We start from the raw sequence: 57671 nt of genomic DNA, 5'->3' as shown, positions 1-57671 counted from the left end.
AGAGGGTTTCTGCACTGCGGTTTAACGTCAGGTAATTGAGTCCGACATTGACCAAAAAGCTCAGGCGGTCATGAATCTCTTTTATGATTTTGCCGGCGATTTCTCCTTTGGAGCCCGTGAGTTCCAGGGTGCTGAAGAAGTCATGCAACTCGTTGATTGGCAATTCGGTCAGAGAGGGCAGCGAGCGGTCGGCGATAAACACATGTCGCGCCGCGGTATTCAGGCGAGTGCCGTGGCAGCTTTCACACACATTGGTGACGCGATACTTATCCAGTTCATCACGCACCGATTTGCTTTCGGTCTCGGCAAAGCGGCGTTCCATATTCGGAATCACCCCTTCAAAACGGCGAACGTCGCTGTATTTACCATGTGGCAATGGAATCTTCTTGTTGCCCGAACCGTACAGAATCACTTTTTGGTGTTCGGATGAAAGTGCTTCCCAAGGGGTTTCAACATCGAATCCGTAATGGTCGGCGACCGCCTTGAGCAGATCGTAATAGTATTTATGACGGCGGTCCCAGCCGCGAATCGCGCCGCCTGCCAGGCTCAGTTCAGGATGGGTAATGATTTTCTTCGGATCAAAGTTCTCTTTGACGCCCAAGCCATCACAGCTTGGGCAAGCGCCGTGCGGATTGTTAAACGAGAAAATCCGCGGTTCCAGTTCCGGTACCGAATAGCCGCAGTGCGGGCAGGAAAATTTTTCTGAGAACAGCAGTTCAAAGTCGTCTTGCGGATCCATCGGCAGGACTTGGGCAATGCCGTCGGCCAAGCGCAAGGCGGTTTCAAACGATTCGGCAAGTCGTTGCTTAATATCGTCGCGGATTTTGAAACGGTCGATAATCACATCGATATTGTGTTTTTTGTTTTTATCGAGAGCAATGGTGCCGTCCAGCTCCCGGACCTCGCCATCGATGCGTACGCGGATGTAACCCTGAGCCTGCAGCTCATCCAGCAGTTGATGGTGTTCGCCTTTTTTGCCGCGAATCACCGGAGCGATCAGCAGGCATTTGCTGCCTTCGGGCAGCGTTAAGGTATGGTCCACCATCTGGCTGACGGTTTGTGCTTCCAGATCGCAGCCGTGGGTCGGGCAACGCGGGGTTCCGGTCCGTGCATAAAGCAAACGCAGGTAGTCGTAGATTTCGGTGACCGTGCCTACGGTAGAACGCGGGTTGTGCGAGGTGGATTTCTGTTCGATGGAGATGGCTGGCGATAAGCCTTCAATGTGATCGACATCCGGTTTTTCCATCACCGAAAGAAACTGGCGCGCATAAGCCGACAGCGATTCGACATAACGGCGCTGGCCTTCGGCATAAATGGTATCAAACGCTAGCGAGGACTTGCCGGAACCGGAGAGGCCGGTAATCACAATCAGTTTGTCACGCGGCAAAGTCACGTCAATGTTTTTTAAGTTATGGGTACGCGCCCCTTGGATCACAATTTCTTCAAGCATGAACGACCATCGAGTTGGGAAAAAGAACCATTATAACAAGAATTTGCATAGCAATAACCGCCTGAAAATACGCAGGGCGAAGCGGTTTAGAAAGTAATGGCGGGGAATTCTGAACAGGCCTGTTCAGTTTATAGGCGGTGGTTTGATGCGGTCGTGAGTCAAAAAAAGATTTAAACACTGAGCAGGCCTGGTCAGGGGAGATTGGATTAAGGAGGCGTGGGCAGAGCCAGTTCGCCTTCTACCACGACTGTAATGGTGCTTTCACCGCCTTCCATCACCGGTGGGGCGGAGGCCGTTTCCGCATAGCTGCGCGCCAGCATTGGCTGGCGTGGGATATTGTTGGCGCCAAAGTGAATGCGGGTGTCCACAAATCGGTATTGACTGGTGGCAAAACTTTCGGCAATGCGTTTGGCTTGCTGTTGATAGTGTTGCAGGGCTTTCGATATCAGCTGCTGACGTACTTGTTGCTGACGCGCGTCCGACACGCGAAAATGCAGAGATTGATAGCTCAGGTGCGGTTCGACGTTTTCCAGCAGAGTGGGCAGGCCTGGTAAGTTTTGTGTGGTCAGTGTCAGCGATTGCTGGCCTTTCCAGTGGGTAATGATTCGCTGTTTGTTGTGTACCGGGTAGACCTGATAAGAGGAGGTCTGGGTGACGACCTCATCATTTAAACGCAGTGATTTGATGGCCGCCTGCATCTGTTGGTTGATCTGCTGCATCACCGATTGGGCGTTGGGGCCTTGGGCGATGGCTTGCAGGGTGATGTCGGCGGTATTGTTGGCTACTTTTTGACTGTTGCTGATGGAAAAGTGGACGCGGTGTTCATCCGTGTCAGCCTCCTCCGGTTGCGGGCTGGCGTGCGCGGAGAAGCTGATGAGCAGCAAAGCCAATAAACTGTAGAACAAGTTGGGTCGAAAGTGAGTGGTGGTTTTCATATCCCCTCCCCTTGAAGCGTGTGAGCTGGAATGTGGATTATCGCTGTTTGTAGCTGTCTCAATTATAGCCAGTTGAGTGTGCAGCAATGGTATAATTGCTGACTTTATTTGCCGAGCGAAATCGGCTTCATGATGATCTCCGTCTAATCGCCCTTGGTGGTGCATTAACGGGATGACTGTCTAATCTTCATTGATTCGGGATATTGAAATGTCTGTACCTTCTCCGGTGTCCATGAACGCAATCGAAAAACGCGCGGCTTTTTCCGTTGCCGGCATCTTTTCAACTCGCATGCTCGGCTTGTTTATGATCTTCCCCGTCTTCGCGCTGTTTGCCGAAGCAGAGTTTGATCAGGTAACGGGGCTGCAAATCGGGATTGCGATCGGTATTTATGGATTGACCCAAGCACTATTACAGATTCCATACGGCATGCTGTCCGATAAATATGGGCGCAAGCCGCTGATTATTGTCGGCATGCTGGTATTTATGGTCGGTTCCGTGGTGTGCGCGCTTGCCGATTCGATTGAGATGATGATTGTAGGTCGAGCCTTGCAGGGGATGGGCGCGGTAGCGGCGGTACTGATGGCCTCTGTGGCTGACTTGGTCAGTGAACGTTTCCGCTTGCGAGCTATGTCGATTGTGGGGATGACCATTGGTTTGTCATTTACCTTGTCCCTGATTGCCGGGCCGTTGCTGGCCAGTTGGTTCGGCGTCCGCGGCATCTTCTGGGTGACGGCACTGTTGGCTTTGATCGGGATTGTGCTGGTGGTGTTCGCTCTGCCCAAAATTGAGAATCAGGTGTTTCAGCGCGAGGCGGAAACCGATCCGAGCCAATTCGGCGCTATTTTACGTAACCCGCAACTGTTGCGTCTGGATCTCGGCGTGTTCATTTTGCATGCCACCTTGACCGCGATGTTTGTGGTCTTGCCACTGGCATTGCGTGACGGAGCCGGACTTGATAGTTTAAGTCATTGGGAGATTTATCTGCCGGTCATGTTGCTGTCGTTTGCCTTAATGGTGCCGTTTATTATTCAGGCCGAAAGCCGTGGGCGCATGAAGCCGGTTTTTGTCGGTGCGATCGCCACGATTACCTTGATGCAGATCGGCTTTATGAATTTTCATGAAAGTTTCTGGTCATTGTTTATTCTGCTGCTGATTTTCTTTACCGCTTTTAATTTGCTAGAAGCCTCGTTGCCTTCTTTGGTGGTGAAGTTAGCACCTGCGGACAAGAAGGGAACGGCCAGCGGAGTCTATTCCACCAGCCAGTTTTTAGGCGCTGCTTTGGGTGGTGTTTTAGGTGGATATTTTTACCAGCATTATGGTTATAATGGGGTCTTTATCTTTACGGCATTGATCGGTGTTGTTTGGTTACTGGCTGCGGCAACGATGCAAAAACCATTGCCGCTCAGTATTGCCTCCGTACCGGTTGGCCCGGTACAGCAAAATGAAGTGGCCGACTTGGAAAAACAGTTGCTGGCTTATGATGGTATCTATGAAGTTGTCATTCTGCCGGAAGAGGAGCGCGCCTACTTTAAGGTAGATCGTAAGCTCCTTAATGAAGAGGCTCTGATTGGTTATATTGAGCAGAGTCGAAACAATGCCTAAAAGAGTGTATTGAAGAATTTGTAATTATTTTAAGAGACGAAAACGGTATGCGTGGTGTAAACAAGGTCATTTTAGTAGGAACTCTGGGAAGAGATCCGGAAGTCAAATATTCTGCAAACGGTAATGCGATTGCCAACTTGAGTGTGGCGACCAGTGAGCAGTGGACCGATAAGGCGACTGGACAAAAGCAGGAAAAGACCGAATGGCACCGTGTTGTGATGTTTGGCAAGTTAGCCGAAGTGGCCGGACAATACCTGACCAAAGGCTCTCAGGTGTATCTGGAAGGTAAATTGCAAACGCGCAAATGGCAGGATCAAAATACCGGTCAAGACAGATACAGTACGGAAGTCGTTCTGGACGGTTTTAGTGGCACTATGCAGATGTTAGGCGGCCGTTCCGGTGGTGGTGATGCCGCCTTTGATAATAGCGGTTTCAACCAGACGGCGCCAGCCAATCCGATGGGTGGCATGAATGCGGGCATGGGACAGTCCACTCCACAAGCGCCACAGCAAGGTATGGGGGGCATGAATGTGGCTCCACAAAGCCAGGCGGCGCCGGGTCATCAAGGCGGCATGAGCGGTTCGTTTAACCAGGGTGGTCAGCAAAATAGAGGCGGCGCAATGGGGCAGCCTCAGCAGCAACCGGCGCCAGCCTATGTGCCTAATGATTTTGACGACGACGATGTGCCGTTCTGAGTCTTACAATAAATAATATTGTTGATAAAAAAACATGAAAAGCCCCAATAGATGGGGCTTTTTTATGTCTACGGTGGTATGGTTTGTTCTTATGTAAATAAGAATAATTATCTTTTATGTTGAAATTACTATTGAATCGGTATACCATGCGCCTTATAAAAGTTAAATGATAATAATTCTGATTGACTCTAATATGGAAGAAAATTGTGTTAGCGGTTAAAGATTTATCCATTTCGCTGGGCGAACGCCAAGTGCTACAAAACTTTGTCATGGAAATGCCCAGAGGGGAGATTGTTGCGCTGCTTGGGCAGAGTGGCAGCGGTAAAACGACGGTTCTGAGAGCGATTGCCGGTCTGCAGTGTGCACAATCAGGAGAGGTCCATCTTAATCAAACTTGCGTGCTTTGCCAGGGGGAATGCCTAGTGCCTCCGCAAAAAAGAGGCATCGGTATGGTGTTTCAGGATTATGCGCTGTTTCCGCATATGACGGTGGAACAGAATATTCTGTTTGGCATTTCATCATGGGGTAAGGCGGAACGTCAGCAGCGTTTGGCTGAGTTGATGGAGTTGATTCGCCTGCCGCAGGAGATGGTAAAACGGTATCCGCATGAGCTTTCTGGAGGTCAGCAGCAACGTGTGGCCCTGGCCCGTGCACTCGCACCGCGTCCCGGTTTGATATTGTTGGATGAACCTTTTTCAAGTTTGGATGCGGATACGCGTTACGCTTTGGTGGTCGAGATGCGAGAAGTTCTGAAATCCGAAGGCGTGTCGGCCATTTTAGTGACTCATGACCTGAGAGAAGCGGATTTGATGGCGGATCGTATTGGGACTATGCAGTCTGGAGCAGTGCAAAGCTGGCAGGCGGTTCATTAGGCGTTGAATTGAAAGGCAAGAAGAGGGCATAAAGTGAAATTAAAGCAGTGGTTCTCCGGTATATTAAGCGCGCTATTTATGTGGAGTGCGGCTTCCGTGATGAGTTTAAGTGCACTTGCTGTATCGGCTCAAGCGGCCGATGAGCCTGAGGTTGTGGTATACAGTTCGCGTAAGGAGCATTTGATTAAACCGGTTTTTGATGCCTTTACCAAAGAAACCGGTATTAAGGTTTCCTATTTAACCGGCAAAGACAATGCGTTAATTGAACGAGTTAAAGCGGAAGGCCGTGCAACGCCGGCGGATGTGTTGATGACGGTAGATGCGGGTAATCTGTGGTATGCGGCATCACAAGACTTGTTTCAGCCGATTCAAACTCAGCAGGTTGCTAAAGCCATTCCGGCGCATTTACGTGATCCTCAAGGGTTATGGACAGGCCTGTCGATTCGTGCCCGAACGATTGTGTATAGCACGGAACGGGTGAAGCCGGATGAATTGTCCTCTTATGAAGCATTAGCAGAGCCTCAATGGAAAGGGCGTTTGTGTTTGCGCACGGCAAAAAAAGTGTATACCAAGTCACTGGTATCTGCATTATTGGCTCACAATGGTCAGGATAAAACCGAACAGATGGTAAAAGGCTGGGTGAGTAATTTGGCGTCAGCCCCTATGGCAAAAGATTCGCATATCATGGATGCTATTTTGGCGGGACAGTGCGATGTCGGTTTGGTAAACACCTATTACTTTGGGCGCTTGCAGGAAAAGCAACCGGACGTGGCACTGAAGCTATTTTGGGCGAACCAGAACAGTACCGGAACCCACGTGAATGTCTCCGGTGCAGGAGTTTTAAAACATGCCAAGCATCCAGAGCTGGCGAATAAGCTATTGAGTTGGCTGGTGAGTGAACAAGCGCAAGGCCTGTTTGCCTCTCTAAATAAAGAGTATCCGGCGAATCCAGAGGTGCCAGCGGATCCTTTGGTTGCCAAATGGGGTCGTTTTAAGCAGGATGACCTGAACCTGCAAAAGGTGGGAGCCCTGCAAGCCGATGCGGTTAGATTGATGCAACGTATGGGATATCGCTAAGTATTGGAGCGTTATGGGCTATTTGCAAACTTTTAATGTTGGTTTCATTGTTATTTAGATGAACCGAAGTCGTCTTGTTCTGCTATTTTGGGCCGTGGTTCTGGCCGCCCCTATCTTCGTGGTGAGCCTGTCCTGGCTGACGCCTCAATGGTCTCTGTTACAGCACTTTGTTGATACGCTATTAAGCGATATGCTGGTCAACACGCTGGTGCTACTTGTCGGCGTGGCGGTGGGAGCCGGCATATTGGGAACCGGTTTGGCCTGGTTAGTGACCTTGTGCGATTTTCCCGGACGCCGTTGGTTTGAGTGGTTATTTTTCCTGCCTTTCGTGTTGCCAGCCTATGTTGTGGCCTTCGTCTACTTGGGTCTGTTTGATTTTGCCGGTCCGATTCAGTCTTTCTTGCGTGAGATGACAAGTTTTAAAGGCATTGATGTTCGTACCGGTTCCGCCAGTGTTATCTTGGTTTTTACCCTGGTGTTTTATCCCTATGTTTATATGCTGGCGCGAATTGGCTTTCAGTCGCAGCGCTATACCTTTATTGAGGCCGGGCAAACATTAGGCGCTTCCTCGTTCAAGATTTTCTGGAAAGTGAGTTTGCCCTTGGCGCGGCCGAGTATTGTGGCTGGCATCACTCTGGCGCTGATGGAAACCTTGTCTGATTTCGGAGTTGTTTCAATTTTTAATTACGACACCTTCACCACGGTCATCTATTCCGCGTGGGAGGATTATCGTAGCGTTGAGGTGGCGGCGCAGGTGGCCAGCTTGCTGGTACTGTTCAGTTTTCTGCTGATTTTTGCGGAACGATACAGTCGGGGGCGAGCTAAGTTTTATACCGACCAGTGTCTGGTGGAACCGCCGTATCGTCTGAAAGGGTGGCAAGCGCTCTTAGCCTCGGTTGTCAGCATTCTGGTGGTGACGCTGGCTTTTGCGTTGCCGGTGACCCAGTTGTTGATTTGGGCGTGGCAAAACTTTGCTGTGGAGTGGGGCGGTCACTATTGGAATCTGATCTGGAATTCATTGTTGTTGGGCGTGATGGCGGCGGTGATGGCGGTTGCCGTCGCCCTGCTGTTACTGTCGATCAAGTACCGGAAGCGAGAGCGCTCCAGAACCGATTCTTTGCTGTTAGGGGTGGCGAGTATGGGGTATGCGCTTCCTGGGTCGGTGATGGCGATCGGCCTCCTGTTCGTATTTATGATGATCGATCGCGGTATGCAGCACTGGTTTGGTATCGAGGCCCTACTGCTGGTATCGGGCGGCCTGGGAGTTTTGCTTTATGCCTATTTAAGCCGTTTTATTGCGGTGGCCTTGGGGCCTGTCGAAGGGGCCTTTGAAAGCGTTCAGCCGAGCTATGTCGAGGCGGCCCAGACAATGGGAGCGGGCCGGTTTACGATTTTTCGGCGCGTTTACTTGCCATTGGTTCTTCCCGGTGCAGCGGTGGCGTTTTTGATGGTGGCGGTGGATGTGATGAAGGAGTTGCCGGCCACCTATCTTTTGCGCCCGTATGGCTGGGATACTTTGGCCATTCAAGTGTATGAACTGGCGGCTGAAGGGCTTTATGAACGTGCAGCCTTGCCTTCTTTGGCATTGATTGCCATCAGTTTGCTGATTCTTTGGGGCGTCAAGCGCATTGAATATCGCCGTTGATGTTGTGCTGCGGTACCTTAAATTTTTATCAATTCGGGCTTTAAAAAACGTCTGAATGGCCGATACCCTGTTCAGAGGTAGTAAAAATGAAAGACGCCAACCAGATTACACCAGCGGTTAAATACTTTTTTAAACAGCTTGAGAAACGTTCAGACATGCTCAAGAGAGAGCGTGAGCGTCAGGAGCTGGCCACCAGGGAAGTTCCGTTTGAAGAAGTAGAAAGTTTTATACGGCGTATAAAAACGCAGAATATTTTTATTCATACGGTCGGGTTGAGCGGACGGCCTGAGTCAACGATTTTGGCTAAAGCCATTTTTAGTATGAATAAGGTCGTGCGAATTTATTACAGCACCAGTTTTGATGAAAGTGATGGTGGCTTTATTCGTATAGAGCCCCGTCACGATCTGCAAACCATTATCGTTGAGCGTGTCCATGGTATGCGTGCCAAACCGGAAGTGCTGTACCAGTCTTATGATGAGTGTCATGTAATCCGTTTTTTGGTGCGCTGGCTGCTTAGACGCATCGATTGGCAAAAAACCCATCTGCATAATCTGGAATTGTATAAGGTCTACTCGGAGCAAGAGCGTCAGGTCGCGATGGAAAAGTTAGCGGCAGAAGAAGCTGAAAAGCAAGAGCAGCAAAAAGAACAGGCCAAGCAGAAGTTGAAAACCAAGTTTTGATCAGATCTGCTCGCAACTTGGAGGATTTCGGACAACGGCTCTTTAACGAGTAACAGAAATTGTGACTCGGCAATCAGTGATTGCGTTTGACCGCCAAGTCCGCCAAAGCGCAAAGCGCCGTTTTAATTTGACTCTCTTCAAGCTCTTTCAAGGCGTCTTTGGCTTTATCGGCTTCCTGCTGTGCCATCTGCTGGGTGTATTCCAAGGCGCCTGAATTTTGGATGATCTGCGTGACTTCTTTGAGTAACTTGATACCATCGCTCTCAATGGCGCGGCGAACAATTGCTTTATCCGCCTCGCTGCCGTTCTCCAGAACGTAAATCAACGGCAGCGTCGGTTTGCCTTCCGCCAAGTCATCTCCAAGATTTTTGCCCAGTTCGGCTTCATCGGCCATATAATCCAAAGCATCGTCGATCAGTTGGAAAGCGGCTCCTAGGTGGCGTCCATAGGTGATAAACGCCTCTTCCAGTTGCGGTTTGTTGGCCAAGATGGGCCCCATCTGCGTGGCGGCCTCAAACAGCTTGGCGGTTTTACGATGGATGACTTCCATATAGCGCGCTTCGCTGGTGTCGGCATCGTGGCAGTTCAAAAGTTGTAACACTTCTCCAGCCGCAATGACATTGGTGGCTTCAGACATCACTTCCATGATACGCATCAGCCCCGGTTCGACCATCATTTCAAAAGAACGCGAGTAGAGGAAGTCACCGACTAAAACGCTCGCCGCATTGCCCCAGACTTCATTCGCGGTTTTGTTGCCACGGCGGGTGTCGGATTCATCAACCACATCGTCATGCAACAGGGTGGAGGTGTGGATAAATTCAATGACGGCCGCCATTAGGCGGTGGTCTGTCCCCTGGTAATCGCAGGCTTTAGCGCTGAGCAGAACCAGCAACGGGCGAAGACGTTTGCCGCCGCTGTTAATAATATAGTGTCCAATCTGATTGATGAGAACCACGTCTGAAGCCAGGCGTTCCAGAATCAGGGCGTCGGTTGCCTGAATGTCGTCCAGAATAAGATTACGAATTTCCGATAAAGTCATAGTTCGCCACGTGCCAAAGACGTATCCGTTCAGTTGAAAGCGCCTATTCTAGTATGATTTGCTTGAGGGTGCCAGTGTTTGCAAGGGTTTTGAGTCTGTTGGTGTTAAGGGGTTGATTTACGGTTTTTTTCTTGTGTTATTGGGAGTTTGCTCAGATATAATAGGCGCGGGCTTGACGAAGTGGATAGGCCTGTTGGAATTTGTTGAAAAATTGCGCGAAATTATTTTGACCTCAGTTTTAAAAAACTATATAATTCCGCCTTTGCCGAAGTTGACGGCTAGTAAAAGAATTTTGAATCCGGGAGAAGTTCCATGTACGCGGTAATTAAAACCGGTGGTAAGCAATATCGAGTTCGTGAAGGTCAAGTGCTACGCATTGAATCATTGAATGCAGAAGCAGGCGATTCTGTTGAGTTCGACGAAGTATTGATGGTTGGTGAAGGCGCTGATATCAAAGTTGGTACGCCTGTTGTTGAAGGTGCGAAAGTAACAGCGACTGTTGAATCAAACGGTCGTGGTAAAAAAGTTACCATCATCAAGTTCCGTCGTCGTAAGAACCGATCAAAGACTAAGCAAGGCCACCGCCAAAACTATACAGAAGTTAAGATCGGTAAGATCTCAGCTTAATACTGTAAAAGCTTAAGTTTCGATGAATTAAAAAAACGGCGCTGTTTCTGAGTAGGGAGCAGAACCGTTAAAAAGAGGACTATACCATGGCTCATAAGAAGGCTGCAGGTAGTACTAAAAACGGTCGCGATTCCAACGCCAAACGCTTAGGTGTTAAGCGTTTTGGTGGTGAGATGGTTTCTGCGGGAAGCATCATCGTTCGTCAGCGTGGTACCAAGTTCCACGCGGGTGTGAACGTTGGTCGTGGTAAGGACGATACTTTATTTGCTAAAGCAGACGGTCAAGTTGCTTTCGTATCTAAAGGTAAGCCAGTACGTACCTATGTAACAATCGTAACTGAATAATTTTATTCATTCAGAAACATTGTTGAAAACGCCCCGCTCCGTCGGGGCGTTTTTTTTGCATACGATTTTTATCGTTGCTTTTATTTTGGCGATATATCAACGCCTGATGATAGAATTTTGATTTTAACGGTCTGTTCGAGTGACAGTTGTGAGGAAGTTTTCATGCAGTTTGTAGATGAAGCACCTATTCATGTAGAGGCGGGAAGAGGCGGTAATGGCGTGGTCAGTTTTCGCCGCGAAAAATACATTCCGTTCGGAGGCCCTAACGGCGGTGACGGTGGTGATGGTGGTAGTGTTTATCTGCAAGCCGATCGGAACCTGAACACGCTGGTCGATTTCCGTTACAACAAGCGTTTTAAAGCGCAAAATGGCCAAGCCGGTATGGGGCAGCAAAAAACCGGTGCCGCTGGTGAGGATTTGGTGATCCTGGTGCCAGTGGGCACGGTGGTCACTGATACGGATACCCGCGAGCTGATCGGCGATTTGACTGAACACGGTCAAAAATTGCTGGTGGCGCAAGGCGGCCGTCACGGTTTGGGGAATACCCACTTCAAAAGCAGTCGTAACCGTACCCCAAGGCAGTGCACACCAGGAGAGGATGGCGATGAGCGTAACCTGATGCTGGAATTGAAAGTTCTGGCCGATGTTGGGTTGCTTGGTCTGCCAAATGCCGGTAAATCAAGCTTGATTTCAGCGGTTTCGGCCGCCCGACCAAAAGTGGCCAATTATCCATTTACGACGCTCTATCCAAATTTAGGCGTGGTCAGTGTGTCGCCAGAAACCAGTTTTGTGATGGCCGACATTCCCGGTCTGATCGAGGGGGCGGCAGAAGGCGCAGGGCTGGGAATCAAGTTTTTAAAACACTTGTCCCGTACCGGCCTACTGTTGCATGTGGTCGACATTGCGCCGATGGATGAATCCGACCCGGTAGAAGCCATTCGTGTTATTGAGCAGGAGCTGGAAAAATACAGTGACGAATTGGCGGGCAAAGAACGTTGGTTGGTGCTGAATAAAATTGATTTGCTGTTGGAGGAGGAAGCGGACGAAGTGTGCGAGCGCATCCTTACTGAAATCCAATGGCAGGGACCGGTATATCGTATCTCAGCCGCTGAGCGCAAGGGAACGGAAAAGCTGGTCAATGATATCGCCTATGCGTTGGAGCGCAATCGACAAGCGTTGTTCGAAGAGCAGGATATGGCTGAAAAAGCGGCGCAGCGCGTCACAGTTGAAGAAGATTTCGATTTTTAACAGGCCTGGTTAAAAAAGATGGAACGTTCACAATTAAAGCAGACCAAACGTTGGGTGGTGAAAATCGGCAGTGCTTTGCTGACGAATGATGGGCAAGGCTTGAACATTGAGGCTATGAAGAAGTGGGTGGCGCAAATTGTTGACCTGCGTCAGCAAGGGGTGGAAGTGGTTATTGTGTCATCCGGTTCGGTTGCGGAAGGGATGCAGCGTTTAGGTTGGCAAAGCCGCCCGTCGGCACTGCATGAGTTGCAAGCGGCTGCAGCCGTTGGGCAGATGGGGTTGGTTCAGGCTTATGAGTCAGAGTTTGCCCGTTATGATATTCATACCGCGCAGATTTTGATGACGCATGATGATCTGTCGAACCGTAAGCGTTACCTGAACATTAAAAGCACCGTTCAGACCTTGCTTTCGTATGGCGTGGTCCCGGTGATTAACGAAAATGATACCGTGGTCACGGATGAAATTCGTTTCGGCGATAATGATACCTTGGCCGCATTAACGGCGAATCTGATCGGAGCCGATGTGTTGGTGATTCTGACCGATCAGCAAGGGCTGTATGATGATAATCCGCGCGAGAACCCAAATGCCAAATTGATTTCCAAGGCGCAGGTCAGTCGTAAGGATATTGAAGCGATGGCCAGTCCGACTGGTGGTGCGCTTGGAAAGGGCGGGATGTACACCAAGGTCATGGCGGCCAAGCGTGCGGCGCGTTCTGGGACGGCCACATTGATCGCCTCTGGGCGTGAAGAGTCGATCTTACCCAAGCTGTTTTCCGGAGAATCCTATGGTACCTTGTTGATTCCGGATTTGGAGCCGTTAACCGCTCGTCAGCAATGGTTGGCCGGACATTTGCAGGCCAAGGGTAAATTGGTTTTGGACGAAGGTGCTGTTGAGGTGTTAAAAAATTCCGGCAAAAGCCTGTTGCCGATTGGCGTTAAACAGGTGCAAGGCACATTTCAGCGTGGAGAAATGGTGGTTTGTTACGATCAGAGTGGCAATGAGGTGGCACGTGGCCTAGCCAATTATTCCATTCATGAAGCGCACAAAATCATCGGCCTGCCGAGTCATCAAATTGAATCCATTTTGGGTTATGTGGATGATGAGTCCTTAATTCATCGTGATAATTTGGTGCTGAGCGAATAACGAGCGGGTACTGCTCAAATGCAAAAAAGATGGCTCTTATGCCATCTTTTTTTATATGTACCCTTGAATTCGAATTAATCGTCTCCATATGAGTTGACAGAAGTCACAAGATGACTAAAATTTTCTTAGCACTCTCAAGAGGTGAGTGCTAAAACAAAACAATTTGGCCGCCGGAATTTCCGGTCTGTGAGTGCCATAAACGACGATGCAAGATAAGCCATCGGAATTATTTTGCATCGGCGGAATCTTTTATGTAACTACTTTTTATTTTGGACTTTTAGGAGAAACCTATGAACATTAAACCTTTACAAGACCGCGTTGTGATTCGCCGTGTTGAAGAGAAGAAAGAATCGGCGGGTGGTATTTTGCTACCGGGTTCAGCTCAAGAACAGCAAAATATGGGTGAAGTGGTTGCCGTTGGTCCGGGGAAAGCGTCGGATTCAGGTAACATCGTTGCCATGACGGTAAAAGTGGGCGATAAGGTGATGTTTGGCCAATACTCTGGGCAAGAAGTCAAAGATGATAACGGTGAAGCGCTGTTGATTATGCGTGAAGATGACATCGTTGCAATCGTTGAATAATAAGGTTTAACTGAAACGTTTTAACAAGATTAATAAGGAATTACAAAGATGGCAAAAGACGTCAAATTTGGTTTAGATGCTCGTGAAAAAATGGTGGAAGGGATTAATATCCTGGCAGACGCAGTGAAAGTGACTTTGGGGCCTAAAGGTCGTAATGTTGTGCTGGAAAAGTCATTTGGTGCGCCAACCGTCACGAAAGATGGTGTATCGGTTGCACGTGAAATTGAACTGGAAGACAAGTTCATGAACATGGGTGCCCAAATGGTTAAAGAAGTTTCTTCGCAAACCAATGATGTGGCGGGTGACGGTACCACAACGGCAACGGTTCTGGCGCAAGCGATCGTTCGTGAAGGGATGAAGTCGGTTGCGGCGGGTATGAACCCAATGGATCTGAACCGTGGTATTCACAAAGCGGTAGACGCGGTGGTTGAAGAGATCAAAAAAATGGCTAAGCCTTGTGACACCAAAGCGTCGTGGGCGCAGGTAGGAACCATCTCTGCGAACTCTGATTCAAAAGTCGGTGCGATGATCGCTGAAGCGATGGAAAAAGTGTCAACCGAAGGTGTGATCACTGTTGAAGAAGGTTCTTCTTTAGAAGATGAATTGGTTGTGGTTGAAGGTATGGAGTTCGACCGTGGTTACCTTTCTCCATATTTTGTGACCAATCAGGACAAAATGGTGGCTGAGTTGGAAAACCCATTCATTTTGCTTCACGACAAGAAAATTTCTAACATTCGTGATCTGTTGCCAACTTTGGAAGCCGTTTCTAAAACCGGTCGTCCGTTGTTGATTATTGCAGAAGATGTTGACGGTGAAGCCTTGGCGACTCTGGTGATCAACAATATGCGCGGAATCGTTAAAGTTGCCGCGGTTAAAGCGCCAGGATTCGGTGAGCGTCGTAAAGCGATGTTGCAAGATATGGCGATTTTGACTGGCGGTACCGTTATTTCTGAAGAAGTGGGTCTAGGCCTGGATGCGATTACTTTGGAAATGTTGGGTGAAACCAAGTCTGCTGTGATTGGTAAAGATTCAACGAAGTTGATCGACGGTGCCGGTTCAAAAGAAGACATCGACGGTCGTTGTGCAATGATCAAGTCTCAGTTAGAAACAACGACTTCCGAGTATGATAAAGAGAAGCTTCAAGAGCGTTTAGCAAAACTTTCAGGCGGTGTGGCCGTTCTGAAATTGGGTGCAGCGACTGAAGTGGAAATGAAAGAGAAGAAAGACCGTGTTGATGATGCCCTGCATGCAACGCGTGCTGCCGTTCAGGAAGGGATTGTTCCTGGTGGTGGTGTTGCTCTGGTACGTGCAAAATCACAAATCAATGTTGAAGGTGATAACGACGATCAAAACGTCGGTATCCAAATTGCGTTGCGCGCCATGGAAGAACCAATGCGTCAGATCGCAGCAAACTGTGGTTTAGAAGGTTCTGTGATTGTCAGCAAGGTGATGGAAGGCGAAGGTAACTTCGGTTTCGATGCCAACAAGGAAGAGTACGTTGATATGCTTGAAGCAGGGATCATTGATCCGGCTAAAGTAACCCGTTCTGCACTTCAGAATGCAGCGTCTGTTGCCGGTCTGGTTTTAACAACGGGTGCAGCAATTGCTGATCTTCCTTCTAAAGGTGGTGACGATGCCGGTGCAGCCGCAGGAATGGGCGGTATGGGCGGAATGATGTAATTTTCTCGCTTTGGAAAATTACAGCATCGATCTATATTGCTGATAAAAAGCCCGCTTACGCGGGCTTTTTTAGTTTTATGCTTTCGTGTATTCAACCCGCCATATGGCGGGTTGTGCGTTTTTAGGAATGATCAAGAGCGGTTGGCAGAGAAGGGGGTGATTAATTTCTTTTATAATCAATTGCCTAGTGAGTTTTCGGCTTGTGTTTGGGGTGGGTTCGCGTTACGATCAATTTAATGCAGGTGATTAATGATGCTGGAAATTGGAAGTGAACAACCCTCATTAATCACAAAATGGGTTGCGCGTCATTGAGGAGAGTTGCATATGTCTGCCCCTGTTAAAGCGATTATGTTATCTGGGTTGTTAGTCGGCGCGTTGGCAGTACCGATGGCCATGGCGGATCAAATACGTCCGGGAACCGTTCTGTATAAGCCAAAAGAGGATGCAGCCCCATCTGAATTGAAAGGATTGAATGCGCTGCTTAGAAGTCAGGGGCTGTTACAGGAGCGCGTGCTTGAAAATTTGAATCTGCATATTGCTCATTTCGATTCGGTTGGGCGAGAGAAGGCGATCGCTAAACTGCTTGAAACCAGTGGGCTGGTCAAGTTTGCTGAACCGGATTATGAGGTGCCCTTGACGCTGACGCCAGATGATCCCGGGTTCGCTTCGCAGTGGCAGCACAGTGCAATGAATACACCGCAAGCATGGGAGCAAGCCGTGGGACAGGCTTCGGTTCGGGTGGCGGTATGTGATACCGGCGTGGATAGCGATCATGAAGACCTGGCGGCCAATCTGATCTTGCCTGGGTATAACGCGCAAGACGGTTCGACTGATGTGGAAGATGCGCATGGCCACGGTAGCGGTACAATCGGAACTTTGGGCGCGGTGGGTAATAACGGTATCGGCGTGGCGGGTGTGAACTGGAATGTGTCCGTGCTGCCCGTCAGAATCAATATCAGTGATGGCAACAGCTCGGCTTATATTTCTACCATGGCAGAGTGCATTCGTTGGTCTGCGGATCAGGGGGCTCGGGTCGTGAATTTAAGTTATGGTGGGATTCAATATGCCACCATTGATGATGCGGCCCAATATTTACGGGATCGTAATGGTTTGCTGTTTATGTCTGCAGGTAACGATGGCGCCTTGGAGGGTTCTTTCCCGGACTACACTTCTTTTGTGGCAGTGGGCGCAACCGATGAGAATAACGTCAAAGCCGGTTTTTCCAATTATGGTGAGTTTGTCGATGTGGTCGCTCCAGGGGTGAGCTTGTTTACCACTTATAAAGATAATGGCTATGTTTATTACAGTGGAACCTCTTTTTCCTCTCCCGCAGCGGCAGGTGTAGCGGCGCTGATGGTAGCAGCGAACCCTGAAATCAGCGCGGATGAAATCGAAGCAGGCCTGTTCAATACGGCGACCGATTTAGGGGATGAATTGCTTTATGGACACGGTTTGGTGAATGCGCAGGCAGCGGTGGCCTATGCGTTACATTTAAATAGCAATATGGCGCCGGTGGCCAGTTTGAGCAGTTCGGCCGTGACAGGGCCTTTACCTCTTTCTGTCCAGTTTGATGCCAGCGGCTCTTATGATCCAGATGGCCGTATCGTCAGTTATCAATGGGATTTTGGCGATGGCACTCAAACCAGTGGAGTTCAGGTCAGTCATGAATATACCCAGAGCGGCCAGTTTGCCGCAGTGTTGACGGTGACCGACAACAATGGACGTACGGCGACTGATTCGGTCATGATAGAGGTGAGCAATGAGCTGCCGGTCGCGCAACTTGTGGCGACTCCTGTTTCGGGCGATGTGCCATTATTGGTCAATTTTGATGCGTCCGGCTCCTATGATACGGACGGCAGTATCCTCAGTTATGCATGGGATTTTGGCGACGGCACTCGGGCCAGCGGCCAAAATGTACAGCATACCTATCAAACCGGTGGGCAGTTTAATGCGCTGCTGACGGTAACGGATAATGGTGGCGCTCAGGCAACGGATTCAGTTGTGATCAGTGTGAACGATCCGACCCTGTTGGACGCGCCCACGGGTTTAACGGCATCGGTCAATGGTGCGGATGTCACTTTGAGCTGGCAGGATAATAGCGCTAATGAAACCGGTTATGTGGTTGAACGTGCGGCGAAAGTCCGTGGTAAATACGCTTTTGAAACGGTTGCCACCTTGGAACAAAATACGGTTGAATTTGTTGATACGGGTGTGCCTGTCGGTACCTATCAATACCGAATTTATGCCTATAATTCGGCAAAACAGGCCTATTCGGATGCTGTTCAAGTGAAAGTGGAGTCGGCAGTGGCTGAGCCACCACCTCCAGCGCCGGGTGTTTTGACGGCGCCAAGTGATTTGTCCACAGGCTTGAATGGCAGTCAGGTAAGTTTGAGCTGGACCGATAACAGTGACAGTGAAGAAGGCTTTTATATTGAGCGCGGTCTCAAAGAGCGCAATAAAATCGTGTATCAGCGTATCGGTTCGGTTGCAGCGAACAGTACTGGATTTACTGACAATTTGAGCACACCCGGAACCTATTACTATCAAGTGCAGGCTTATCGAAGCGGTGAGGTTTCTGCATACAGCAATAGCAGTGCAGTGCGCTTGCGTTAAGGCTAAGCTTGCTTATACTTTTGAGCCCGCTTATGCGGGCTTTTTTATACGAGCCATTAAGTTCGAAATTTAAAATTTAACAGGCCTGGCGATTAAGGCAAGTTACGGCAAACAATAGTTAAGAGGTCAAATGAGAACCTACCCGGTATTGTATTCTTATCGGCGCTGTCCATACGCAATGCGAGCACGAATGGGGATTTTTCTTGCCGGCATTCAGGTGGAGCAGCGTGAGATTGTGTTCTGGGATAAGCCGGCTGAGATGCTGCAGGCTTCTCCTAAAGGAACGGTGCCAGTATTGGTCTTGCCTTGCGGAGAAGTCATTGACGAAAGTCGTGATATCCTACAGTGGGCGCTTGCTCAGAGCGGCTCATCGCTGTTACCACAGGAAACGGAAGCGCAAGCACGGATGCAATGGTGGATTGATGAAAATGATGGGCAATTTAAATATTGGCTGGATCGTTACAAATATGCAGAGGATTATCCCGAACAGCCAGTGGCATCGTATCGTGAAGAAGGTGAACGTTTTCTACAGAAGCTGAATCGGCAACTTGAACGGCATCCCTATCTGCTGGGTGATGCCATGAGTATGGCAGATATTGCGATTTTTCCCTTTGTCCGCCAGTTTGCCAATGTCGATAAAACTTGGTTTACTCAGGCAGGGTATTCAGCCTTAAAGCGTTGGCTGGATAGTCATTTGAACAGTAGTTATTTTAAAGCCGTGATGAAAAACCGTCCGGTTTGGCAGTCCGGCCATCATCCTTTGTGGCTGGATGAACCGGAGCTTGATACGCGAGATCAATTCACTGCCAAGGCTACGGCTAAAGTTCAAGGCTGAAGCGCAGGCGTTTTGTGCTTCTTTTAAACAGACAGTATGAAAATTCGTTAAAATAAACGGCTAAAAATCACAGATTGAGAAATGGAAATGACACAACAAATCGCAAAGGTTGAGAACGTCCGGATCGGGATTGTCGGTGGTACCGGTTACACCGGCGTAGAGTTATTGAGATTGTTGGCTAACCACCCAAATGCGGAAGTGGTGGCCATTACCTCACGGAGTGAAGTGGGGGTGCGCGTTGAGGATATGTTTCCTAACTTGCGAGGCTTCTACGATACTCTGACTTTTTCTGAGCCAAGTGTTGATGTATTGGCATCTTGTGATGTGGTCTTTTTCGCGACACCGCATGGTGTGGCGATGAGTATGGCACCTGAGTTGACGGCAGCTGGGGTCAAGGTCATCGATCTGGCGGCGGATTTCCGAATTCGCGATTTGGATGTCTGGAGTCAGTGGTATGGCATGGAGCACAGTTGTCCGCAGATCATGGAAAAGGTCGCCTATGGATTGCCAGAGTGGTACCGGGAGCAAATCAAGCAGGCCTCGGTTATCGCTAATCCGGGGTGTTACCCAACCAGCATCTTATTGGGCTTATTGCCGTTGTTGAAAGCCGGTTTGATTGAAACCAACGGTATTGTCGCTGATGGTAAATCAGGAGTCAGCGGTGCCGGGCGTGGTGCCAATGTGGCGATGTTAGGCGCGGAAATGAGCGAAAGCTTTAAAGCCTATGGCGTGAATGGCCATCGTCACCACCCAGAAATGGTTGATAAACTGGGTGAGTTGAATGGCAGTCCCGTTCAGCTGACGTTTGTACCGCATCTGGTTCCGATGGTGCGCGGCATGGAGTCGTCGATTTACGCGACATTGAAACAGGACGTGGATCAGCCGGCGCTACAGTCGCTGTTTGAAGAAACTTACGCCAACGAATATTTTGTTGACGTCATGCCGGCAGGCAGCTTGCCGGAAACGCGTATGACCAAAGGGTCGAATATGTGCCGCATGGCAGTTTATCGTCCACAAGGCGGTAATACGGTGGTGGTGACCTCGGTGATCGATAACTTGGTCAAAGGGGCTGCGGGTCAGGCGGTACAGAATATGAATATTCTGTTTGGCCTGGACGAATCCGCCGGACTCAAACAGGTGGCTTTGATGCCTTAAAGTCAGGCATGGCTGTCGGCAAAGATGGCTGTAAGTGAATGGTTGTTTCTAAAGCCCCGTTTTGTAAAAAAGACGGGGCTTTTTGTTATAATGCCTTTTTAGAACTCAAGCACTTTTCCCTAAGTTTTGTAAGGCCATTGTGAATATGGTTAATCTTGAAAAGGCTTGATCAGTGTGGAGAAAACAGAAGATGTCTGATATTCCAACGCCTTTAAACTTTACCGATGCCGCAGCAGATAAAGTTAAAGGCCTGATTGAAGATGAGCAAAATCCAAACTTGAAGCTACGGGTGTATATCACCGGTGGTGGTTGTTCTGGTTTTTCATACGGTTTTACCTTTGATGAAGAACAGGCTGAAGACGACACAGTGGTGACCAAAAACGGCGTTACCTTGTTAGTCGATCCGATGAGTTTTCAGTATCTGGTCGGCGCAAAAATTGACTATTTAGAAGATTTGCAGGGTGCACGTTTTGTGATTGAAAACCCGAATGCAACCACGACGTGTGGCTGCGGGTCTTCTTTCAGCGTCTGATTTAGAGGTCGGATGGCGTTCTTTGCTGTTCCTTCTTGAACTGAGTACTGAAGCGAAACGTAGAAGTTCGATAGGCTAAGCGCAATCAAGTGAGAGAGTCAGCAGGCTTTAATATCGATTAAATTTCAGGAAACACTATGCAGTATATTCCAGGTTTAGCAGGGGTTCCGGCAACGGAATCCAAAATTTCATTTATTGACGGTCAGGAAGGTGTTTTAACCTATCGGGGCTACGATATTATGGAATTGGCAGAGAAATCTTCGTTTGAAGAAACCACTTTGCTGTTGCTATTTGGTGAGCTGCCAACTCAGGAAGAGTTGACGTTATTTGACAATCAGTTGCGTGAGAATCGCCGTGTCAAATATAACATCCGTGAAATCATGAAAAACCTGCCGCCAACGACCCATCCAATGCACATGTTGCAAGTGGTGGTGGCCAGTCTGGCCAGTTTCTATCCAAGTACCGAGTATATGAAGGGCGGTACTGAAAACCAAACTTATATCAATGACGTAACCGTTAAAATTATTGCCCATATGGGGACGCTTGTGGCGATGTGGGAGCATATGCGCAATGGTTATGATCCGATTGAACCGCGTAAAGACCTGACGTATGCGGAAAACTTTCTGTATATGGTGACCGGCGAAGAACCGGATCCGGACTGGGCGCGTTTGTTGGATGCCTGTTTGATTTTGCACGCGGAGCATACCATTAATGCTTCTACTTTTACCACCATGGTAACGGGATCAACGTTGGCGAATCCATGTTCCGTTATTTCATCTGCTATTGCTTCGCTTTCTGGCCCCTTGCATGGTGGAGCCAATCAGAAAGTGATCGAGATGTTGGATGAGATTGGTAGCCCTGAAAATGCGCGTGCTTATATCGAAGACCGTCTGGCGAATAAGAAAGTCATCTGGGGAATGGGGCATCGCGAATACAAGACCAAAGATCCGCGTGCCACCATTTTGCAGAAAATGTCCTCTGAAGTGCTGAAAAAGAAAAGCGATGCCGGCAGTTTGAGCCAGGCATTTGAAACGGCAATGGAGGTTGAACGTATTTGCGAAGAGCTGTTAGCGCATAAAGGGGTGTATCCGAACGTCGATTTCTACTCAGGCATTCTGTACAAAGAGATGGGCTTCGATGCAGGCCTGTTCACTCCTATTTTTGCGGTAGCAAGATCGGCTGGCTGGATGGCACACTGGCGTGAGCAGTTGCAGAACAATAAAATTTTCCGTCCAACCCAGATTTATACTGGCGCAGGCACTTCTTGTTATTTGCCTATGGAGCAGCGTTCGTCTGGCATTAAAGGTGAGCGATAGGCAACGAAGCTGATTTGGTAAAAAGAAAACCGGCATTTGCCGGTTTTTTTGTGTCTAGTGTTGGAAGGGATTGGTTTTAGTCAGCCAGCCATAAACCGCCCAAGACCACATTGCGATTGGCGCCGGTAATGTCGATGAGATCGATCGGGCTGTTCTGGACTCGTTGTTGCGCCAGCCACGCGCACATCATCGCTTCTAACGCATTGGGATGAATATTGATTTTGTCACTGCTGGCAACCTCAAAATCCGTTAGCTGTTTTTGCAGGCGGTTAAGAAGGTGAGGGTTGTAGGCCCCGCCACCCACAATCCATACCTGCTTGGCCCGGTTGTGGGTATCCGGTTTTTCTTTGGTCAATATCTGCAGAATACCAAGCGCGATACTGGCAGCGGTCAGTTCGCATAAAGTTGCCATGAGGTCTTTTGGTTCAACAGGTTCGCCATAATGGTGGAGTTGCTGTTGCAACCAGGCAGAGTGAAAAGTTTCTCTTCCGGTACTTTTGGGATAGGCCTGTTGAAAATAAGGATGGCTGAGCAGCTGTTTAAGTAGAGGGTCAATGACCTTGCCTTGTGCCGCAATATGCCCGTCACGGTCATAACGGCAATCAAAGGTGGTTTGGCAGAGTTCGTCCATCAGCGCGTTGCCAGGACCGCAATCGAAACCGATGGCCGAACCGGACACTGGATCCAAGTAGCTGATATTGGCAATGCCGCCAATATTGACGACAAAAGCGGGTCTTTGCTGCGCAAACAATATCTTATGGAAAGCGGGGGCCAAAGGAGCGCCTTGTCCGCCAGCTGCCATGTTATCAATACGAAAATCCGCAACCGTATCAATGCCCGTTTGTTTGGCAATAAAAGCGGGGTGGCCAATTTGCAAGCTCATAGGAATGTTGGGCGCATGATAAATGGTTTGTCCATGGCTGCCGATAGCGCGGATTTGCGATGATTTGTAACCGGTTTTTTTGAGCAATGTCAGGGCAGCGTCGCTGAATGCTTGGGCGACCTTAAACTCCAACTGGCATAAACGCGCAAGCGGGATTTCAGGGGTTTGATTGAGCTCAATCAATCCGGCTTTTAAGGTTTCATCAAGCGGGTGCTCAAGCGAATCGATGAGTTCAATGGATGTGTTTTCTATTTTGACCAGTGCTGCGTCGACCCCGTCTACACTCGTCCCTGACATGAGGCCAATATAATATTCGGGTGAAGGTGCTTTTGAAGCAGTAGCCATGCCTATTCAAAACTCGCCATCTGCAGATCGGGAGAATAACGTTCCAGCTGGCTTAACATCAATTGGCTCTGTTGCTTGAATCCCGTCTGGTATTTTTTTGCAACCGGATTAGCCGATGGAAATTTCATCTTTAATGGATCTTTATGAACGCCATTAATGCGGAATTCATAGTGCAAATGCGGGCCGGTGGCCAGCCCCGTCATTCCTATATAACCGATGGTGTCGCCCTGTTTGACCCAGTCGCCTTTTTTGTATTTTCCGAAGCGCGACATATGGCCATAAACGGTCATGTACTTGCCAGCATGTTGCACTTTGATGTAGTTTCCATAGCCTCTGCCCCAGCCGCGGAAAACAATTTTGCCGTTGCCGGTGACGTGAATCGGGGTGCCGATCGGTCCGCCATAGTCAACACCACGATGCGCACGCCATTTTTTCAGGACGGGATGAAAGCGTTTCGGTTTAAAAGTGGAGGTGATGCGCACATAATCGACCGGATTGCGTAAAAAGGCTTTTTTCAGGTTTTTGCCTTTTTCATCATAGTAGCCGATGGTTTTATCACCATCTTTAAGGCGAAATGCATTATGAATTTCGCGCTGGTTGTTGGTGGTGACCTGAGCGGCGATGATTTCACCGTCGCCGATATACTCATTATTCAGATAATGGGTTTCGTAGATGACCTTAAAGGTGTCGCCTTGACGCAGCTCGCGGATGAAGTCGATGTCCCAGGTGTAGACATCCGCGAGGTTCATAATGGTTTTGGCAGAGAGGCCGGCACGCTTGCCGTCCATATAGAACGAATCGGTGATGGTGCCGGTCGCGACTTCGGTGCGCACTTCCACCTGTTCTTCAATGGTGCGGATTTCGAAACTGTCCCCCTGCTTTTGCAGCTCATAGCGCAGCGTTTTAGACTTCGGGTAGAGGATTTTTTGCAGATTGGCGTACTTGTCTACCCAAATGGTGAGCGTATCTCCGACTCTGAGATCGGTTAGCAGGCGACTGTCTTTCAGCTGGGTAATTTTATGAGTCGTGCCTGCGGAGACGTTAATGCTGGCCAAAGCGGTTCCCAAAGAACCGTTTTTAGGAATTTTGATGGTGTGTTCTTGCCATTCGGCTTCGGAAAATTCGGTGACGTCTTGAACGTTTTGAGACGCGTTGTTGCTGATTTTGGCCTGATCGGGTTGAGGCAGCGGCAGCGCGGTTCTTTCCAGGGGAAGATTGGCCGTTGAACTATGTGGTGAGATTAGAAACAGCCCTACGAGGACCGTGAGGGTGGCCCAGGAGAATTTGTTTCGAACCAGTGTCGATTTCATCTTGACTCAGAGTGTCCTTGCACACAGATGTTCATTCGAAATTCATTATAGACCATTCCGGCCGACAACGCGAAGCGTGATTCTTAGACCAAAATCGGTGGTTTCACACTCCTCTACAGAGTGTTTGTTCACCTTGGCCCAGCTTTGAATGTCTTTTTCGGCACCTGGGTCGGTACACTCAATCACAATCCGGTCGCCGGATTGGCTTTTACGCACTTGCTGTTGTAACCGAATCACCGGCATCGGACATTTAAGACCTTTTGCATCGACGGTGATGGCGTCTGAAATTTTTGAATCGGATTCATTCATTGTGAGGTCTCCGTTTTGTGCAAAGGCTAGCTTGAATACGTTATAATTAGCGGATTTTACACGTTTTAACAGGATATTAGGAGTTCACGGCCATTTCTCTTGGCTTTGTGGGCATTTCCGCTTTAGTTTTAAGAGGTTTTGACGGTGTCATCACAAGCAGCAACCGATATAAGTACCTTTCAGGGATTGATTCAGACTCTGCAAGCGTTTTGGGCCGAGCAGGGGTGTGTGATTATGCAGCCCTACGACAATGAAATGGGGGCGGGAACGTTCCATCCGGCCACCTTTTTGCGTTCGATCGGCCCGGAGCCGTGGCGCGCGGCCTATGTTCAGCCGTGCCGCCGACCAACGGATGGCCGCTATGGTGAAAACCCAAACCGCCTACAGCACTACTACCAGTTTCAGGTGATGCTAAAGCCGTCTCCAGACAATATTCAGGAGCTGTATCTGGAATCGTTGAAGATGCTTGGTATTGACCCGTTGGAACATGATATCCGTTTTGTAGAAGACAATTGGGAATCGCCGACTTTGGGGGCCTGGGGCTTGGGCTGGGAAGTGTGGCTAAACGGCATGGAAGTGACCCAGTTCACCTATTTCCAGCAGGTCGGCGGCTTGGAGTGTCGTCCGGTCACCGGTGAGATCACCTATGGTCTGGAGCGTATCGCCATGTATCTGCAAGGCGTTAACAGCGTCTATGATCTGACCTGGGTGGACGGCCCAGGCGGCAAGGTGACTTATGGTGATGTGTTCCATCAAAACGAAGTGGAAATGTCGGCCTACAACTTTGAAAAAGCCGATACCGAAAAGTTGTTCCGCGTATTCGACGAATGCGAAGAGATTTTTGCCAAACTGGTCGAAGATAAACTGCCGCTGCCTGCGTATGAGCAAGTTCTAAAAGCCTCACATGCCTTTAACCTGTTAGATGCCCGTCATGCGATTTCGGTGACGGAGCGTGCGCGTTTTATCGGTCGGGTGCGTGCCATGGCGAGACAAATTGCCGAAGCGTATTATGAAGGGCGCGAGGCCTTAGGGTTCCCGCTGGTCAAAAGTCAGGAGGAAAAATAATGACGGATCACAAGCAGACTGAAGACTTTTTGGTGGAGATTGGAACCGAAGAGCTGCCTCCTAAAGCCCTAAAAAAATTGAGCCAGGCGTTTGCCGACGGCATTTCAGCAGGCCTGGTAGAAGCGGAGCTGCAACACGGTGAAGTGCATGTCTATGCCGCGCCGCGCCGCTTGGCTGTAAAGGTGGACGCCTTGCAAATCCAGCAGTCGGATAAAGTAGTTGAGCGTAAAGGACCGGCTAAAAAAGCGGCATTTGACGCGGATGGCAACCCAACCAAAGCCTTGCAAGGGTTTGCCCGTGGTTGCGGTGTCGAGGTTGAAGACCTGGTTGAAATCGATACCGATAAAGGTGTGTGGATGGCGTACAACCTGGAGCAGAAAGGTCAGCCAGCGACAGAATTGCTGGGCGAGATTGTCAATCAATCTCTGGCGAAGCTGCCAATTCCTAAGCGCATGCGTTGGGGAAGTTCGGAGGTGGAATTTGTGCGCCCGGTGCATTGGGCGTTGATGTTGTTGGGCGAGCAAGTGGTTCCCGCCACCGTCTTGGGGCATCAAACCTCCAACACCACGCGCGGACACCGTTTCCACGCGCCGCAGGAAATTACCATCGCCAAGCCGGCGGATTATATTAATACGTTGTGTGAGCAGGGCTATGTGCAGGCGGATTTTGATGTACGTGCCGATGCGATTCGTCAACAGGTGGAAGCGGCGGCGCAAAGCGTGGGCGGCCGTGCCGAAATTGACGAAGACCTGCTGGAAGAAGTCACGGCGTTAAATGAGTGGCCGGTGGCGGTAGTCGGCGATTTCGATGAGAGTTTCCTGTCTGTACCGGCCGAAGCGTTGATTTCGGCGATGGCCGGACACCAGAAGTATTTTCATATGTTCGATGCCAATGGCAAGTTAATGGCCAAGTTCATTACCATCAGTAACATCGAAAGCTCGAATCCACAGTCGGTTAAGTCAGGGAATGAGCGCGTCATCCGCCCGCGTCTGTCGGATGCGAAATTCTTCTGGGATCAAGACCGCAAACAGCCATTGGAAGATTTTCTGCCGCGTTTGAAAACGGTAGTCTTCCAGCAGAAACTGGGCACCTTGTTCGACAAGGTCGAGCGTTTGGAAACCTTGACGGTCAAAGTCGGTAAGTCCCTCGGCGTTTCCGCCGAGGTGGCCGAGCGTGCCGCACGTCTTTCCAAATGCGACCTGATGTCGGAAATGGTGGGTGAATTCCCGGAACTGCAAGGGGTGATGGGGCGTTACTACGCACAGGAACAAAATGAGTTGTCGGAAGTGGCAGATGCCATTGATGCGCAATATCAGCCGCGTTTTGCTGGGGACGCCTTGCCATCTTCAGCGGTGGCCCAGGCGTTGGCGATTGCCGATAAGCTGGATACGATTACCGGGATTTACGGGATCGGTCAGGTGCCAAGCGGGGACAAAGACCCGTTTGCCTTGCGACGTGCCGCTTTGGGGCTGCTGCGCATTATGATCGAGAATGAACTCGATTTGGATTTGCGCCTGTTGATTGAGCAGAGCATCGCTTTGCATGAACAAGTCGAAAGTTCGGATGAACTGATTGAAGAAATCTACGACTTTGTCGTGAGCCGTCTGCGTGCTTACTATGCGGATCAAGGGGTAACTGCCGAGCAGTTTGAAGCGGTACGCGTGTGCCGTCCTGCGCATCCAGTGGATTTTGCCAAGCGTATTCAAGCGGTGCAAAAATTCAGTGAAATGGAGGCGGCCGAGAGTCTGAGTGCGGCGAACAAGCGTATCAGCAACCTGTTGAAAAAGGTGGAAGGATCGCTGCCGGAAACCGTCAACACGCAATTGTTTGCCGAAGCGGCGGAGCAGAGTTTGTGGAATGCCTTGGAAGCCTTGCGCGAGTCGGTCAGCGAGCAGATTGCGGCGCACGATTATGTGGCGGCCATCGGCTCTCTGGCCGGTATTCGTGCCGATGTTGACCGTTTCTTTGATGACGTCATGGTGATGGCGGAAGACGAGGCCTTGCGTTTGAATCGTTTGGCCCTGTTGAATCAGATCTATCAGTTGTTCTTGCAGGTAGCGGATATTTCGCGCTTGTCTTAATTTTAAATTGAACAGGCCTGGTGGCAATGTGCCAGAAATTCTTGTGATAAATTCCCGCTTTGGCGGGAATTTTTATTTACAGATCATTTGTCGGTAAAAGTCGGTAACAACATGAAACAGAAGATCATTGTTCTCGATCGCGACGGCGTCATAAATGAAGACTCCGATGCGTTTATCAAATCGCCGCAAGAGTGGTTGCCGGTGCCGGGCAGTTTGCAGGCGATTGCACGCCTGAAACAGGCCGGATGGACGGTGGCGGTGGCGACCAATCAATCCGGTATCCCGCGCGGTTATTACTCGCATGCGATTCTAAGTGCCATGCATCAGAAGCTGCAGCGCATGCTCGGCGAATTGGGGTGTGAAGGGGTCGACTGGATCAGTTTTTCGCCCTATTTAAGTGTACATAATTCACCCTGCCGCAAACCGGGGGTAGGGATGTTGCAGGCGATTGAAAATCGCTTTGGTCTGAGCTTGCAAGGAGCTCCGTTGGTGGGGGATACTTTAGGCGATATGAACGCTGCGTTGAACCGGGGAATGCAGCCTTATCTGGTGCGCACTGGAAAAGGCGAGCGTACCTTGGCAACGCAAGACCCTGTGTTGCAGGCCATTCCCGTGTATGACAATTTGGCCGCAGTGGTTGAGGAGATTTTAAAGTGAAAGTAATTTGGTTTTTACGCTCGGCGGTGTATCTGTTGGGGCAGACATTGTCGATGATTTTCTTTTCTGTGAGCGGTCAGTTAACGCGTCCGTTTTCATTTGAAACGCGTTATAACTATATGCGCTGGTGGGCACGTTTCTGTCTGTGGTGGTTGCGTGTCACTTGTGGATTGCGCTTTAAAGTGCACGGCCAGGAGCATATTGACCCGAGCCGTGCGGGATTGATCCTTTCCCGCCATGAGTCAACCTGGGAAACACTGGCGTTTCAGCAGATTTTTCCACGTCAGGCCTATGTGTTGAAACGCGAGCTGCTGCGCATTCCGTTTTTTGGCTGGGGGATGAGCTTGCTGCATCCGATTGCGATCGACCGTGGGGCGGGTCGTCAGGCTTTGAACCAATTGCTTAAAGAGGGGCAGAGCCGATTGCAGCAGGGCGACTGGATCGTGTTGTTTCCGGAAGGTACGCGCATGCCGCCGAATGAGCTGGGCAAAATCAATGTCGGCGGTTCGATGTTAGCCACCAAGGCCAAGGTGCCGGTCTATCTGGTGGCGCACAATGCCGGAAGTTTCTGGCCCAAAAACAGTTTTATGAAAAAACCGGGGTTAATTGAGGTGCATATCAGTGAACCGCTGGATGCGGCGAATATGAGTGTGGCCGAGATCAATCAAGCGATTGCGGACTGGTATAGCCAACATATGTCTTCGGCTGAACCAAAGAGCGAAAGTGAGCCTCCCATCTGAAAAACCGTTGTTCTAATCTGAGAAACCCAGCAGGCCTGCTGGGTTTTTTTATGGGTGGTAATGGCAAGTCAGATTATAACTGCCAGTTAATCGGCGTCTGCCCATGCGCCTCAAGGTAGGCATTGGTTTTGGAAAACGGACGGCTGCCGAAGAAGCCGCGATAGGCGGAAAGCGGCGAGGGATGCGCGCTTTTTAAGACCAGATGTTTATCGGTGTCGATCATACGCCCTTTCTTTTGCGCGTAGCTGCCCCAGAGAATAAATACACAGTGCTCCTTGTGATCGTTAATCGCCTGAATAATGGCATCGGTAAAGTGTTCCCAGCCACGGTTTTGGTGCGAATTCGGGTGGCGGGCTTCCACGGTCAGCACGGCGTTTAGCAGCAGTACGCCCTGGTCTGCCCAGGATTGCAGATAACCGCAATGGTGATTTTCCACGCCCAGGTCTTCTGAGAGTTCTTTGTTGATGTTGAGCAGTGACTTAGGCAGTGGTTTAACGTCGGGTTGCACCGAGAAGCAGAGTCCGTGCGCATGGCCGGGCGTCGGATAAGGATCCTGGCCGATAATCACCACTTTGACATCTTCAAAAGGAGTGCTGTTCAATGCATTGAACCATTGACTTCCCTTAGGAAGAATGTGTTTGCCGGCGGCTTTTTCAGCCTGCAAAAACGCTTTGAGTTCCTGCATGTAAGGTTTATCGAATTCGGCGCCGACCACCTTCAGCCAGCTTGGAGAGAGTTTAATGGTGCTCTGTTGCATAAATCGTTTTGGATTTTGTCTACGGGAAATACTGCAGGGAAAGTCCTAGGGTGACAGGCGATCAATAGACCAGGCCTGTTCAGTTTCTGCGGCCGTTTTGTCATAGCGGAAACGGTCGTGCATGCGGTTTGGACGCCCTTGCCAGAACTCAAAACGCTGCGGAATCACGCGGTAACCGCCCCAGTGCGGCGGATGCGGTACGGTCTGCTCCGCATATTGGGCTTTCGCGGCTTCAAGACGCTGTTCGAGTTCTTCACGATTCGCGACCACTTGACTCTGTTTGGAGATAAACGCAGCCAGCTGACTGTCGCGTGGGCGACTGTGAAAATAGCTTTCCGACGCTGCAATGCTGAGCTTCTCCACACACCCTTCGATGCGGATCTGGCGATCCATTTCCGGCCAGAAAAACAGCAGCGCCGTTTTGGCATTGCTCTCCAGTTCATGCCCTTTATCACTGTCGTAATGCGTATAGAAAACGAAGCCGTTTTCATCAAATGCTTTCAGCAACACAATACGGCTGTGCGGCTGGCCGTCTTGATCCACCGTGGCCACGGACATGGCGGTCGGGTCGATGGTTTTCTGCTCGATGGCGTCGTCCATCCATTTGGAAAACTGTAAAAAAGGGTTGGCATCCAAGGCATCACGATCCAAGCGTGCGAATTCGTAATCCCGGCGTTCCTGATGGTAGTCTCGATTTGGCATGGTGATATGATATGATTCTGACATTGATTAAGAACAATTAACACCATTCTATCACTAGGAGTCCTCAACTGTGAGCGGAAACTACAATGCGGCTGAGATTGAAGTTTTAACGGGTCTGGATCCGGTGCGCAAGCGCCCGGGCATGTATACCGATACCACCAGGCCTAATCATTTGGCGCAGGAGGTGATTGACAACAGTGTGGACGAAGCCTTGGCTGGATTTGCCAGTGAAATTACCGTGACCCATCATGCGGACGGTTCCATGAGCGTACTGGATAACGGTCGTGGGATGCCGGTGGATATTCACCCGGAAGAGGGCGTGCCGGGGGTGGAAGTGATTATGACCCGTCTCCATGCCGGGGGGAAGTTCTCCAATAAAGCCTACAAGTTTTCCGGTGGTCTGCATGGCGTCGGGATCTCGGTGGTCAATGCGCTCTCCAAAAAGGTCGAAATCCAGATTCGCCGTGACAGCAAACTCTATGACATTGCATTCGAAAATGGTGAGCTTTCCAAGCCGCTGGAAGTGATCGGCAAAGTCGGCAAAAAGAACACCGGAACCCTGGTGCGTTTCTGGCCGGATGCGCAATTTTTTGATACGCCTAAATATGCGTTGGCGAAACTGAAATATCTGTTGCGTGCCAAAGCGGTACTCAGCCCGGGGCTTAAAGTCACCTTTGTCGACGAAGCGTCCAGTGAATCCGAAGTGTGGCACTATGAAAACGGCTTGAAAGATTATCTGAACGATGCGCTTGACGGTTTGGAGCGCTTGCCGTTGGAAGGTTTTTTGGGGGAAAGCCAAGGCGACAGCGAAGGGGTCTCCTGGGCAATTGCCTGGCTGGTTGAACCGTCGGAAACGCTGATGGAAAGTTATGTCAACCTGATTCCGACCCCGCAGGGCGGGACGCACGTCAATGGCTTGCGTGCCGGGGCGACCGATGCGGTGCGCGAGTTTTGCGAGTTTCGTAACCTGATTCCGCGAGGCATCAAAATTACTCCGGAAGACGTCTGGCAGAATGTGGCCTTTGTGTTATCGGCCAAGGTCTACGAACCGCAGTTTGCCGGGCAAACTAAAGAGCGCCTGTCGTCGCGCGAATGCGTGCCGTTTATCTCCGGCGTGGTCAAGGACGCGCTGAGTTTGTGGTTGAACCAGCATACCGAAGTGGCCGAGAAAATAGCCGAACTGGTGATTAACAATGCCAGTAACCGCAGTAAAAAAGCCAAAAAAGTCACGCGTAAAAAAATCACTTCCGGTCCGGCGCTGCCTGGAAAGCTGGCGGACTGCACCGAATCCGACCTGACTTTGACCGAACTGTTTCTGGTGGAAGGGGATTCTGCCGGCGGCTCCGCCAAACAGGCGAGGGATAAAAACACTCAGGCGATCATGCCGTTGCGTGGTAAGATTTTGAATACCTGGGAAGTGGAAGCGGGTCAGGTATTGGCGTCACAGGAAATTCATGACATCAGTGTGGCGATCGGCGTGGATCCCGGATCAGACGATTTGAGTGGATTACGTTACGGTAAGATCTGTATTCTCGCAGATGCCGATTCCGATGGCGCGCATATTGCCACCTTGATCTGCGCCTTGTTTGTACGCCACTTTCCCAGACTGGTAGAAGCCGGTCATGTTTATGTGGCGATGCCGCCGCTGTATCGTATCGATGTCGGCAAGCAGGTGTTTTACGCTTTGGATGAGTACGAACGCCAGGGGGTGTTGGATCGTATTGCTGCGGAAAAAATGCCGGGTAAAGTTCAGGTCACCCGCTTTAAGGGGTTGGGGGAAATGAACCCGAAACAGTTGCGGGAAACCACCATGATGCCGGAAAGTCGACGTTTGGTGCAGTTGCAATTGGAGCCGACGGAGCGCGATCACGAAATGATGGATATGCTGCTCAATAAGAAGCGAGCCTCGGATCGCAAAGCCTGGCTGGAAAATAAAGGCGATTTGGCGGCACTGTGATTTTTTTACCAGGCCTGTACAGTTGGCTGAAGCGATATTTCGCCGAACAAGATCGTCAATAATAAATAAAAAAAGTGATTTAAGGTGTTAAGAATTTTGGGGTTAATGGCCGTTGTGTTGACGGCGTCAGTGCAGGCTGCTGAGCAGAGCGTTTTTCAAGATTATCATCTGAGCGTTTATCGTGATGCGCAACAGAGTGCGGAGCATATTGAACTGTTTACCAAAATGCCAGACAGAGAGGTATTCTTCGGGATCCGTTGTTCCAGTCAGTCGCCGTTTCCGATGTTGGAAGTGTTGCTGTTTAACGATGAAGTGATGAGCGAATTGCCGCGTTTATTGCAGGCGGATTACCGTATTGACGGCCAAGCAGGCGATCCGGCTTTCAAGTGGCAGGCGGTTCTCAAGCCCCACAATACCTTTGAAGAGGTGTCTAATCGGGTGCGAATTGAACTGGATCCGCAAAGTGTGAAATCGATGAACGTCATGCAAGAAGGTTACCAATCGCTTCTGGAAAACTTAAAGCAAGGAGAAAAGCTGGAGGTTACCTTTTCTCACCGTGCTTTAGGAAAACCCACTTATGCGTTTTCCTTAAGGGGATTGAAAAAACTGTTGGAGCCCTATCAGGATGTGTGTAAGTAAGCTTTGGTTGCCTTGCAAAGATGAGGAGCCATTTTGCACGTGCTCCAGTGCCGTGATCAAAGGTTAAAACGAGGAAAGAATGATGCAAGGACGCAGAGAATTTATTCAACGGTTACTGGCTTTGGGTACCTCGGTTTCCTTGCCATTGGGTATCGCCAGTTGCGCTCAACCGACCGTGAGAAGTGCTCAGCAAACCGGTGTGGTACTGGATCCACTGTTTTTTAAACATGATATGGCGGAACATCCTGAAAATGCTCAGCGCTTGGTGGCGATAGACCGTGAATTGGAAGCGCGCGGCCTGTGGTCCAAGCTGAGCCCGGTTGCAGCCCGTCTGGCGACGCGTGAGGAGTTGGAGTGGGTGCACTCGCCAGGCTATATTGATGAGATTGCCAGCATCAGCGAATACGGTGGCGGCTATTTTAACCCTTATGTGGGCGATACCTATCTGACCGAAGACACCTTTGCCGCCGCTAAAATGGCGGCTGGCGGTGCGATTCAACTGAATTTGGCGGTTTATGATCGTCTGGTGGATAACGGTTTTGCCTTGTTGCGCCCACCCGGCCACCACGCCCTGGAAGACAAGGCGATGGGGTTCTGTTTGTTTAATTCCGACGTGATTGCCGCCAAAGCGTTGCAGAAATACCGCGGCGTGGAGCGGGTAGCGATTATTGATTTTGATGTGCATCACGGCAACGGTACCCAGGATTTGACGGAATCCGATCCTTCCATCATGGCCGTGTCGATTCACCAGCATCCCTACTGGCCGATGACCGGTGCGGCTGAATTGATCGGCAAGGGCGATGCGGCGGGAACGAATGTGAACTGTCCGTTTGGCAGCGGGGCTGGCGATCAAGCCTATTTAAATGTCTTTGATGAGGTGATTCTGCCCAAGCTGCGCGCCTTTCAACCGCAGCATATCATCGCGTTTGCCGGCTATGACGCCCACTGGCAGGACCCTCTGGCCGAGCATCGCATGAGTGTGACCGGGTTCAACCGTTTGGTGGACAAGCTTAAACAGGCGGCGAGCGAATTGTGCGGTGGTCGTTTAGCGCTCTCTCTCGGCGGTGGTTATGAACTTGAGCCGTTGGTGCATTCGGTGGCGGGCAGTTTTGAGGTGCTCTTGGGCTCGGAACTGTCTAAAGATGTGATTGGTCCGTCACCGCGCCCTGAAAACGACTATAGCCGCCAACTTGAGATTTTAAAGCGTATTCATCGCGTTTAGAGTAATGAGTTTAGCGCTTAAGAGGTGGCCCGTACGCTCATTTTGCTTAAACGTTCTTTGTAGTTGATGAAGTCTTGAATGGCTTCTTTGGAGTGTGCATCAAGGTGATTGAATTGGATGTGAAGGTGAATTTGATCGCCTGCATTATGTCGATCAGTGACTTTTCCGGTTAGCTTGAGGGTGAGAAAGCGTTCCAGTGCGGGCAGTTCAAATTCCACTTCCAGTTCCGTCCCGACCCGCGCACCACGGTTTGAGTGCACGCCAACGCCTTGTGTAGAAAGCTCAACAAGACGGGCTTCAGCATGTCCATTTCGCCCATACAGTGTGGCTTTACGATCGGTTTTGACACTGTCCATTAAAATTCACCAGAAAAACTTAAGCCAGCGGTTGCTTGGATTCGGTAAAAGCACTGATGACCGTTTTTTGATGCGGACTTAGCACAGTGAATTCGATGCCGATAGTATAGAGGTGGCCGCTCGGGGTGCAATGCGCAACGCGACCATCCAATAACAATTCTGCAATGCCGTCCTGATCCGGTAAGGTGAACTTTACGCTGAGTTCAACACCACTATCCACCGCCTCATTGATAAGCAAACCCACACCAATGGTAGACAGATCCACCAAGTGACCTTGCAGAATTTTGTCTGCAACCAGAACTTGCACCGAGCGTTTGATCTCAATACGCTCCTGCTTACGCTTTTCGCTTAAAGCGGATGACGGCTGTTCCATGATAAGCCTCCGAACATCAGAATAGGCATTAGCTAGCGTTGAAAGCCTACTCTTAAAATAGCCAACGCTGACATATTTTATTAAGAAGGTTATTTTATACAAAATTAAAACGTCTGTGCGCGTTTGTAGTGCTTGTCGTCCAACTCTTTAAGATGAGCAGCTTAGCGCAATCCCTTTTTGTATCGGGTTTTGCGGAGGCTGATAGTAACGTTGTGGAATATCCTCCATTCTCACATAAGGAGAGTGAAGGGCATTAAAGCACTGTTCAAATAGTGAGAAATCCCCCCGTTCGGCGGCTTCGATGACTTCTTGGGCAATGTAATTCCTGAGAACAAATTTAGGCGTGTTCTCACGGATTTGCGCATTGACGTTTTGCGGGTCTTGTTCTTGGGCGCGTCTCTGATAGTAGGCTTGCAGCCACTTGCGCCATTCAGGCGTATCTTTAATGAGCTTCAAATCCAAACAGGCCTGTTCAGTTTTACAGTCAGCCAAGCTTAAAAAGAACTGGTGAAAGTCCAGAGAAGATTGATCCATTAAGATAATCAGATCGGCGACCAGCAATTTGTCACCTTTGAGTGTCTCGCTAAGCCCTAGTTTTGCCAACATCTTGCTTAGGTAGGCGCGGTTATAGGTTTCGATGTAGGTGTTGAGGGCTTTATGTTGAGCCTGATCATCTACCAGCAATCCAAAGGCGCCGGCCAGTACCTGGCAGTTCCAATAGCCGATATTGGGTTGCTGGCTATAGGCATAACGACCTTCGAAATCGGAATGGTTGCAGATATAGTGGAGTTTGAAATCGTCCATAAAAGCAAAGGGCCCGAAATCAAAGGTTTCGCCAGCAACGGACATATTGTCAGTATTGAGTACGCCGTGGCAGAAACCAATCGCTTGCCAGGCGGCAATTAACTTGGCCGTCTTGGCGCAAATGGTCTCCAACAACCGGGCGTAACGGTTCGCTTCAGGCAGAGCGATTAAATCGGGATAAACAGTTTCGATGACATAGTCCGCCAGTTGCTGCATGCCTTGCTTGTCCTGGTGTTGTGCCAACCACTCAAAGTGGCCAAAACGCACATGAGTTTTAGCCACTCGAATATAGCTGGCCCGTGGTTCCAGTTGTTCACGTTGTACGCGTTCGTCGCTGTGGCACAGTGCCAGGCATCGCGTGCTGGGAATGCCCAAAGCATGCAGTGCTTCGCTGCCGAGGTATTCGCGAATGGCCGAGCGCAAGACGGCCCGACCGTCACCGCGTCTTGAGTAGGGGGTGCGCCCACAGCCTTTAAGATGAAAATCCCACGATTGCTGCTGTGAATCATGCCACTGGCCAAGCAGTAACCCGCGTCCGTCCCCCAGATCTGGATTGTAATGGCCGAACTGGTGCCCGGTGTATTTCTGTGCCAGTGGCGAACAGCCTTGCGGAAATTGGTTGCCTGAACTCATTTGGATGAGTTCGGCCTCGGTCAGGGTTAGAGCCAGCTCGTTCTCGAGAATTGGGTTGCGGTGCACAAGGACAGCCTTCTCCAGGGGCTCGGGGCTTGCATAGCTGTAAAAGTGGTTGGGAAGATCCGCATAGCGGTTGAAAAAACAGTTCATATTCAATACACGTTGGCTTTTCGCAAAAAGAGTTGGTGGCAACTATTTTAACTTGAACAGAGGTAATAACCTAGTAAATAAGTAGGTTATATAGTGAAAGGTTAGGATAGGGGGTTGGCGGGCTAAACGTTTAACCAATAGAGAGGCGCAAAGCCGATTTGAAGTGTGTTAGATTATAGTACGTTTGAAAACAAGCAATTGGCCGTGTTGCGGTATAAAATGAACGATGAACGATGAACGATGAACGATGAACGATGAACGATGAACGATGAACGATGAACGCGAGTGATGACCCCATCTGTTCATCATGTGAAAACGTTTAAAAAACAGAAAAAGGCGAAACTCATGCACGCAGAACATCAGCAGTGGATTCGTATTCGGGCGGAAAATATTAAGTGTGGCGGCTGTGCAAATTCGATTTGCAAACAGCTTTCACAATTGGATGGTATCGAGACGGTTGAAGTGGATGTTGAAAATGGTCTGGTCAATTGTCAGATTTCATCCGGTCTGGTGTCCGAAGCGGTGGAAGCGGAAGTGGCCGCGCAGCTTCTCAGGATGGGCTATCCGCCTGCCGGCAGTGTAGAAGGGATTAAAGCAGCGGGCGCCAAGGCCAAGTCTTTTGTCTCTTGTGCGGTTGGCAAACTGACAGAAAACACCTGATTTGGTAAATTTAAATCCATCGATTAAGATCGTTTAATACGATTGAACATCCTAAAGTATCTTAACCATAAAATAGGAGCGGTACGTGTCCCAACAGGTCATCAATTATGAAGGCATTGAGCAGCTTCCGGTAGCGGCCTTTACCGAGAAAGCGTATCTTGATTATGCGATGTATGTCATTCTGGATCGTGCCTTGCCGCACATTAGCGATGGCCTAAAGCCGGTTCAGAGGCGCATCATTTATGCGATGTCCGAGTTGGGGCTCAAAGCCAGTGCAAAATATAAAAAATCGGCGCGTACCGTCGGGGATGTTCTGGGTAAATTTCATCCGCATGGTGACAGTGCTTGCTATGAAGCCATGGTGCTGATGGCGCAGGATTTTTCCTTCCGTTATCCATTGGTTGACGGTCAGGGGAACTGGGGTTCAATGGATGATCCCAAATCCTTTGCCGCGATGCGTTATACCGAAGCGCGTCTCTCCAAATTCAGCCAATTGTTGCTGGAGGAGGCCAGCCAGGGGACGGTTGACTGGACGCCCAATTTTGACGGTACTCTGCAGGAGCCGGTGGTGCTGCCAGCCAGAGTGCCGCATGTTCTGCTCAATGGTACCTCCGGGATTGCGGTGGGGATGGCGACTGACATCCCACCGCACAACCTGCGTGAAGTGGTCAACGGTTGCGTGGCCCTGTTGGAAAACCCGAAACTCACCACTGAAGAGTTGGTGAAATACATTCCGGGACCGGATTATCCGAATTCGGCCCAGGTGATTACGCCCAAAGCCGAATTGCTCAAATTGTATGAAACCGGCAACGGTGCGATTCGCCAGCGTGCCAGCTACCACGTGGAGGATGGTGTCAATGTGGTGATTGACGCGCTTCCCTATCAGGTTTCCGGTTCCAAGGTGTTGGAGCAGATTGCCGCGCAGATGCGCGCTAAAAAGTTGCCTATGGTGGTCGATTTACGCGATGAATCGGATCATGAAAATCCAATCCGTTTTGTGTTGGAGCTGCGTTCCAAGCGCGTGGATGTGGAAACCGCGATGCTTCATCTGTTTGCTACCACGGATCTGGAAAAGAGTTACCGCGCCAACTTTAATGTCATCGGTCTTAACGGCCGTCCCCAAGTCAAACCGTTGAAAGATTTGTTGAGTGAATGGCTGACCTACCGTACGGAAACCGTGCGTCGCCGTCTGCAATATCGTCTGGACAAGGTTTTGGCGCGTTTGCACATTTTGGACGGTTTGCTCGTTGCTTTTTTAAATATCGATGAGGTGATTGCCATTATCCGTGAGGAAGACAAACCTAAGCCGGTATTGATGGAGCGTTTTGGCTTAAGCGATCTTCAGGCCGAAGCCATTTTAGAATTGAAGTTACGCCATTTAGCCCGTTTGGAAGAGATGAAAATCCGCACCGAGCAGGCTGAGTTGGAAGCGGAGCGTCAGAAGTTGGAGAAGATTCTTGGCAGTGCGGCCCGTCTCAAAACTCTGGTGAAAAAGGAGTTGCAGGCCGATGCAGAAAGCTATGGCGATGAGCGTAAATCACCATTAGTGGAAGCGAAAATTGCGCAGGCGATGAGTGAACAGGACCTGCTTCCGTCTGAAGCGGTGACTGTTGTCTTGTCTGAAAACGGCTGGATCCGCGCGGCTAAAGGACACGATGTCGACGGACGTTCCTTGGGCTATAAATCAGGTGATGACTTCTGTAGTCAGGATAGCGGCCAAAGCCGGCAAATGGCGGTCTTTTTGGATGATACCGGGCGGGCCTATTCGTTGCCGGCGCACAGCCTTCCTTCGGCACGCAGTCATGGTGAACCCTTAACCGGGCGCTTAAACCCGCCAGCGGGGGCCGCATTTAAGCATGTGTTGCTGGGACAGCCGGATGAACAGGTGATTCTCGCTACGTCTGCCGGTTATGGTTTTATTACCCAGCTGGAAAACTTGTATTCCAAGAATAAAGCGGGTAAATCCGCGATCAGTCTGCCGGCTAAGTCTACCATCCTTATTCCAGCGAAAGTGAAAAAAGAAGACTGGATTGTCGTGGTTACCGACGAACCGAGAATGCTGGTTTTTAAAGCAGAAGAGTTGCCGATCTTGGCCAAGGGGAAAGGGAATAAGTTGATTCAGTTGCCAAAAGGGCACAAGGTCAATGCGGTTTTTGCCTTTGAGCCCGGCAGTAAATTGGCATTGATTGCCGGTGACTATGAAAAACAATTTGGGCCGACGGCCATTGAAGAGGCGTTTGCCAGTCGCGCTAAGCGGGGGATTGTCTTGCCAAGAACCCTGAAGAAGGTGACTTCGATTCGATTATCCAACTAATTTAATAAGCTGGTATAAGGATTGCTTAAAGGTTCTGGGTTGATCTGATATGGTTAAGCCCTGTTATAAAAAATAATAAAATTATCTGTCTCCATGCCGTTAACGGAAACGCGATTCAAGTTTTGAAGGGCTTTCTGTGGCAGGGAGCGTAGGAACCGTCAATCAAAAGTGATCTGATCTATGTTTGCAAAACCCATTGGAATTATCATTGTTCTTGCCAGTCTTTTAGGTGGCTTCGCCTTAATGGGCGGAAACCTGATGGCTCTATGGCACCCCTCGGAATTAGTGGTAATTTTGGGGATTTCATTAGGTGCTTTTTTGGCTTCGACTCCTGTTTATGTGTGGACGCGTACCTTGGCTTATCTGGGACGCTTTTTTGCCGGAGAGCGTGTCACCAAAGAACTTTATGCAGAAACTCTTGGCCTTCTGGAAGAGCTGGCGCGACTGTCACGCTCCTCAGGCATGCTGGCGCTCGAAAAGCATATTGTCAGCCCGGAAAATAGCCCGATTTTTATGCATTACTCCAGAGTTTTAAAACATAAAGATCTTAAAAAATTCATTATCGACAACTTCAGTTACTTGTTGTTAAACCCTCCGGCAAGCCTGAATTTCGAACATCATTTGGCTAACCAAATCGATGATGTTTACCATTCACAGATGGAAGTGCCGAAAGCGGCCGGCAAGGTCGGGGATTGGTTGCCAGGTTTCGGTATCGTTGCTGCGGTGTTGGGGGTGATTATTACCATGGAACTGTTAGGCGGCGACATGGATGTGGCGGCCATCGGTACGGCGATCGGAGCGGCACTGGTAGGAACTTTAACCGGGGTGTTTTTTGCGTTTGCTGTCGTTGCGCCGTTTGTGCATTCGGTCGAAGTCATGATTCGTCAGGATCGTTCGCTATTTGAAATGACCGCTTCATTTCTGGAGGCGTTTGCCAGTGGCGTCTCGCCGAATTTGGCGGTAGAAATTGGCCGTCAGCGTGTTCCACCCGAATTTGAAATACCGCGAGATGATTATGAATAACCGGTTCATGTTTAGCTGGGATTGCTGGTCTACGCTCATGTTTTCCGGGAGGATAGGCTAGTGGCACGCCGTCGTGGAGGACATGATGACGGCGGGGCGCACGGTGGTTCTTGGAAAATTGCCCTGGCCGACTTGATGACCGTATTGATGGTCTTCTTTCTGGTGATGTGGCTGTTGGCGGTTGTGGACCCGGATGAAAGGCAGATTTTTGTGAATCGTTTGATCGGTGAGCAGGCTTCTGAACCCGATAGTATGATCGAACAGACGGCAAGCATGCCGGGTACGGAATTCAATCCGTTGGAGCTGAAGCCGCCGGTGACGGAACAAGAGATCTTCGATACGCTAAAAAATGTGAATCCGCGCGATATTAACATCGAAGACAATGAAGAGTTCACCAAAATCACTTTGCGTTCCGACAGTTTCTTTGAGAGTGGGCGTGCGACCATCAGTGATAAAACACGTGAGCAGCTTGAGTTGTTAGGCGAGAGTTTGGCGGGGCGCGGTCAGCCGATGGTGATTTCCGGCTACACGGACGACTTGCCGATCAATAATTTCCAGTTCCCTTCCAACTGGGAACTTTCAGCCGCGCGCGCGGCCACGGTGGCTCGCACCTTTATTTACATGGGGGTGGATAAACGCCTGATTAAAATCGAAGGCAATGCCGATAACGAACCGGTAGTGCCGAATGATTCCGCCTACAGCCGTTCTATGAACCGACGTGTGATTATTAAAATCGACAAACGTCAGATCACCGAACCGTTCGCAGCTCCTTAAGGGCTGTGTGGTTTTTAGAGTAATATCGTTTCGTCAAACTGACCAGGCCTGTTCAGTTTTTAAACAATGTTTATTCAGCCGCTGAGCACTGTTGACACTGCGGATCTTTCTTTAGATTCAAGGTACGAATATGCATTGTATAGGCGTCAACAATCATCAGCTTGCCGGTCAGCGTTGGCAAATTCAGCAGGGCTTTAATCGCCTCGATCGCTTGCATGGAACCAATCATGCCGACCACCGGGGATAACACCCCGTTACGGCTACAGGTCAGTTCGACCCCGTTTTCTTCTTTATACAGACACTGGTAGCAGGGGCTTTGCGGCTGACGGAAGTCGTAGGTGCTCAATTGTCCCTCCCAGCGAATTGCCGCGCCTGAAATCAGCGGTTTTTGCGCTGCATGGCAGGCGCGGTTAATCGCAAAGCGCGCGGCAAAATTGTCGGTACAGTCCAGAATGACATCGGCACCGTGAATCAAAGTCTTCATTAGGGCTTCATCCGGTTTGTGCTCAACGGTTTCAATTTGAATATGACGGTTCAAAGCCTGTAGGTTTTGCTTGGCGGAGGTCACTTTCGGTTGACCGATATTTTCTTCGCGGTGCACAATCTGACGCTGCAGGTTGGAGTCGTCCACTTCGTCAAAATCCACCAGGGTTAATTTGCCGATGCCGGCCGAGGCCAGATAGAGTGAAGCGGGGGAACCCAACCCCCCCAGGCCGAAAATAACGGCATGTGAACGTGCCAAGGTAAGCTGTCCCTCATAATCGACTTCAGGCAGCAATATCTGGCGACTGTAACGGGAAAGCTCTTCGTCATTCAGTTCGGGCTGGTTCGCGAGATCGGTCATGAAATCGATTCCTTTTGATTGATTCAGTTGGGGGGTATTCCGTTTGGGTTATCCAGTTTGGGAAGTGCACGGTTTTTGCCCGAAGGTAATCCGCGGATTGCCGCCATAGTCACAGCGGTTTTCAATCTGTTGATAACCGCGCTGCTGGAACAGCGCACTGACTGCTTCGGCTTGATTGTAACCGTGTTCAACTAACAGCCAGCCGTCAGGCTGTAAAAACGACCAGGCCTGTTGAATAATGAATTTTAGGTCTTGCAGTCCATCTTCACCAGAGGTGAGGGCGCTGATCGGGTCGAAACGGACATCTCCCTGCTGTAAATGCGGATCGTTATTTTCAATGTACGGCGGATTGGAGACGATTACGGAAAAGCGTTTATTGGCATCCAACACGGAAAACCAGTCGCTCTTTAAAAAACGAATGGAAAGGTTGTGAATCTGCGCATTGTACCGGGCCACTTCAAGTGCGGCGCCACTTTGGTCCAAGGCGGTGACGTCGCATTGCGGGCATTCCTGTTTCAGGGCCAAGGCGATTGCACCGGTGCCGGTGCCTAGGTCCAGCAAGCGAATCGGTGAAGGCGGGCGGCAATCGGAACAGGCCTGCTCAGTTTGTTGAAGTTGCTCAATTTTTTGCAGAGCGGTTTCCACCAGAATTTCGGTATCCGGTCGTGGAATCAGGGTGTCGGGGGTGACCTTAAGGGATAATCCCCAAAATTCACGTTCTCCGGTTAGGTGTGCAATCGGATGACCTTGCAATCGCTTCTGCAGCAAGCTATTGAAGCAGGCCTGCTGAGATTCGTTCAACTCTATTTCAGGCCAGGTAAACAGATAGGTGCGGGAGGTTTGCAGACAATGCGCCAGTAACAGCTCGGCATCCAATCCCGGGCTGTCACTGATTTGGCTGTCTGTTAAGCGTGATCGGGCAGACTTGAGAGTCTGCTCAATGGTGCCGGCCGCCTTGTCTTCCGAATTCGGTTTCATTGTCCCGGTATGGTATCGGTTGCTTAGCTTTCTGCGCTCAGCGCAGCAAGCTGTTCAGCCTGATATTCATTGACTAGAGGGTCAATGACCTGCTCTAAAGCACCGGCCATGACTTCATCCAGTTTGTACAGGGTGAGGTTGATACGGTGATCGGTCACGCGTCCCTGAGGGTAATTATAGGTACGAATCCGTTCCGAGCGGTCTCCGCTGCCCACCAAGCTTTTACGTTCCTGGGCAATCTCCTGTTGCTGCACTTGGCGCTGGGTGTCGTTAATTCTGGCTGCCAGCAGGGACATGGCGCGTGCGCGGTTTTTGTGTTGCGAACGTTCATCCTGGCATTCCACTACGGTACCGGTTGGCAGGTGAGTGATACGAATGGCGGAGTCGGTTTTGTTCACGTGCTGCCCACCGGCACCGGAGGCACGGAAGGTATCCACTTTTAGATCGGCCGGATTCAGTTCGATCTCTTCCAGTTCCGCGGCTTCCGGCATGATCACCACGGTGGCGGCCGAGGTATGCACGCGGCCCTGGGTTTCGGTGGCAGGGACACGCTGCACGCGATGCGCGCCGGATTCAAATTTAAGGCGTGAGTAAGCACCGTCACCGATAATGCGGGCAATGATCTCTTTGTAGCCACCGTGTTCACCTTCATGAGAGTTAATCACCTCAACCTGCCAGCGCATTTTTTCCGCATAACGGCTGTACATGCGGAACAGGTCGCCGGCAAAAATCGCGGCTTCATCTCCGCCGGTTCCGGCACGAATTTCCAAGAAGATGTTGGCATCGTCGTTTGGATCGCGCGGCAACAGCATTTTTTGCAGTTCGACTTCATATCCCTCGATCTGTTTTTCCAGTTCAGGTAATTCTTCCTGAGCCATTTCTTTCAACTCAGGATCGCCCGATCCTATCATCTCTTTAGCCTCTTCAAGATCAGATTCGGCGCTTTGAAAGGCGTTAAATGTCTCGACCACTGGCGTCAGCTGAGCGTGTTCTTTGGTCAGGGCACGGAATTTGTTCTGGTCGCTGATAATCTCAGGATCGGAGATCAATGCGTTGACCTCATCCAGTCTTTCCACTAGGTTTTGCAGTTTACTACGAATTGAATCTTTCACGGGAATACTCAAAAAAGAGGGGCGATGCCAATTGGCACCGCCTTAAGGTTTAACTAAGGTTGTTCAGAATCGTTTAACAGCAGCGTTTTGGCTGATTCGATCAGTTGGTGCTGCCCAGCCAGGCCGGCTTGATGCAGCTGCTTGGTTGGGTTATGCAGCAGTTTGTTGGTTAGTTGATTAGCGAGCTTTTTGATCACTTCTTCAGGTTGAGCGCCATTATCAAGTTGGTGTAAGGCCTGCTGCAAAGCCTGTTCTTTGATTTCCAGGCAGTGCTGACGGAAAGTTTGAATCAGCGGATTGACTTCCTGAATGGCATGAAATTGGGCCATAAAGTTTTCACTCTGCACGGAAATGATCTCTTCCGCTTCCTGCGCGGCGCTTTGACGCGATTGCTTGTTATCTTCAATGATTTCGTGCAAATCGTCGACCGTGTATAAATAGACATCTTCCAGTTCGTCAATGCTCGCTTCAATGTCACGCGGCACGGCGATATCGACCATAAACATCGGGCGGTTCTTGCGACGTTTCAAAGCCTGTTCCACTTGCGGTTTGCGCAAAATGGCCGTTGGGCTGCCGGTTGAGCCAATGACGATGTCTGCTTCGTGCAGATGGCTGTCGATCTCCGCAAGTTCAATGGCATAACCGCCAAGAGATTCTGCCAGATTATGCGCACGTTCGAGTGTGCGGTTGGCAATGATCAGCTTGCCGATATGATTCTCTTTCAGGTGGCGGGCGACCAGTTCAATGGTTTCCCCTGCACCGAGTAGCAGAGCGGTTTGCTCGGAGAGATCACCAAAAAACTGTTTGGATAGTGTTACCGCAGAAAAAGCCACTGAGACCGGGCTGGAGCCGATAGCCGTGTCAGTACGCACCTGCTTAACGGTGCGGAAAATATGCTGGAACAGGTTTTCCAGGGTGTGGTGAACGCTGTCCGCTTTGTGCGCCAGGTTGTAGGCGTCCTTAATTTGGCCAAAAATCTGCGGCTCACCCAATACCAAAGAGTTCAATCCGCTGGCGACACGCATAATATGAGTGACGGCCTTTTGATTTTGGTGTTTGTAGAGATAGGGGATGAGTGTCTTTTCCGGCAGTGCGAAGAACTGGTGTAGCCAGTCTAAAATCGCGTTTTCTGCATCCGCAGATTTGAGCGTGCAATAAATTTCGGTTCGGTTGCAAGTCGATAAGATGATACACTCTGATACGTACTGATGGCGCTTCAGCTCAGAGATCGCCTCCAAGGCTCGTTCTGAAGAAAATGAAACGGTTTCACGAATGTCGACCGGGGCCGTCTCATGATTCACGCCGAGAGTCAGTAGGTTCATAATCGTGTGGTGTACCGTGTCGAAGTTCAGATGAATTGCAACCAAAGAGGCGTAATTCTGCTAAATTATTGGGTTAATTGCAAGTTTTTGTGTGGTTTTGCCTCTTCTGTGGCCACGTAAGCCGCGCACTTTCCTCTTCTTGTTTTGGTGTTTGCAAGAGAGTGTTTTTGGATTGAAGAATAAAGCGCAAGCTCGTAATGGCATGACTTGATATGAACATGTTACGGGTGGAATAGGAACTCTTAATTAATGTATTTGAATAGTCGCACTTTGATGAATCGAATTTCCCGCGCCGTGAGCCTCAATAAAGGCGGATCTTTTTCATTTTATCGTTTGACTCTGCTCGGTTTGTTTGTACTGAGTGGTGTGACCGGCTGTACCGCTTTAAAACCACAGCCGGACCAAGAGGCGAACACAGGCGATGAAAGCCCCCCGATTATTTCTATGGTTGCCTCGGAATCAAACGGGCAAACCCAGCTTCTATTTCAAGTGTTGGCTGCAGAGGTGATGGCTGAAAAGGGCTTGGCAGGCGACGCTTTTAATACACTCTATCCATTAGCACAAAAAACACGCGATCCAGAGCTGGCGCAAAGGGTGTTTGAGCTTTCCATGGCGACCTATGATGAGCGCAGTATTGATCAGGCAACGCAGTTGTGGCTGGCGGTGGCTCCGCAAAAACCGACTCCTTGGCGTGCGGCTTATCTGATGTCGTTGCGCCAGGGAAAATGGCAGCAAGCATTTGAGCAGTGGCAGCGTTATCGTCAGGTTTCAGAAAGTAGTTTGCAGGATGATCTTTTGTCTGCGGCACAACGCGTGGTTCGAGCAGCGCAACCCGAAGCCGGCTTGGCCTTTTTTAAAAAGGTGGCTCAACAGCACCCGCAGGAGTGGCAGGCCTCTTATGGTTTAGGTTTTTTAGCCGCCCATTATCAGCAGCCCGATTTGGCCATGGCGTTTTTAGAAAAAGCCCTGTCTCAACTTGATCAAGAAAAAGAGGCTGAGCAGAAGAGCCTTTATCGGACACAAGTTTATCAGTTGCTGTCTAAGGTCTATTTGTTATTAGAGACTCCGGAAGTGGGCTTGAATAGGTTGGCAGCCTATTTAAAAGAGCATCCGCAAGACTGGCTGGTACAGGAGCGGATGGCGCGCCTTGAGGTGAGGGCGGAGCGTTATCAACAGGCAGAACAGCGTTACGACAAAATTCTGCAAGCCAATCCGGATGCGACAACGTCTCGGCTTTCATTGGCTCTGCTGCAGATGGAGTTGAATGAATTAGAGCCGGCAGAACAAAATCTGAATCAGATTGTTTCGCAGCCGGCGTATGAATCGGTTGGTTACTATTATTTAGGTGTGTTGAGTCAGGGTAAGGGGGAACTGCAAAAAGCGCTGGATTACTTTGAACGGGTTAAGGTGGCTCCCTATCAAGTCGATGCTCAACTTCATAGAGCGGAAATATTGTTCTCTCGTCAGGGGTTGGAAAGTGCACTTAATGCGGTTGACGAGATTGAGCTGAGTAATGATGAGGTTAAGTTAAAGGTCTTTCGTGCTAAAGCGATTTTTTATCGGGCCTCAAACCGTTTGGAAAACGCGATAGAAATGAACCAGCAGGCAATCCAACTGGCTCCGGAGAGTGTGGATTTGCTGTTGTCGCAATCCATTCTGCTTTATGACACCCGGCGCTTCAATGAGTATGTGCAGACTTTAAAGCGTGTGTTGGCGATAAATCCGAATGAATTGGATGCGTTGAATGCTCTGGGCTATTATTACGCCGAGCAAGGAATTGAGCTGGATGAAGCGGAGGTTTTGCTAAAGCGCGCCTTAAGGTTGGCTCCAGACAGTTATTATATTTTGGATAGCATGGGCTGGCTGTTTTACCAGAAGAAGGCGTATGCAGAAGCGGAATCATATTTAAGAAAAGCGTTGGCCAAGCGCTTGGATGAAGAGGTGGTGATGCATTTAGTCGCCACTTTGTGGAAACAGGGTAACACGGATCAGGCGACGCAGTTGTGGGCAAAATATCAAGAGCGCTTTGCAAATGATTCGAGATATCAGTCACTTATTAAACGTTTGCAAGCGGGTGAGTTTATCCGTTAAATAGCAAGTGAAATAATAAATGTGGAAGAAAAGGGATTGTGGACGAAATTTTGTAAAGAAAAAGTAAAATTTCTCTTGTCTTTTTTGAAAATAAATGGATAATACGCACCTGTCTTTAACGACACCGATATTACAGGGCTGTAGCCAAGCGGTAAGGCATCTGGTTTTGATCCAGTGTACCGCAGGTTCGAATCCTGCCAGCCCTGCCAATATCCTTCCCCGAATTCCCCAAATCATTTTGTCCTCGAACAGGAGCGCCTTTAATGGCTAACAGAAATGTCATGATTTTTGCGGGAAACGCAAATGTCAGTCTCGCAGAGAAGATTTCTCAATATCTTGATATTCCCCTTGGTAAAGCAGATGTTGGCCGTTTCAGTGATGGCGAAATCATGGTCGAAATCAAAGAATCCGTTCGTGGGCAGGATGTTTATGTTCTTCAACCAACCTGTACTCCGGAACCGGCTGTAAACCTGATGGAAATGTTGGTTATGATCGATGCGCTCAAGCGTGCATCGGCTGCGCGTATCACGGCGGTGGTCCCCTATTACGGTTTTGCTCGTCAGGATCGTCGGCCACACTCTGCTCGTGTGCCGATTACAGCACGCTTGTCGGCCGATATGATTACCGTTGCCGGTGCGCACCGTGTAATCACCGTGGACCTGCACTCGGACCAGATTCAAGGCTTCTTTGATATTCCGGTGGATAATATTTACGGTTCCCCGCTGTTGGTTGAAGATATGCAGAAGAACTGTGATCTGGACAATATTACCATTGTGTCCCCTGATATGGGTGGGGTGGTCCGTGCGCGTGCCGTGGCTAAAGCGATTGACGCAGATATGGCGATCATTGATAAGCGTCGTCCAAAGGCGAATGTGGCGCAGATCATGAATATCATTGGTGATATCGAAGGGCGTGACTGTATCATTATTGATGACATGGTTGATACCGCCGGCACACTGTGTAAAGCCGCCAAGGCTTTGGTTGACCGCGGTGCCAAAAGTGTTTCCGCCTATGTCGTGCATGCTGTATTGTCCGGACCTGCCGTTGAAAACATCAGTAACTCGGTTTTGAAAGAGTTGGTGGTGACCGATTCCATTCCGGCGACTGCTGAAGCCATGGCATGTGAGAAGATTCGCCGTGTGACCATTGCCAATATGTTGGGTGAGACAATCCGTCGTGTACACCAAGAAGAGTCGGTAACGGCACTGATGCACGAATAGTTCATAAAGTGATTATGCCGTTTAAAACGCCCCTTTTGGGGCGTTTTTTGTTTATGCAGCCGGGTCAAAGGTTTTGAACAGGCCTGGGTGGTTTGTTTTTAGAAGTGATTGAAAATTCACACGAAAAAGTGGAAAAACGCTTTTTTTTGAGTATAATTCTCGCTTCTCTCGTGTTTGGTCGCGAACACGGGTTCTTATGGAATAGATTATCTCGTCGGCGCCACTTTAGGCGTTTGCTTTAAGGTAATCGAATATTGGAGATAGAAAAATGGCCCAAAATTGGACAGCAGAAATCCGTTCGCAAGAAGGGAAAGGTGCGAGCCGCCGCCTTCGTCGCGAGGGTAAAGTACCAGGTATCATCTATGGTGCTGACAAAGATGCCGTATCGGTAGCATTCGAATCAAACTTCATTAAGCACGCTTTTGAAAACGTGGATCTGTTCAACACTGTTTTGACCATCGATGTCAAGGGTGGAGAAACAGAGAGCTGTGTTGTAAAAGATATGCAACGTCATCCTGCGACAGGTGAAGTGTCTCACATTGACTTGCAGCGTGCAGACGAGAAGAGCATGCTTACTAAGCGCGTACCATTTGTATTTACTGGTAAGAACGTTGCGCCTGGTGTGAAAATGGGTGGAATGATGACCATTCTTCAACCGACTGTTGAAGTTCGTTGTTTGGCGAAAAACCTGCCCACTTCAATCACGGTTGATGTTTCTAAAATGGAAGCGGGTACAAGCCTACGTTTGTCTGACCTGGCGTTGCCTGAAGGTGTAAGCATTACGGCACTTTCACACGGTAACACGGATTACGACCAAGCGGTTGTAAACATCAGTAAGCCAAAACGTAAAGGTTAATAAACCTGCCGAATCTTTGAGCATTCAGGATTCGGCTGATTTATTCCTGATTTGAGAGCCGGTGTTATGTCATCTGTGAAGTTAATTGTTGGTCTGGGGAATCCGGGAGACAAGTACGAGCAGACTCGACATAACGCCGGTTTTTGGTTTGTGGACGAAGTAGCTAGGCAGTTTGGTGTAGTATTTCGTCCAGAAAGCAAATTTCTCGGCGAAGCCGTGCGTGTGCAATCCAATGGTGCGGATTTTTGGTTGCTTAAGCCGGCGACCTTTATGAATCGAAGCGGCCAGTCTATTCAGGCTTTGGCCAATTTTTACAAAATTCCGGTCGAATCGATTCTGGTGGTTCATGATGAACTTGATTTGGAGCCCGGGGTCGCCAAATTGAAAGTCGGCGGCGGTCATGGAGGGCATAACGGCTTGCGCGATACCATTGCGGCGATGGGTAACCGTTTTGCCCGTTTGCGTTTGGGGATCGGGCACCCGGGACATCGTGACCAGGTTGTCGATTATGTTCTCAAGGCACCTTCTAAAATTGATCGCCAAAAAATCGATGAAGCGAGCTATGAAGCGACGCGTGTTTTGCCTGCGTTGCTGAAAGGCGACTTGCAGCAGGCGATGCAAGAACTGCATACGCGAAGCTGATCGCTTCACTTAATACACTTCAAATAAGCTCACACTAGGTTCAGGAGTATAGAATGGGATTTAAATGTGGAATCGTGGGTTTGCCTAATGTGGGTAAATCGACTCTGTTTAATGCATTGACCAATGCCGGCATTGAGTCGGCAAATTACCCGTTCTGTACGATCGAACCGAATGTCGGTGTGGTGCCTGTTCCAGACCCGCGTTTGCAAGCCTTGGCGGACATTGTCAAGCCTGAACGGGTTTTGCCAACCACGATGGAGTTTGTGGATATTGCCGGCCTGGTAGAAGGCGCTTCCAAGGGAGAGGGGCTTGGCAACAAGTTCTTGGCTAATATTCGCGAAACCGATGCCATTGCCCAGGTGGTGCGCTGTTTTGATAATGACGATATTGTGCACGTGGCAGGTAAGGTCGATCCGTTGACGGATATTGAAATCATCAATACCGAATTGGTATTGGCGGATATGGAGTCTTTGGAAAAAGCGGTGCAAAAAGTGCAGCGAGTGGCTAAAAGCGGCGACAAAAGCGCATTGGCACGCATGGCGGTTCTGGAGAAGGTGCTTAAAGAAGTGGAGCAAGGTACTCTGGTGCGCATGATTGAGCTCAGCGATGACGATAAGAAAGTGTTGGTCGATCTGCACCTGTTAACCATTAAGCCAATGATGTATATCGCTAACGTCAATGAAGATGGTTTTGAAAATAACCCTTATCTGGATGCGGTCACCGAGTTGGCAGAAAAGCAGGGGGCCATTGTGGTACCGGTGTGTGCCGCCATTGAATCGGAAATTGCCGAATTGGATGATGAGGATAAAGAAGCCTTTTTGGAAGAGATGGGGCAGGAAGAGCCTGGGCTGAATCGCGTGATTCGTGCCGGGTTTGAACTGCTGGGTCTGCAAACTTACTTTACTGCGGGTGTCAAAGAGGTTCGTGCGTGGACGGTGCGCAAAGGCGCAACAGCACCGCAGGCGGCCGGTGTCATCCACACCGATTTTGAAAAAGGCTTTATCCGTGCCGAAGTGACCGCTTACGAAGATTTTATCGAGCATAACGGCGATGCCGGTGCAAAAGCCGCCGGTAAACAGCGCTTGGAAGGAAAGGAGTACATCGTCCAGGATGGCGATGTCATGCACTTCCGTTTTAATGTGTAATCGAATTTAGTTACATATTACAAATTAAAACCGAACAGGCCTGGTCAGAATGATTTCTACCAGGCCTGTTCGGTTTATGCGGAATGAAAAATAAATCGTGCTAACTCATTGAAACATCAAAAACTAATCGGTATAATTCCACCTCTCGTTAATCCTTCCCCTTATTGCCCGTTAAACAGTAAGTGGATTTTGTTCAAAACGCTTTCCCAGCGCCGAGATCAAAATCTTATGGATTTGGATTATTTATTATTTTTAGGAACAAATCATGAAAACATTTGTTGCAAAACCAGCTGAAATCAAACGTGACTGGTATGTAGTGGACGCTGAAGGTAAAACTTTGGGTCGTTTAGCGGCTGAAATTGCTTCACGTCTACGTGGTAAGCATAAGCCTGAATATACTCCGCATGCGGACTGCGGTGATTACATCGTTGTGATCAATGCAGAAAAAGTGGCGGTAACTGGTAACAAACGTTCAGACAAAATGTACCACCACCATACTGGGTATGTAGGTCATTTGAAATCAACTAACTTTGAAAAGTTGATCGATAAAGCCCCGCAGCGTCCAATTGAGTTTGCAGTAAAAGGAATGTTGCCTAAAGGTCCTCTAGGGCGTGCAATGTTTAAAAAACTGAAAGTGTATGCGGGGACTGAACACCCACATACGGCACAACAACCTAAAGCACTTGAGTTGTAAGAGGAATTAGAACATGGCAACAGAACAATACTACGGAACAGGACGTCGTAAAAGCTCAGTCGCTCGCGTTTTCTTGCGTGCCGGATCTGGAAAAATGACTGTAAACGGTCGCGATATCAAAGAATACTTTGCTCGTGAAACCGATTTGATGGTCATCAACCAGCCTTTGGAAGCGACTGAAAACCTAGAAAAGTTTGACGCTTTCATTACTGTGACGGGTGGTGGAACAACGGGTCAGGCCGGTGCAGTGCGTCACGGTATTTCTCGTGCCTTGGTTGCATACGAAGAAGGTAACCGTTCGGCGTTGCGTGCTCGCGGTCTGTTGACGCGTGATGCTCGTCAGGTTGAGCGTAAAAAAGTCGGTCTTCGCAAAGCGCGTCGTCGCCCGCAGTTCTCAAAACGTTAATATTTTATATATTCACGTGTTTGGAACAGAAAACCCGCCTTGTGCGGGTTTTTGTTTTATAATCAATCAAAAGTTCTTAATGGAAGGAGTTTGCAATGTCAGCGGTTATTTATGATACGCATGGATTTGTAAAAAAACTTAAAGCCGTCGGTTTTACTGAGGAGCAGGCTGAGGTTATTGCTGAAGAACAGAAAGTCTTGATTGATGAGCATCTTGCAACAAAAAGAGATTTAAAAGAGTTGGAACAAAGTTTGGTTATTAAATTAGGCGGTATGTTGATTGTTGCCATTACTGTGCTTTCGGTTTTGATGAAGATTTTATAAAGACTCGTCGTTAACTGTAAAACCCGCCTTGTGCGGGTTTTTTTATGCCTGAAAATCCCACAGTAGATCAAAGTCTACAATTCAATTTAATCTCTGTTTGTAAGTATTTGAAAACTTGATTTTAATCAAATGCATTAGAGGGAAGTGAATAAAATCAGTGTTGCAAAAAAACAACACTGTTTAATTTTGTCGTTTTTTTGCAAAAAAATGTTGCGACCCCTAATCTAATCCAATATAGTCACCTTCAAGTTCACGACAAGGTGAACAGGTTTAACTAACTTATTTAAGGATTCAAGCATGAAAAAGAACATTATTGCTCTAGCAATCGCTTCTGCAGTTGCAGCTCCTGTAGCTATGGCTGACGCTCCAACTGTTTACGGTCAAATCAATATGGCTGTTGAACAAATGGATGTAAAAAACAATGACGCAGCTTCTGGTACTGAAGTAAATTCACGTGCATCACGAGTTGGTATTAAAGGGTCTGAAGACCTAGGTAACGGTTTGAAGGCGGTTTATAAGGTTGAATTCGAAGTTCAAATTGACAACGGTGATACTTTGAAAAACCGTAACCAATACGTTGGTCTAGCAGGCGGTTTCGGTACTGTGTTGATGGGTCGTCATGACACCCCAACTAAAATGATCCAAGGTAAAGATCTTTTTAACGATGCTTCACTGGCTGATAATAAGCCTATGGCAGGTGGTCTAGGTGCTTTTGGAAACGGTATGGAAAACCGTCGTTCTAACGTTTTAGCATACGTTTCTCCAGAGTTCGGTGGAGTTAAATTGATCGCTGCAGCGGTTCCTTCTGAAGGTACTGCGACTGGTGATGAGTCTTCTCTAACTGATCTATATTCTGTGGCATTGACTTACGGTTCAGCGAAGAAAGGTCTTTATCTAGCAGCAGGTATGGACCAAGCTGCAGATGATTTTGCTGGAGCTGATGCTACTCATGTTCGCGTAGTTGCTCAGTATGCAGCTAATGGTTTGATTGCTAATGCTATGTACCAAGATTTTGGTGGTGACTTGATTGACGACGGAGTACAAGGTGGTACTAACGTCCAAGCTAACTTGGGTTACAAAATGGGTAATATCATGCCTAAGGCCAAGATCTCTTCTGTAGATCGTGACGCTGGTGAAGATTCAACCAACTACGCTCTAGGTTTGAATTACTCTTTCGGCAAGAAGACAACTGGATATGTTGAGTATGCTTCTATCGAAAATGCTGGTGGTGTAGATGACGCTAATACTACTGCAGTTTCTGTAGGTATGGTTCACAAGTTCTAATCAATTGCTGTCGTAAGGCAGTTTGATTAAGCTTTGAGCGAAAGCCCCGTCTGGTTCCAGGCGGGGCTTTTTTATTGTGTGAAAATTCTCTATTCCATTATTGTTTAATCGGGCTTTAAGCACGTTATACTTTGTCATAAAGATTTCACATTATTACCATAAGTAAATTAAGGGTAGAAAAATGCAAAGAAGTTGTCAGCCTTGTACTGCGTGTTGCGATGGCTGGGTGCAGATTAAAGTAAAAGGCTGTGAGGCCTATCCGGGACATCCATGTCCACACAGTACGGGGCAAGGGTGTGATGATTATGAGAACCGTCCAGTAAACCCTTGCCAGCAATTTGAGTGTGCTTGGGTAAAACAAGACTCACACCTGCCGGATGACTTCCGTCCTAATGAGTGCGGTGCTTTGGTCATAGACGGAGTTTTACAGTGGCAGGGGTTAACGGTTGATCTTGCTGTACCTGTGGGTCGAGAGATACCTGAAAAGACACTTGAATGGCTGATGCAATTTGCTGAACAGAATATGCGTCCGTTGATATATCAGCAGCAAGACCCCAGTTCTCTAGTGTTGGAAAAAAATCCACTTACACTTGCTTACGGTCCGCCCGCCTTTCAGCAATGGGTGTTGCAACAACAGCAAAAAGGCATAAGTTTATGGTAGCTCAACAAAAATCCCACTTTCGTGGGATTTTTACTTTTGACCTGTTTGATCTATACTAAAACTCTCGAAATGAATTTCGAAACTAGGAACGCCTAATGCCCATCCGCAAAAACCAAAACGGCTTTGTCCTGTTATTAGTGATTATCGTTGTCGCGATTATTGCGTTTTTATGGCTGTCAACTCAGCAGGGGAGTCTGTTGTCGGCCTTTAAAAACGAGCAGCTTGATCAGGATATGAGTGAGTTGGAAGAGGTTAAGCGGCATTTGCTTGAGTTTGCGGTACTGCAGCCAGAAGTGTTCTTAACTGATACAACGGGTGTTATGCAAAGTAATGAACAGGTGCCGTCACCAGGCTATTTTCCTTGTCCGGATTTGGATGGTAATGGCGAAACAACGGGCGGGGAGTCCAGTTGTGGAAATCCATTTAATCCAGCTGCATGGGTTGATGGGGTCACGGCGACAGGTTTTGTACCCAGTCCTGCTGTTGGCGTTGGGTATGTGCCCGGCTATATTTCTACCCGCAATATCTATTTTGGCCCTTCGGGGCGCTATTTTTATTTCTTGGACGAACGCTTCAGCACGCAGAATCCTAATTATGTGAATGGGACTTTGTTGCGGTATGCGCCATTGAACCATGATCAATTTGTTGGTGATCCGGCCACTGCCACTAATAGTCTTGACCCTTTCGATCCGCTTCTCACTCTTAATGGTGTTTCTGGTTACATTGCGTTAATTATTGATGCCGGTGCAGATGGTTTGGATGCAGAAAATGCGAACGGGGATAATATTTTTGTGTCCGGTACCAATGATCTCAGTGAGTCGGAGTATGCGGATAAGATTATAGGCATTTCGTTTGAAGAGTGGGTCAGTTTGGTGGCACGCCGAGTCTGTGCGGAAACAGGCCGCTATAGCGGGGCGGATGTGTCCGGCGATTATACGGATATCGTGACAACCAAGCATTGGTTTAATCAATATGATGGCGATTCGTTAAGTGCGGACTACAATCCTGGTGGCGGCGATTGGCGGAACTGGGGGCGTTGTCCATGAATTGGCTTAACAGAGATAAACAACGTGGATTTTCGCTGATTGAGATTGCGATTGGTCTGTTAGTTCTTGGGTTGTTGATAGGCAGTTTTAGCGGAGTGTTCAAGTTGTTCTTCGATAGTAATCATAAACTCGAAGAACAGGTGAATATGGAGCGCATTGAAAAGTCATTGAATACGTTTTTACTGGTGAATTCGTATATTCCTTGTCCGGATACGGATGGTGATGGCCATGAAGATCGGAATACGGTCTCTGGAATTGAAGTGTGTGCGGACCGTGAGGGTGCCTTGCCCTTTAATGATTTGGGCGTTGAAGAAAATGATGCCTGGGGGAATCCATATTACTATCGGGTGCATCAGCGGGCAGAAAGTGCCACCTATGTGAATGATATTTGTGAGCCAGCCAGTGTATTGGGGCGTTCCGGACCTAGAAGCAAAGCGGATTTGTGGATGTGTCCAGAAACCAACTTATACTATTGTGCCGATATCAGTTCAGCGCAAAACTGCAATACGGCGTGTTCTGTGGCCTGTACCAATACCACTGATCCTAGACCAGCAACGAACACGACATTACCTCCTTTTTTCCATCTGGTGACACCGCCTTATGGCAGTGTTCCCGGCAGTTACAATTTAACCGTAACGGGTGAAGATGGTGTTCAGAAAGGTGAAGGCGTGGTTGCCGTAGTCGTTTCTTGGGGGGCGAATGGGGGAACGGTTAATCGTGATGCTTGTTCAGGCGGAACAGTAAGTGAAGAAGAAAACTGCGATGATGATCGTAATTTTATTGATACACAAACAGGCGAAAATCGAGATTTTCTCGCCTGGGTGACGGTTAATCAGGCCAAAACGGCTATTATTCTTACCGGAGAGTTAAGATGAATATTGTAAACAGAATGCAAAAAGGGTTTACCCTGATTGAAATAGCCATTGTCCTGGCTATTTTAGGAATTTTGTTCGGTGCCGGGTTCACGGGGTTGGGCGCTTATATGGATAACGCTAATCAGGCGCACACCATGGGGAACCTGAAAGTAACCAAACGCGCTTTACTGGACTTTGTGATGGTCAATAAATATATGCCCTGCCCGGATACCGATACACCGGCGGATGGAAAGGAAAACAGAGCCGCCGATCAGAGCTGTTCTGGTAGTGTGGGAACGGTGCCGTTCGATGATATCGGATTGGGCGCGGCTGTTACCAGTGACGATTGGGGTAATTTATTTGGTT

General features: G+C 49.2%; 56 protein-coding genes and 1 tRNA gene (2 of these 57 running past the window's edge). 42 read left to right on the top strand and 15 right to left on the bottom strand.

The window, feature by feature from the left end:
• Together uvrA and QCB44_RS10645 are read right to left on the bottom strand one after the other, a co-directional pair.
• Window positions 1–1450, bottom strand: partial view of an excinuclease ABC subunit UvrA gene (gene uvrA / locus QCB44_RS10650; protein WP_279409942.1) — the 5' portion only. It extends 1361 nt beyond the left edge of the window; the window shows 1450 of its 2811 coding nt (coding positions 1–1450); the start codon lies at window positions 1448–1450; the stop codon falls past the left edge of the window.
• A gap of 206 nt (window positions 1451–1656) precedes the next feature.
• Window positions 1657–2385: an SIMPL domain-containing protein gene (locus QCB44_RS10645; RefSeq protein ID WP_279409941.1), complete on the bottom strand. Its 729-nt coding sequence runs from the start codon at window positions 2383–2385 to the stop codon at window positions 1657–1659.
• Between the two features lie 208 nt (window positions 2386–2593).
• Between QCB44_RS10645 and QCB44_RS10640 the strand changes: the two genes are divergently transcribed.
• The 6 genes from QCB44_RS10640 (at window position 2594) to QCB44_RS10615 (ending at window position 8957) form a co-directional block, all read left to right on the top strand.
• On the top strand, window positions 2594–3988 hold the full coding sequence (locus QCB44_RS10640) for an MFS transporter (protein WP_279409940.1): 1395 nt from the start codon (window positions 2594–2596) through the stop codon (window positions 3986–3988).
• 47 nt (window positions 3989–4035) lie between these two features.
• A complete protein-coding gene (gene ssb / locus QCB44_RS10635; protein WP_279409939.1) occupies window positions 4036–4683 on the top strand; it encodes a single-stranded DNA-binding protein in 648 nt (215 codons plus the stop codon).
• Window positions 4684–4889: 206 nt separating this feature from the next.
• Window positions 4890–5555, top strand: coding sequence for an ABC transporter ATP-binding protein (locus QCB44_RS10630; RefSeq protein WP_279409938.1), 666 nt, complete (start codon window positions 4890–4892; stop codon window positions 5553–5555).
• A gap of 33 nt (window positions 5556–5588) precedes the next feature.
• Entirely contained in the window at window positions 5589–6632 is a 1044-nt protein-coding gene (locus tag QCB44_RS10625; RefSeq protein WP_279409937.1) for an extracellular solute-binding protein, read from the top strand.
• A gap of 58 nt (window positions 6633–6690) precedes the next feature.
• Entirely contained in the window at window positions 6691–8277 is a 1587-nt protein-coding gene (locus QCB44_RS10620; RefSeq protein ID WP_279409936.1) for an iron ABC transporter permease, read from the top strand.
• A gap of 86 nt (window positions 8278–8363) precedes the next feature.
• On the top strand, window positions 8364–8957 hold the full coding sequence (locus tag QCB44_RS10615; RefSeq protein WP_279409935.1) for a hypothetical protein: 594 nt from the start codon (window positions 8364–8366) through the stop codon (window positions 8955–8957).
• 73 nt (window positions 8958–9030) lie between these two features.
• Here the strand turns inward: QCB44_RS10615 and ispB are convergent, their stop codons facing one another.
• Complete coding sequence (ispB, locus tag QCB44_RS10610) at window positions 9031–9996, bottom strand: octaprenyl diphosphate synthase (RefSeq protein WP_279409934.1); 966 nt, start codon at window positions 9994–9996, stop codon at window positions 9031–9033.
• Window positions 9997–10308: 312 nt separating this feature from the next.
• On the opposite strand from ispB, the gene rplU reads away from it, so the two are divergent.
• The 11 genes from rplU (at window position 10309) to QCB44_RS10555 (ending at window position 22070) form a co-directional block, all read left to right on the top strand.
• On the top strand, window positions 10309–10623 hold the full coding sequence (rplU, locus tag QCB44_RS10605) for a 50S ribosomal protein L21 (RefSeq protein WP_279409933.1): 315 nt from the start codon (window positions 10309–10311) through the stop codon (window positions 10621–10623).
• Window positions 10624–10709: 86 nt separating this feature from the next.
• Window positions 10710–10967: a 50S ribosomal protein L27 gene (gene rpmA / locus QCB44_RS10600; RefSeq protein WP_279409932.1), complete on the top strand. Its 258-nt coding sequence runs from the start codon at window positions 10710–10712 to the stop codon at window positions 10965–10967.
• Between the two features lie 162 nt (window positions 10968–11129).
• On the top strand, window positions 11130–12215 hold the full coding sequence (cgtA, locus tag QCB44_RS10595; RefSeq protein ID WP_279409931.1) for an Obg family GTPase CgtA: 1086 nt from the start codon (window positions 11130–11132) through the stop codon (window positions 12213–12215).
• Window positions 12216–12233: 18 nt separating this feature from the next.
• Window positions 12234–13358: a glutamate 5-kinase gene (gene proB, locus QCB44_RS10590; RefSeq protein WP_279409930.1), complete on the top strand. Its 1125-nt coding sequence runs from the start codon at window positions 12234–12236 to the stop codon at window positions 13356–13358.
• 290 nt (window positions 13359–13648) lie between these two features.
• On the top strand, window positions 13649–13939 hold the full coding sequence (locus tag QCB44_RS10585) for a co-chaperone GroES (RefSeq protein WP_279409929.1): 291 nt from the start codon (window positions 13649–13651) through the stop codon (window positions 13937–13939).
• Between the two features lie 48 nt (window positions 13940–13987).
• Window positions 13988–15619, top strand: coding sequence for a chaperonin GroEL (gene groL / locus QCB44_RS10580; RefSeq protein ID WP_279409928.1), 1632 nt, complete (start codon window positions 13988–13990; stop codon window positions 15617–15619).
• A gap of 324 nt (window positions 15620–15943) precedes the next feature.
• Entirely contained in the window at window positions 15944–18232 is a 2289-nt protein-coding gene (locus QCB44_RS10575) for a PKD domain-containing protein (protein ID WP_279409927.1), read from the top strand.
• A 130-nt stretch (window positions 18233–18362) separates the two neighbouring features.
• Window positions 18363–19067 (top strand): glutathione S-transferase, encoded by a 705-nt coding sequence (locus QCB44_RS10570; RefSeq protein WP_279409926.1) that lies wholly within the window; start codon window positions 18363–18365, stop codon window positions 19065–19067.
• An 87-nt stretch (window positions 19068–19154) separates the two neighbouring features.
• Complete coding sequence (gene argC, locus QCB44_RS10565) at window positions 19155–20222, top strand: N-acetyl-gamma-glutamyl-phosphate reductase (RefSeq protein WP_279409925.1); 1068 nt, start codon at window positions 19155–19157, stop codon at window positions 20220–20222.
• Between the two features lie 190 nt (window positions 20223–20412).
• Window positions 20413–20754 carry an iron-sulfur cluster insertion protein ErpA gene (gene erpA / locus QCB44_RS10560; RefSeq protein ID WP_279409924.1) on the top strand — a complete coding sequence of 114 codons (342 nt, stop codon included), beginning with the start codon at window positions 20413–20415 and terminating at the stop codon, window positions 20752–20754.
• A 137-nt stretch (window positions 20755–20891) separates the two neighbouring features.
• Window positions 20892–22070, top strand: coding sequence for a citrate synthase (locus QCB44_RS10555; RefSeq protein ID WP_279409923.1), 1179 nt, complete (start codon window positions 20892–20894; stop codon window positions 22068–22070).
• Window positions 22071–22146: 76 nt separating this feature from the next.
• Here QCB44_RS10555 and QCB44_RS10550 read toward each other — a convergent pair whose 3' ends face one another.
• From QCB44_RS10550 to QCB44_RS10540, 3 genes are read right to left on the bottom strand one after another with little or no spacing between them, the layout of a single operon-like run.
• Window positions 22147–23298, bottom strand: coding sequence for an anhydro-N-acetylmuramic acid kinase (locus QCB44_RS10550; protein WP_279409922.1), 1152 nt, complete (start codon window positions 23296–23298; stop codon window positions 22147–22149).
• Window positions 23299–23300: 2 nt separating this feature from the next.
• Window positions 23301–24608 carry a peptidoglycan DD-metalloendopeptidase family protein gene (locus QCB44_RS10545; protein WP_279409921.1) on the bottom strand — a complete coding sequence of 436 codons (1308 nt, stop codon included), beginning with the start codon at window positions 24606–24608 and terminating at the stop codon, window positions 23301–23303.
• 45 nt (window positions 24609–24653) lie between these two features.
• Window positions 24654–24917, bottom strand: a complete 264-nt coding sequence (locus tag QCB44_RS10540) for a sulfurtransferase TusA family protein (RefSeq protein ID WP_279409920.1) — start codon at window positions 24915–24917, stop codon at window positions 24654–24656.
• A 144-nt stretch (window positions 24918–25061) separates the two neighbouring features.
• Between QCB44_RS10540 and glyQ the strand changes: the two genes are divergently transcribed.
• The 4 genes from glyQ (at window position 25062) to QCB44_RS10520 (ending at window position 29460) form a co-directional block, all read left to right on the top strand.
• Window positions 25062–25982 (top strand): glycine--tRNA ligase subunit alpha, encoded by a 921-nt coding sequence (gene glyQ, locus QCB44_RS10535; protein ID WP_279409919.1) that lies wholly within the window; start codon window positions 25062–25064, stop codon window positions 25980–25982.
• Complete coding sequence (glyS, locus tag QCB44_RS10530; protein ID WP_279409918.1) at window positions 25982–28063, top strand: glycine--tRNA ligase subunit beta; 2082 nt, start codon at window positions 25982–25984, stop codon at window positions 28061–28063. The genes glyQ and glyS overlap by 1 nt, the downstream gene beginning before the upstream one ends.
• 111 nt (window positions 28064–28174) lie before the next feature.
• A complete protein-coding gene (gmhB, locus tag QCB44_RS10525; RefSeq protein WP_279409917.1) occupies window positions 28175–28720 on the top strand; it encodes a D-glycero-beta-D-manno-heptose 1,7-bisphosphate 7-phosphatase in 546 nt (181 codons plus the stop codon).
• Window positions 28717–29460, top strand: a complete 744-nt coding sequence (locus QCB44_RS10520; RefSeq protein WP_279409916.1) for a lysophospholipid acyltransferase family protein — start codon at window positions 28717–28719, stop codon at window positions 29458–29460. The genes gmhB and QCB44_RS10520 overlap by 4 nt, the downstream gene beginning before the upstream one ends.
• 73 nt (window positions 29461–29533) lie before the next feature.
• Here QCB44_RS10520 and ung read toward each other — a convergent pair whose 3' ends face one another.
• Both ung and pdxH read right to left on the bottom strand, forming a co-directional pair.
• Window positions 29534–30217 carry a uracil-DNA glycosylase gene (ung, locus tag QCB44_RS10515; RefSeq protein ID WP_279409915.1) on the bottom strand — a complete coding sequence of 228 codons (684 nt, stop codon included), beginning with the start codon at window positions 30215–30217 and terminating at the stop codon, window positions 29534–29536.
• 45 nt (window positions 30218–30262) lie between these two features.
• On the bottom strand, window positions 30263–30943 hold the full coding sequence (gene pdxH / locus QCB44_RS10510; protein ID WP_279409914.1) for a pyridoxamine 5'-phosphate oxidase: 681 nt from the start codon (window positions 30941–30943) through the stop codon (window positions 30263–30265).
• 46 nt (window positions 30944–30989) lie between these two features.
• Here pdxH and parE point away from each other — a divergent pair, with 46 nt between their 5' ends.
• From parE to QCB44_RS10495, 3 genes are all read left to right on the top strand, one after another.
• Window positions 30990–32876 (top strand): DNA topoisomerase IV subunit B, encoded by a 1887-nt coding sequence (gene parE, locus QCB44_RS10505; RefSeq protein WP_279409913.1) that lies wholly within the window; start codon window positions 30990–30992, stop codon window positions 32874–32876.
• An 84-nt stretch (window positions 32877–32960) separates the two neighbouring features.
• Window positions 32961–33515, top strand: a complete 555-nt coding sequence (locus tag QCB44_RS10500) for a hypothetical protein (protein ID WP_279409912.1) — start codon at window positions 32961–32963, stop codon at window positions 33513–33515.
• 82 nt (window positions 33516–33597) lie between these two features.
• Window positions 33598–34737: a histone deacetylase gene (locus QCB44_RS10495; protein WP_279409911.1), complete on the top strand. Its 1140-nt coding sequence runs from the start codon at window positions 33598–33600 to the stop codon at window positions 34735–34737.
• 17 nt (window positions 34738–34754) lie between these two features.
• On the opposite strand, the gene QCB44_RS10490 is transcribed toward QCB44_RS10495, so the two are convergent.
• The 3 genes from QCB44_RS10490 to QCB44_RS10480 all read right to left on the bottom strand — a co-directional run bounded on the left by QCB44_RS10490 (window position 34755) and on the right by QCB44_RS10480 (window position 37056).
• Window positions 34755–35093 (bottom strand): PilZ domain-containing protein, encoded by a 339-nt coding sequence (locus QCB44_RS10490; RefSeq protein WP_279409910.1) that lies wholly within the window; start codon window positions 35091–35093, stop codon window positions 34755–34757.
• A 19-nt stretch (window positions 35094–35112) separates the two neighbouring features.
• Window positions 35113–35466 carry a PilZ domain-containing protein gene (locus tag QCB44_RS10485; protein ID WP_279409909.1) on the bottom strand — a complete coding sequence of 118 codons (354 nt, stop codon included), beginning with the start codon at window positions 35464–35466 and terminating at the stop codon, window positions 35113–35115.
• A gap of 147 nt (window positions 35467–35613) precedes the next feature.
• Window positions 35614–37056, bottom strand: coding sequence for a protein adenylyltransferase SelO family protein (locus tag QCB44_RS10480; protein WP_279409908.1), 1443 nt, complete (start codon window positions 37054–37056; stop codon window positions 35614–35616).
• Window positions 37057–37401: 345 nt separating this feature from the next.
• Here QCB44_RS10480 and QCB44_RS10475 point away from each other — a divergent pair, with 345 nt between their 5' ends.
• From QCB44_RS10475 to QCB44_RS10460, 4 genes are all read left to right on the top strand, one after another.
• On the top strand, window positions 37402–37716 hold the full coding sequence (locus QCB44_RS10475; RefSeq protein ID WP_279409907.1) for a heavy-metal-associated domain-containing protein: 315 nt from the start codon (window positions 37402–37404) through the stop codon (window positions 37714–37716).
• Between the two features lie 85 nt (window positions 37717–37801).
• A complete protein-coding gene (parC, locus tag QCB44_RS10470; protein ID WP_279409906.1) occupies window positions 37802–40030 on the top strand; it encodes a DNA topoisomerase IV subunit A in 2229 nt (742 codons plus the stop codon).
• Between the two features lie 180 nt (window positions 40031–40210).
• Entirely contained in the window at window positions 40211–41053 is an 843-nt protein-coding gene (locus tag QCB44_RS10465) for a motility-associated protein (RefSeq protein WP_279409905.1), read from the top strand.
• A gap of 60 nt (window positions 41054–41113) precedes the next feature.
• Window positions 41114–41827, top strand: a complete 714-nt coding sequence (locus QCB44_RS10460) for a flagellar motor protein MotB (protein WP_279409904.1) — start codon at window positions 41114–41116, stop codon at window positions 41825–41827.
• Window positions 41828–41897: 70 nt separating this feature from the next.
• Here QCB44_RS10460 and moeB read toward each other — a convergent pair whose 3' ends face one another.
• From moeB to hemA, 4 genes are read right to left on the bottom strand one after another with little or no spacing between them, the layout of a single operon-like run.
• The gene (gene moeB / locus QCB44_RS10455; RefSeq protein ID WP_279409903.1) at window positions 41898–42671 is read right to left on the bottom strand and encodes a molybdopterin-synthase adenylyltransferase MoeB; all 774 of its coding nucleotides are present in this window, start codon (window positions 42669–42671) and stop codon (window positions 41898–41900) included.
• A 48-nt stretch (window positions 42672–42719) separates the two neighbouring features.
• Window positions 42720–43649, bottom strand: a complete 930-nt coding sequence (prmC, locus tag QCB44_RS10450) for a peptide chain release factor N(5)-glutamine methyltransferase (protein WP_279409902.1) — start codon at window positions 43647–43649, stop codon at window positions 42720–42722.
• 23 nt (window positions 43650–43672) lie between these two features.
• Window positions 43673–44761, bottom strand: coding sequence for a peptide chain release factor 1 (gene prfA, locus QCB44_RS10445; protein ID WP_279409901.1), 1089 nt, complete (start codon window positions 44759–44761; stop codon window positions 43673–43675).
• A 53-nt stretch (window positions 44762–44814) separates the two neighbouring features.
• Complete coding sequence (hemA, locus tag QCB44_RS10440) at window positions 44815–46083, bottom strand: glutamyl-tRNA reductase (RefSeq protein ID WP_279409900.1); 1269 nt, start codon at window positions 46081–46083, stop codon at window positions 44815–44817.
• A 249-nt stretch (window positions 46084–46332) separates the two neighbouring features.
• On the opposite strand from hemA, the gene QCB44_RS10435 reads away from it, so the two are divergent.
• From QCB44_RS10435 to QCB44_RS10370, 14 genes are all read left to right on the top strand, one after another.
• Window positions 46333–48174: a tetratricopeptide repeat protein gene (locus tag QCB44_RS10435; RefSeq protein WP_279409899.1), complete on the top strand. Its 1842-nt coding sequence runs from the start codon at window positions 46333–46335 to the stop codon at window positions 48172–48174.
• 134 nt (window positions 48175–48308) lie between these two features.
• A tRNA-Gln gene (locus tag QCB44_RS10430) sits at window positions 48309–48383 on the top strand.
• 54 nt (window positions 48384–48437) lie between these two features.
• Window positions 48438–49394 (top strand): ribose-phosphate pyrophosphokinase, encoded by a 957-nt coding sequence (locus QCB44_RS10425; protein WP_279409898.1) that lies wholly within the window; start codon window positions 48438–48440, stop codon window positions 49392–49394.
• A gap of 268 nt (window positions 49395–49662) precedes the next feature.
• Window positions 49663–50250: a 50S ribosomal protein L25/general stress protein Ctc gene (locus QCB44_RS10420; RefSeq protein WP_279409897.1), complete on the top strand. Its 588-nt coding sequence runs from the start codon at window positions 49663–49665 to the stop codon at window positions 50248–50250.
• Between the two features lie 66 nt (window positions 50251–50316).
• Entirely contained in the window at window positions 50317–50892 is a 576-nt protein-coding gene (pth, locus tag QCB44_RS10415; RefSeq protein ID WP_279409896.1) for an aminoacyl-tRNA hydrolase, read from the top strand.
• Between the two features lie 53 nt (window positions 50893–50945).
• Window positions 50946–52037 (top strand): redox-regulated ATPase YchF, encoded by a 1092-nt coding sequence (ychF, locus tag QCB44_RS10410; RefSeq protein ID WP_279409895.1) that lies wholly within the window; start codon window positions 50946–50948, stop codon window positions 52035–52037.
• Window positions 52038–52302: 265 nt separating this feature from the next.
• Window positions 52303–52731, top strand: a complete 429-nt coding sequence (gene rplM / locus QCB44_RS10405) for a 50S ribosomal protein L13 (RefSeq protein WP_279409894.1) — start codon at window positions 52303–52305, stop codon at window positions 52729–52731.
• A 13-nt stretch (window positions 52732–52744) separates the two neighbouring features.
• Window positions 52745–53137: a 30S ribosomal protein S9 gene (gene rpsI / locus QCB44_RS10400; protein ID WP_279409893.1), complete on the top strand. Its 393-nt coding sequence runs from the start codon at window positions 52745–52747 to the stop codon at window positions 53135–53137.
• A 95-nt stretch (window positions 53138–53232) separates the two neighbouring features.
• Complete coding sequence (locus QCB44_RS10395; RefSeq protein WP_279409892.1) at window positions 53233–53460, top strand: hypothetical protein; 228 nt, start codon at window positions 53233–53235, stop codon at window positions 53458–53460.
• Window positions 53461–53757: 297 nt separating this feature from the next.
• Window positions 53758–54744: a porin gene (locus QCB44_RS10390; RefSeq protein ID WP_279409891.1), complete on the top strand. Its 987-nt coding sequence runs from the start codon at window positions 53758–53760 to the stop codon at window positions 54742–54744.
• Window positions 54745–54925: 181 nt separating this feature from the next.
• Window positions 54926–55405 (top strand): hypothetical protein, encoded by a 480-nt coding sequence (locus tag QCB44_RS10385; RefSeq protein WP_279409890.1) that lies wholly within the window; start codon window positions 54926–54928, stop codon window positions 55403–55405.
• A 95-nt stretch (window positions 55406–55500) separates the two neighbouring features.
• Window positions 55501–56451, top strand: a complete 951-nt coding sequence (locus QCB44_RS10380; RefSeq protein WP_279409889.1) for a type II secretion system protein — start codon at window positions 55501–55503, stop codon at window positions 56449–56451.
• Complete coding sequence (locus tag QCB44_RS10375; RefSeq protein WP_279409888.1) at window positions 56448–57326, top strand: prepilin-type N-terminal cleavage/methylation domain-containing protein; 879 nt, start codon at window positions 56448–56450, stop codon at window positions 57324–57326. Before QCB44_RS10380 ends, QCB44_RS10375 begins: the two co-directional genes overlap by 4 nt.
• A protein-coding gene (locus QCB44_RS10370; RefSeq protein ID WP_279409887.1) for a type II secretion system protein crosses the window boundary here: on the top strand, window positions 57323–57671 show its 5' end (the start). Its footprint extends 1022 nt past the window's final position; only the first 349 of its 1371 coding nucleotides appear in the window; the start codon lies at window positions 57323–57325; its stop codon lies off the right edge, out of view. The genes QCB44_RS10375 and QCB44_RS10370 overlap by 4 nt, the downstream gene beginning before the upstream one ends.

It is taken from the genome of Thiomicrorhabdus sp. zzn3 (assembly GCF_029767755.1).
Lineage (GTDB): Bacteria > Pseudomonadota > Gammaproteobacteria > Thiomicrospirales > Thiomicrospiraceae > Thiomicrorhabdus.
This window is presented reverse-complemented; position numbering and strand designations above follow the sequence as displayed.

Excerpts from the sequence above, each read along its gene's own strand:
- QCB44_RS10645 (WP_279409941.1), bottom strand. The coding sequence starts at position 2,385 with ATGAAAACCACCACTCACTTTCGACCCAACTTGTTCTACAGTTTATTG.
- QCB44_RS10640 (WP_279409940.1), top strand. The coding sequence starts at position 2,594 with ATGTCTGTACCTTCTCCGGTGTCCATGAACGCAATCGAAAAACGCGCG.
- ssb (WP_279409939.1), top strand. The coding sequence starts at position 4,036 with ATGCGTGGTGTAAACAAGGTCATTTTAGTAGGAACTCTGGGAAGAGAT.
- QCB44_RS10620 (WP_279409936.1), top strand. The coding sequence starts at position 6,691 with ATGAACCGAAGTCGTCTTGTTCTGCTATTTTGGGCCGTGGTTCTGGCC.
- QCB44_RS10615 (WP_279409935.1), top strand. The coding sequence starts at position 8,364 with ATGAAAGACGCCAACCAGATTACACCAGCGGTTAAATACTTTTTTAAA.
- ispB (WP_279409934.1), bottom strand. The coding sequence starts at position 9,996 with ATGACTTTATCGGAAATTCGTAATCTTATTCTGGACGACATTCAGGCA.
- rplU (WP_279409933.1), top strand. The coding sequence starts at position 10,309 with ATGTACGCGGTAATTAAAACCGGTGGTAAGCAATATCGAGTTCGTGAA.
- rpmA (WP_279409932.1), top strand. The coding sequence starts at position 10,710 with ATGGCTCATAAGAAGGCTGCAGGTAGTACTAAAAACGGTCGCGATTCC.
- cgtA (WP_279409931.1), top strand. The coding sequence starts at position 11,130 with ATGCAGTTTGTAGATGAAGCACCTATTCATGTAGAGGCGGGAAGAGGC.
- proB (WP_279409930.1), top strand. The coding sequence starts at position 12,234 with ATGGAACGTTCACAATTAAAGCAGACCAAACGTTGGGTGGTGAAAATC.
- QCB44_RS10585 (WP_279409929.1), top strand. The coding sequence starts at position 13,649 with ATGAACATTAAACCTTTACAAGACCGCGTTGTGATTCGCCGTGTTGAA.
- groL (WP_279409928.1), top strand. The coding sequence starts at position 13,988 with ATGGCAAAAGACGTCAAATTTGGTTTAGATGCTCGTGAAAAAATGGTG.
- QCB44_RS10575 (WP_279409927.1), top strand. The coding sequence starts at position 15,944 with ATGTCTGCCCCTGTTAAAGCGATTATGTTATCTGGGTTGTTAGTCGGC.
- QCB44_RS10570 (WP_279409926.1), top strand. The coding sequence starts at position 18,363 with ATGAGAACCTACCCGGTATTGTATTCTTATCGGCGCTGTCCATACGCA.
- argC (WP_279409925.1), top strand. The coding sequence starts at position 19,155 with ATGACACAACAAATCGCAAAGGTTGAGAACGTCCGGATCGGGATTGTC.
- erpA (WP_279409924.1), top strand. The coding sequence starts at position 20,413 with ATGTCTGATATTCCAACGCCTTTAAACTTTACCGATGCCGCAGCAGAT.
- QCB44_RS10555 (WP_279409923.1), top strand. The coding sequence starts at position 20,892 with ATGCAGTATATTCCAGGTTTAGCAGGGGTTCCGGCAACGGAATCCAAA.
- QCB44_RS10550 (WP_279409922.1), bottom strand. The coding sequence starts at position 23,298 with ATGGCTACTGCTTCAAAAGCACCTTCACCCGAATATTATATTGGCCTC.
- QCB44_RS10545 (WP_279409921.1), bottom strand. The coding sequence starts at position 24,608 with ATGAAATCGACACTGGTTCGAAACAAATTCTCCTGGGCCACCCTCACG.
- QCB44_RS10540 (WP_279409920.1), bottom strand. The coding sequence starts at position 24,917 with ATGAATGAATCCGATTCAAAAATTTCAGACGCCATCACCGTCGATGCA.
- glyS (WP_279409918.1), top strand. The coding sequence starts at position 25,982 with ATGACGGATCACAAGCAGACTGAAGACTTTTTGGTGGAGATTGGAACC.
- gmhB (WP_279409917.1), top strand. The coding sequence starts at position 28,175 with ATGAAACAGAAGATCATTGTTCTCGATCGCGACGGCGTCATAAATGAA.
- ung (WP_279409915.1), bottom strand. The coding sequence starts at position 30,217 with ATGCAACAGAGCACCATTAAACTCTCTCCAAGCTGGCTGAAGGTGGTC.
- pdxH (WP_279409914.1), bottom strand. The coding sequence starts at position 30,943 with ATGTCAGAATCATATCATATCACCATGCCAAATCGAGACTACCATCAG.
- QCB44_RS10495 (WP_279409911.1), top strand. The coding sequence starts at position 33,598 with ATGCAAGGACGCAGAGAATTTATTCAACGGTTACTGGCTTTGGGTACC.
- QCB44_RS10490 (WP_279409910.1), bottom strand. The coding sequence starts at position 35,093 with ATGGACAGTGTCAAAACCGATCGTAAAGCCACACTGTATGGGCGAAAT.
- QCB44_RS10485 (WP_279409909.1), bottom strand. The coding sequence starts at position 35,466 with ATGGAACAGCCGTCATCCGCTTTAAGCGAAAAGCGTAAGCAGGAGCGT.
- QCB44_RS10480 (WP_279409908.1), bottom strand. The coding sequence starts at position 37,056 with ATGAACTGTTTTTTCAACCGCTATGCGGATCTTCCCAACCACTTTTAC.
- QCB44_RS10475 (WP_279409907.1), top strand. The coding sequence starts at position 37,402 with ATGCACGCAGAACATCAGCAGTGGATTCGTATTCGGGCGGAAAATATT.
- QCB44_RS10465 (WP_279409905.1), top strand. The coding sequence starts at position 40,211 with ATGTTTGCAAAACCCATTGGAATTATCATTGTTCTTGCCAGTCTTTTA.
- moeB (WP_279409903.1), bottom strand. The coding sequence starts at position 42,671 with ATGACCGATCTCGCGAACCAGCCCGAACTGAATGACGAAGAGCTTTCC.
- prmC (WP_279409902.1), bottom strand. The coding sequence starts at position 43,649 with ATGAAACCGAATTCGGAAGACAAGGCGGCCGGCACCATTGAGCAGACT.
- hemA (WP_279409900.1), bottom strand. The coding sequence starts at position 46,083 with ATGAACCTACTGACTCTCGGCGTGAATCATGAGACGGCCCCGGTCGAC.
- QCB44_RS10435 (WP_279409899.1), top strand. The coding sequence starts at position 46,333 with ATGTATTTGAATAGTCGCACTTTGATGAATCGAATTTCCCGCGCCGTG.
- QCB44_RS10425 (WP_279409898.1), top strand. The coding sequence starts at position 48,438 with ATGGCTAACAGAAATGTCATGATTTTTGCGGGAAACGCAAATGTCAGT.
- QCB44_RS10420 (WP_279409897.1), top strand. The coding sequence starts at position 49,663 with ATGGCCCAAAATTGGACAGCAGAAATCCGTTCGCAAGAAGGGAAAGGT.
- pth (WP_279409896.1), top strand. The coding sequence starts at position 50,317 with ATGTCATCTGTGAAGTTAATTGTTGGTCTGGGGAATCCGGGAGACAAG.
- ychF (WP_279409895.1), top strand. The coding sequence starts at position 50,946 with ATGGGATTTAAATGTGGAATCGTGGGTTTGCCTAATGTGGGTAAATCG.
- rplM (WP_279409894.1), top strand. The coding sequence starts at position 52,303 with ATGAAAACATTTGTTGCAAAACCAGCTGAAATCAAACGTGACTGGTAT.
- rpsI (WP_279409893.1), top strand. The coding sequence starts at position 52,745 with ATGGCAACAGAACAATACTACGGAACAGGACGTCGTAAAAGCTCAGTC.
- QCB44_RS10395 (WP_279409892.1), top strand. The coding sequence starts at position 53,233 with ATGTCAGCGGTTATTTATGATACGCATGGATTTGTAAAAAAACTTAAA.
- QCB44_RS10390 (WP_279409891.1), top strand. The coding sequence starts at position 53,758 with ATGAAAAAGAACATTATTGCTCTAGCAATCGCTTCTGCAGTTGCAGCT.
- QCB44_RS10385 (WP_279409890.1), top strand. The coding sequence starts at position 54,926 with ATGCAAAGAAGTTGTCAGCCTTGTACTGCGTGTTGCGATGGCTGGGTG.
- QCB44_RS10380 (WP_279409889.1), top strand. The coding sequence starts at position 55,501 with ATGCCCATCCGCAAAAACCAAAACGGCTTTGTCCTGTTATTAGTGATT.
- QCB44_RS10375 (WP_279409888.1), top strand. The coding sequence starts at position 56,448 with ATGAATTGGCTTAACAGAGATAAACAACGTGGATTTTCGCTGATTGAG.